Origin of the sequence: Candidatus Kosakonia sp. 282A-S69 (genome assembly GCF_029433855.1) — a bacterium.
Taxonomy (GTDB): Bacteria; Pseudomonadota; Gammaproteobacteria; order Enterobacterales; family Enterobacteriaceae; genus Kosakonia; species Kosakonia cowanii_A.
In genome coordinates this window covers 1,483,744-1,541,414 of the sequence record NZ_JAROAU010000003.1, presented here as the reverse complement: position 1 = coordinate 1,541,414, position 57,671 = coordinate 1,483,744, and the positions used below count along the sequence as shown (strand labels likewise).

Sequence of the window (57,671 nt, the reverse complement as noted above, 5' to 3'; positions counted from 1 at the left end):
CAGCCAGGGATTTCAGCTCGGAAACCACCTTCTCTTTACCGGGCAGCACTTCATAATGCGCGTCCCAGTTGTGCCACGGGTCAATGCCCATGCGATTGACCAGCGCGCCCCGCTCATCCTTTTTAGGCTTCTTAGCCGGCTTGGTGGCGGTGGAGTCTGCGCTCTTTTTAGGTGCTGAGCCACTGGTCGGCAAATCACGGATATGCCCCACGCTGGATTTCACCACGTAGTCATTGCCGAGATATTTATTGATCGTTTTGGCTTTTGCCGGGGACTCAACGATAACGAGAGCTTTACCCATATTCACCTTTACCTATTGTATTCTTCCGGAAATGCGTCGCGTGTTGCGTCACATCCACTGATAAACAGACACTATTGCGGCAGCGTCAATGGATATCAACCCTTTCACCTCGCCGGCCACGCGAATAGAGGTATTCAGGTGACTGAGATTTCAGGCTTTTTCATATCAGCGTGGTATAGCAAGACGATAATCCGGTCGAATGTCAAGCAATTCTGTTGCCAGATTGACGAAAGCGTCACACTGTACCTGATAAAATTTGTTAAGCAACTTTATTAGCATGCAAAAACGCATCGCGCCAGGTTAGCGAGTCCGTAAACCCCTCACAAAACAAGGGAAAATTTGCCCCTCACCGCGACCAGCGGTAAACTTCGACAAAAATTGAGGAGGAGGAAAATGAGCATGACATCTCAGCCTATCGATCGTCAGGCGCTGCTTGAGCTGGCAAATCAGTTAATCCGCGATCATGACGACACTTTGGCGGGCATTGAAGCCACCGGTGTGACCCAACGCAACGGCGTGCTGGTGTTTAGCGGAGAGTACTACCTGGATGAGCAAGGGTTGCCGACGGGGAAAAGCACAGCGGTATTCAATATGTTCAAATATTTAGCCCATGAACTTTCTGAAAAGTACCACCTGATCGATTAACCAAAAACGCGAGGCCTGAGCCTCGCGTTTTTGATTACATCATCGGTTTTTGCCCGCGCTGCCACCAGCGCATCAGCAGATGGTCGACGCTTTCTGTTGCGCTACCGGTAAAGCGCTCCAGCAATTTTTTACGCTGTTGATAGCGCACACCGATCGCTTCATGCTCCTGAATCAGCCCCAGTAATAGCTCATCGCTGGTACCGACGTCATCCACCAGCCCCTTCTCCAGCGCCTGGCTACCGTACCAGTGCTCGCCGGTCGCTACCTGCTCAATATCAAGCTGCGGTCGCATCTGGCTGACAAACCCTTTAAAGAGATCGTGAGTCTCATTGAGGTTCTCACGAAACTTCTGCCGCCCCTCTTCCGTGTTCTCACCCAGCAGCGTCAGCGTGCGCTTGTACTGCCCGGCGGTATGCAGTTCGATATCAATATCTTTGCTTTTCAGGAATCGGTTGAAGTTGGGAACCTGTGCCACCACGCCAATGGAGCCAATGATGGAAAACGGCGCGGCGACAATTTTGTCCGCCACGCAGGCCATCATATACCCGCCGCTGGCGGCAACTTTATCCACGGCAACGGTAAGCGGGATCTGCTTATCGCGCAGGCGCTGCAGCTGTGAGGCCGCCAGACCGTAGCCGTGCACCACGCCGCCGGGGCTTTCCAGACGTAGCAGCACCTGATCATTCGGCGTTGCCACGCTCAGCACGGCGGTGATCTCTTCGCGCAGGCCGTGCACCTCTCCGGCATCCATGCTGCCTTTAAAGTCGAGCACGTAAACACGCGGTTTAGCCGGTTCTTTTGACACGCCCGCCTTCGCCTGCGCTTTCGCAGCCTTGGCATCTGCCTTCAGCTTTTTCTTCTGCGCCTTATGCCACTGCTTCTGCTGGTGAGCATCCATCAGGCCGACGGACATCTCCTCCTGCATCTCTTTATAGTGCTCATTCAAACGGGTGATCTTCAGCTCGCCGCGCTGACGTTTGCGCTGGCGCATATTGATGATAAGCGTCATCACGATCGCTACCGCAACCACCACAGTGGCGACTTTGGCTAAAAACAGACCATATTCAGAGAGTAATTCCATGCATACCACCTCGGTGACTTCACTCAATAATCGGCTCAGTGTACATGAGCCGTACGAGCGCGTCTCGCGCCAACCGTGCGGCGGCTTCGCCATGTTGCTGAAATTTTTAGCACTCCTTAAGGTAAAGGGTGTGTAACTCTCCCCTTCACCGATTGAAATAGCCGGACGTTTAAGGCATAAAACCAACACGTGAAGGTGATTACAGGCTGCGGCCTGAGGAGACAGAGTGCACTATCAGCCCAAACGCGACCTGCTAAACGGTCGCATCATTCTTGTCACCGGTGCCAGCGACGGTATTGGAAAAGAGGCGGCATTAACCTATGCCCGCCACGGCGCCAGCCTGATTCTGCTGGGTCGAAATGAAGAGAAACTGCGCCAGGTTGCACAGCAGGTGAACAGTGAAGGCCAGGCTGCGCAGTGGTTTATCCTCGATATGTCCATCTGCACCCCCGAAGCGTGCCAGCAACTCGCCAGTGAAATCGCAACAACCACACCCCATCTGGATGGCGTGCTGCATAACGCCGGGCTGCTCGGCGACATCTGCCCGATGAGCGAGCAGGATCCGGCTGTCTGGAACGAAGTGTTGCAGGTCAACGTTAATGCCACGTTCTACCTCACCCAGGCGCTGCTTCCTTTATTGCTCAAATCAGACTGCGGTTCGCTGGTCTTTACCTCCTCCAGCGTCGGTCGCCAGGGGCGTGCTAACTGGGGCGCGTATGCGACGTCGAAGTTTGCCACCGAAGGGATGATGCAGGTGCTGGCCGAAGAGTACCAGAGCCGGCTGCGCGTCAACTGCATTAATCCCGGCGGAACGCGCACCAGCATGCGCGCCAGCGCCTTCCCGACGGAAGATCCGCAGAAGCTTAAAACCCCCGCCGACATTATGCCGCTCTATTTGTGGCTGATGGGTGATGACAGCCGCCGAAAAACCGGCATGACATTCGATGCGCAACCGGGGCGCAAGCCGGGTATCGCGCAATGAGTGACGAACGTTATCAGCAGCGCCAGCAGCGGGTAAAAGAGCGCGTCGACGCACGGGTCGCCGCCGCCCAGGATGAGCGCGGGATTGTTATCGTCTTCACCGGCAACGGCAAAGGTAAAACCACTGCGGCCTTCGGCACCGCCACGCGCGCCGTCGGGCATGGTAAAAAGGTAGGCGTGATTCAGTTTATTAAGGGCACCTGGCCAAACGGAGAGCGTAACCTGCTTGAGCCGCTGGGCGTCGAGTTTCAGGTGATGGCCACCGGCTTTACCTGGGACACGCAAAACCGCGAAAGCGATACCGCCGCCTGCCTCGAAGCATGGCAGCATGCCGAGCGGATGCTCGCCGATCCGGCGCTGGATATGGTGCTGCTGGATGAGTTGACCTACATGGTGGCGTACGACTATTTGCCGCTGGAGAAGGTGTTAACCGCCCTGCAAAACCGCCCGCCAATGCAGACGGTGATCATTACCGGACGAGGTTGCCATCGCGACATTATCGACGTGGCGGACACCGTCAGCGAGTTGCGACCAGTGAAACATGCCTTCGAGGCAGGGATCAAAGCGCAGATCGGCATCGACTATTAGAGATGAAAAAGGGGCTTACGCCCCTTTTTTGTTAATCGTTTTTAGCACGTCCGCCACCCGGGCGGCGATTACCACCGGCAGGTTTACCACCACCCGGCTGGCTGTGCCGTTTCACGGCGCGACGGATCTGATTCGCTTTCATGCGACGGCGATCTTTCTCCACCGCGACTTTTGATTGCGTCTCAGCATCAAGACCGACCAGCTCGCGCAGGTAGTTAGTCTGCGCCAGATCCAGCTCGGTCCAGCCGCCGCGCGGTAGCCCTTTCGGCAACGGAATATCGCCGTAGCGTACGCGGATAAGACGGCTCACCTGTACACCAACCGCTTCCCACAAGCGACGCACTTCGCGGTTGCGCCCTTCGGTCAGCGTAACGTTGTACCACTGGTTAATGCCTTCACCGCCACTGAACTTGATGGTCTTAAACGCTGCCGGACCATCCTCCAGCTGCACACCGCGCGACAGATCGCGCAGCTTCGCGTCATCCACTTCGCCAAATACACGCACGGCGTATTCGCGCTCGACTTCGCGGCTCGGGTGCATCAGGCGGTTCGCCAGTTCACCATCAGTGGTGAACAGCAGCAGGCCGCAGGTGTTAACGTCCAGACGCCCAACGGCAATCCAGCGCGCACCGCGCAGTTTCGGCAGACGGTCAAACACTGTCGGGCGCCCTTCCGGATCGTTACGGGTGCAGAGCTCGCCTTCCGGTTTGTAATAAGCCAGTACGCGGCAGATCTGTTCGACGGACTCTTTCACCGAAATGAGATGACCATCAATACGGATTTTCAGCCCCGGCGTGACCTCGACGCGGTCGCCCAGCGTGGCGATTTTGCCATCAACGCTGACGCGGCCTGCCTGGATAATAGTTTCGATTTCACGGCGAGAGCCGTGGCCGGCCCGCGCCAGCACTTTCTGTAGTTTCTCGCTCATAGAGCATCCTTTATGTCGCCTTCACAGGCGTCGGCTTGATAATAACAAATTTATATAAATCAATGCGTTAGCATGTTTTGATGAAAGTCATTATACGCGATGTTCACCATGTTGTAACCTACTTTGTTGTACACCATGTTCATCAACATATAATGTAGATATTGATTATGTTTTAAGCAAAAAAAAACCAGCATTCCTTGGCTGTCAAAAAGCCAGAGACACACTCCCTGTATTTCCCTTTAGAAAGCAAAAACCCGCCGAAGCGGGTTTTCTTTAATGAGTGATGCTGGCCGATAAGGTGGCTTCGTTCAACTATACGTCAGGCATCTGCGGCGCTGAAGTTGTTGTAAATTAATTTACTGGAGCAACTCAGGGGCATTAATGCCCCATATGGAATAAGTTTCATCTTGACATTAAAAAAGCGCTTGGAACATTCACAAACTTTGCTTTAGTGGTACTTCTCTTGGCATGTAGATACCATCTATTGGACGTCTACGTTCTTCAAAATGGATAGCTAATGATAAATAGATTATTGAGTTTCTAGCTAATCCAATGAGTTGAATAAGTCTTGATTCAAATTGGCTTATTGGTATTAAAAGAGAGTGAGAAGATAGTTTTTCTTTTTCATAGATCTTTGATTTTAGATCTGTAAGCCTTGAATTCATCTTATTAACATCCTCTTCGAGCTGTTGAGCCAAATAACTAACACCCTCTTTTCTGGCTTGCTCCAACTTTAACCCCCTCTCCCTAATTTCATCTAGTAGCGCATTAACGTCTTCTTTCATCCTACTAAATTCTTCATCATTGTAAGTATTATGTGATGTTGCAAGTTCATAGCCAAAATCATCAACTATTTTTAATGAACGATGTTCCATAGCATTTCTAATTTCTGCAAACGCCACTGCATTTGGATCTAACCACTTTGTTGCTGAATCAGAGTCACCGACCTTGCGGATATCTTTTAATATAAAGAATAAAGCATGAATAAAATGATTGTCGCTATCCTTCAGCTTATTGTGTGGTTTCCATTTATTACCGCTCCCTGTAAAATCACGAAACAAATTATCTATGCTGATTTTTTTATCATGCTTTAGATCATTCAAATCAAAGAAGCGGCTAATTAAATATGCTACCTTATCAAATATTGAATATACTATTCTGAATGCTGACTTATACTGAGCAACCTTCAAGTTATTAATTGAGTAAGTCATATCTTCAACGTGTTGATATGTTGAGTTGAACATATGAGGGGTATCATCTGGGATATCTTTTGAAGAAAAAATCAAGTACCGAGCATAACAGTAATCATTTTTTAACTCATCATAATTACCGTGATAAGATAATTCTTCAGACATGGTGAGCGAGCTATTAAGCGATTGAACAAATGAGGGTAATTCGAAAACATCCTGATAAGTAATCGGGTACTCACAAGCATCATTCAAATCATTAAGAAAGAGTTTTTTTCTAGCGCACCATTCTAAATAATTTTTTTGCTTTTTGGATTTGGTTTTTTCAGCGTACTCTTTAAAATAATCGAAGTCCGATATTTCAAATAACTCCTCGAACCATTTTTTAAAGTTTAATAATTTGCCACCTTCCTCAAGTGGCGCTCTTTGTTCAGGATATAGTTGATCAATATTCTCAATTCCTTTTCTTACAAGCTCATAAGCAATATAGTAATGATATTCTGAATGCCCATTATCATAAAGTGAATGACCAAGGAAAATTTCATTATTGGCTTTTGCTATAATTGCCACGAAATTATTATCTATAGAAATAGCTTTATCATAATGAGGAATGCAACATAGCGTTCTGCCTTGTGATGAAAGGCGATTAGCTAAATTTGTCTCGATCATAGACCTAAGACTATTATACGCATGAGCATTATTATTGTGTTCTCTCCAGTCTTCTTTAGGTAGCGCATGTAAAGCTTTCCTGTAGAAAATAACCGATTTCATCAAATCATCTGAATACCACTCCGTTTTACGTGTTTCATAAAGTACAGAGTAACAATTTCCTAAGCAGTATAGATAATGTGCCTCATATAAGGGGTGAGTAAAGGTGAAATCCCGTTCTGTAAAACTCTCGACTAACACAGATAAAGAAACGTGATCACCTTTGATGATGTATTCATCCGCACGTTTACTAAACTCGTCAAGTTTGTCTTTTTCCAATAACAAAGTAACTCCTTAACTGTTCATACGAACTGAATGGCAAGTTTCAATTTAAAACTAAACATATAATATACTACTCAATCAATTATTATATGCGAATTTGGTCGATAATGCTGATCTAGTATTTATGTTTAGGAACATAAAAAGTGATCTACTCCTTACAAGTTAAAATGGCGCATTAGTTCAACTTCCGCTTCTGGCACACAGAAGACTGTGCACAGATGGGGAAAGTCACATTTGACCCCATTTCGATGGGGTGTAGTTTGTTAAAGCCCATAACCCCCAGATTTACTCACTTTCATTCGTGTTAAAGCTTTTGCTGTACGGGCAATTTTTCGACTTTGTGATGTAAGTAAAGGTGTAGATGCTGTTGGTGTAGACGCAAAGTGTGTGACCGTTCTCAGTGGTGGACTGTTTCGGATTGCTCATCGTTATACGGCCTGCGTCAGCGTTGAATGCCGCCAACAGACAACAAAACATAACTGCGTAGCCTCGCATCTTCATCTCTCCTGTCGCTAGTTCGTTGGTGTATCAGTGGTGTGGTGCACAAATTTTGCACACAAGATTATAGTAACTACATTGATCAGTTTCATCGATCGATTTAATAATTTCAATCGATTAAAGTAATCGATGGTGTTCGGCAATTTGCCGCTTTGTTTCTACATCTCAAACTCAGTGTAACTATCTGATTGTTCTATTTCACAGCATGAAAGGATTGTGATCATGGATTTCAAACAATTGAAAAATAATAACATTTACTTCTATCTCTACATGGCAGCGCCATCAGTGCTTCCATTGGCTTACTTCTTCACCATGAACGATAAGGCTGCATTTGTGGTCTTCTGCGTGGTAGCGCTTATCTGTGTATTCCTGGATTTGCGGGAGTTGAAGAAAACAGATGAAAGCTATGTGGGTTTTGTTGGCTCTGCCTTAGGTATTGTCGTTTTTCCACCGATTTACGTTTATGGGCGCGCCAGGGATGCAGGGATGAAAAAATGGCACTGGCTGCTCATTTACGTTGCCATTGTACTTGGTTCGGCTTTTATCAGTTCTACCATTGATGATAACGAAGCCCTGAAGATATCAGCCTGTGAAATCACCACATCGATTTTCAAAGATAAAAAGAGTGATGTGCAATGCCTTGCCGTCGAGGACGTCAAAAAGGTTTCAGATAAGCACTACCGCGCTAAGGCAGTGCTGTCGAATGGTATCGATATGCCGATCACTATTGAGGAACGCGACAATAACTACATCTATGTAACGATATCACCACTGAGTGGTCTGATTGAGTAACAACAGTTCAGGGGATTCATCCCCTGAATCCTTCCCCCGCTGTACCTGTACTTTTAACAATGCCCCCTCGCTGAAGATCGACTGCTTAAAATATCAGCAACACATGAACATATGGATCAAGCACCCTACTTCTGTATGAAAGGTGTACTCTTCATGTTTTTCAAATATCAGCTATCAGCGGCCTGTTCTATCGTGCTGATTGCTGGTATCAACAATCGAACGTTTTACGATACCAACCTATCCCCCTCAAAACTGGTATCAACAAATTAGCATATTGACATTAAGATACCGATAATTAATTATGATACCCTTAATTGATACCACTTAAGAGGATGTTATGAGCCGCACTTTTGCATATTGCCGTGTGTCCACCAGCGAGCAGACAACCGAAAACCAAATCATGGCGATTCGTCAGGCTGGCTATGATGTACTTGATAACCGCGTAGTGTCGGAGGTTGTCTCCGGTGGAGTGCAGGCGATGAAGCGTAAGGCTTTCTCCGACCTCGTTAACCATAAACTGGAAGCCGGGGATAAGTTAGTTGTACTTAAGTTGGATCGCTTGGGGCGTGACAACATCGATGTACAGCAAACAATCTCGATGCTTGTAGACAAAGGAATTGATGTCGTTTCGATGGATCTGCCTGCGAGCAATCTTGCCAGTGCTGAAGGAAAGTTGATGCTTCAAATGTTCTCAGCGTTTGCTGAGTTTGAAAAATCCCGTATTACAGAGCGCACTAAAGAAGGTCTGGAGCGAGCGAAAAAAGAAGGCAAAAAGCTGGGTCGTCCTGTGGCAAAAGAAACCCAAAAACGCGTACAGGAAGCCAAGGATAAAGGCCTGAGCCAATCTAAAACAGCCGCTGAACTTGGATTGAGCCTACCGACCATAAAGAGAAATTGGAACATTAAAATAGTATAATTATCAATACGCCAATGTAATTGTCATCCTACGATTTATCACATAAAATGCTGTCGAATCACCCCTTTGCACACTCTCAAAGTGTGTGTATCTAATAAACATAATTAGCGAATATGATTTATGGGCAAACTTACAGAAGATTCTATAGAATTTGCAAAAAAACATATTGAGCATTACTACGATTCTGATTTCTTTCCAAAAGCTTTCGAATTCGAGGCTATCTGGCACTGCTGGGATGATGTTAAAAAACACCTTTTAGCAAGCAATGTCGGGAAACTTAGAACTAAACATCCTTTGACAATGGCGTCAAAAAAACCCTCAGGCAGTTACAGAATCGTCCATCAGCTAGAGCCTTTGGATACTATTGTTTATACCGCGCTGGCTTATTTGATAGCTGAGAAAATCGAGCTAGCTAGAGCAGATAAAAATATTGCTTGTTCATATAGATTTGTTCTTGATGAAAGTGGTTTTTTCGATAAAAATGCTGGATTCAAAATTTTTACTGATATGATTGAAAACTTATCAGAACAACACCAATTCATATTAGTGACTGACATTACTGACTTTTACAATCAGATTTATCTTCACAGGCTTAATAACGCAATAAAATTAGCCGACCCGAGCTTGGATATTATAGCCGATGACACTGAAAGATTTATTTCATCATTGAATGATAAAGCTTCGCAAGGTGTCCCTGTCGGACCAGCCGCAAGTATAATTATGTCTGAAGCAGTATTAATAGACATAGATCAGTACATATCAAACTTTGGAGTCAAACATACCCGATATGTCGATGATATAAGGATATTTTCCAACTCCAAAGATGAACTTGAAAAAATCTTAGAAAAAATCACTCTATATCTGCATGAATCTCATCGATTAACACTTGCATCTGAAAAGACTTTTATTCAAGAAACGGCCGCATATGCTGAGAGCGTTCTGCATAACCAGTATGAAATTGAAAAAGTTGAAATATTCAAGACACTTGAAGTTTTTAATCCATACTCAGGAGTCGTTAAGTATGAAAAAATACGAGTTGAAGAAAAACCAGACCTTGAAGAACATCTAAAATATATATCAGAGCAATTATTAAAGCGAGACACTGTTGATTTGGGCCTTGCTCGTGTTTTGATTAGAAAAGCTAAAATCAATCGAATCGAGTTCGTATCGGATCTTATTTTTGATAACTTTGACTTCTTCTCCCCAGTAATAAATGATGTAATTCTTTACTTCCAAACACTATTAAATAAGGATTGGATTTCATTAAACACTGATAAATTAACTTCCATTATTCACTCGACCTCAAGCCAGCAGAATATGGTTAGGTACTGGGTTGAGTGGTTTTATTCAACTAATGAATTACTTCTCCAGATCCCAGAAATCCGAAAATTTGTATTTCAAAGCGCTTCAGTAGAAATCCAAGCGCTTGCGGCGTTGACATCTAAAAATGTAGCCTGGGTCAGAGATTCTAAAAAACAGGTATATTCCGTAGGTGAAAGAGGTAAAAGGGCTATTCTCCGATCAGCAAAAATTCTGCCAAAAGATGAAAGAGATCACTGGTTAAAAAACATAGCTCAAAGCGCTTCTGAAGAGCTTGACATCTGGATTACAAAGTGGATTATCGAAACTGCGTAAGGATTTCCTGTGAATTTGAAGCTATCTAAGAAATATTGTCATAGCTGTATTCCTTCAAAAATTCATCAAGCGACTGACTCACTCAGCAGAAAAATGTTGTACTTTTAGACAACATTTCTTAGTGGTGAATAAAGTTGAGAAAATAAAAAAGGGCTACCGCGATCAAAGCAGTAGCCCCTTGGTTGATTTTCAAGAACACTGGGAATCACAGCCAATAAATTAAATTCAATCGAGACAGAGGACAAAGCCCCCTGCCAGACAGCCTGTATGACTCTCTGTTAGGTTTTTAATATAGAGGTAATGGTTGGTACTGCTAGTGACTTAAAATTGAATACAGGGTTTCCTGTGAAGGATTTTCAATGCAACGTAATAGCCGTCTTAAATTTTACCCTTGAGGCTGAAAATGTTTGCTGTCCTTTGCCAGTAGAATACTTCCCACGGTTTTTGGCAATATATGAGATTCTTTCGACCATGTCCACCAGCGAGCCGTGATCACCTCTTTTGATTCTGTATCTACCTTCAGGTACATGGACACGAGAAGCTCCATTGGTTAGCTCAGACCAGATACGGTTGATTCGTCCTACTATACCTGTATCCGCAAAACCTGCCGTTCTAACTTGAAAATATGGTAGAGCAATCCAGCAATGATAATGAAGCTGTTTAGCCGTTTCAATTTCTCCACCCCAGCCATATCCGCAGTTTACTATTCGCTGACCATTCCATGACTTTGCTGTGAACTCACCACGTAGCTTGGTAAACAACTTGCTAACCAATTTGTTGCTTTCAGCAACGGACATTCCTTCTGGTACAGATAAGTCAAAACGAAAAGCGAACAGTTCATCGTAGTGTGAAAGCATAGCGTGTAGTTGTTCGATGAACCTATCGATAATTTCTTTTCGTATTGGGCTACTACGTTTACTTAACGGGTCATGATTGAGCTTGTAAGCCAAACCATTATGAATATACGTTGTAGAATGGATCAGAGTGTAATGACCGTTGTCACGATGAGATGTCAGTAAATTGATGGATTGGGGTAAAGATAAAACAGGTTGCTGCATACGCCTCCTTTTAGAGTGTCAGATAGATGTAGATCCTTATACAGATTTATACGGGTATTAATAAAAACCAGTAGAAAATAGAAACGCAAAAAGCCCAGCACACCCGCACCATTTCTGGTGTTGGAATACAGGCATCATAAGATTTTTTACTCAGAAACGTTTCCGTATTGAACCAGAAACTTCTATTAGATTACCACTGGATTTTATGATTCGCAAGGGCTTGGCTGGCGCGAGTGTATTCCTGATTGCAACATGGGCAAAAATTAGCGGAGTTAGCGGAGACCAAGAACCAGCGAGATACGCCTGTGCGGTCAATGATATAGTCAGCCAACCCAGCCTTAGACAGTACGGATAAATTGCGGTGCGTAGTGGAAAGTGGGACGTTCAGGAGTCTTGAAAGTTCGAGAGCCGTACTTGGGATAACGGTCCTGGTTAGATGGTACAAAACATTAATACGGGAAGTTGTCAGCGTTAACCTGGCTGACTTCAGGATCGTTGCCATCCGTTTACGTTCATCTAACGATGGAGGGTCGAACGCAGGCAAATTGAATTCAATATGCACAATGTCCTCATGTAGTAATAACTGAATTCCTTGAGTTATTATTTTACCACGACAGGCCATAATTGAGAATAGGTCTCATTAACATAATCAGTGGTACATCAACTACTAGTATTTAGGCGACAAGCTGATGATACGCTAGTTAGTTACTGTCAATTGTTCGCCAGTTTCACTATCCTGCACAACACCATTATCTACCCATTCACCGCTGTGCTCATCCCCGTCTTCCGTGGTAATAGTTACTTCCTTATCACCGCTTGTGGCGCATACAGTAGAGCCATCGTCAGTGTTGTATTCATAATCGCAAGCAACAGCAGACGAGGCTGTGCAAACCAGCAATAAGAGTATCAATGAAGTTTTCATTTTATCTTCCATCAAGTTTGGGCAAACCAATGCCCTACCATATTACCAGTTTATGCAATCAACCACCGGGAGCAAATCTCTCAACGGCGGCCTATGTGTGTATCTTGCTGTGATGCCTAACGATTGGGTTCGTGAGTGTCCGACGCAGAACTGCACCATTACGGGCAACGCCTTTGTCATAGCCTCTGAAATGAAAGTGTGACGAAGGGCATGGATCACCCTCTTCTGTCCAAATTCATTAAACTTTTGTATTTTACAATCAGCCATGATGCTGTGCCACTCAAGCCCGATTTGCTCATACGTTGGCAGATCACCGAAGACTGGATCAGTAGGTTTGAGCGATTTAATTCGCGCTAAAAGTAACTTATCTAAGGTTGTGCTTAACGGTATCTGCCGCACCGCCTGATCAGTTTTACCGCCGTCAATGAATATATACCAGCGCCGTGATTCCTCATCCTCACGAATGTGCTCTTTACGGATCACAGCAATTTCGCCCCGGCGTGCTCCGGTATAAATCAGAGTCAGAAAATAATCTCGTCGCCAATCGGTGCAGGTATTCAGATACTTCACAAGGCGCTGCATCTCAGGTTTTGAATAAGAGCCGCCCTTGTTTTCCATCACTTCGTATTTGATCCCTTCGGTAGGGGCTTTCTCTAAAATATCCTTTTCATCCTTCAGAAAGACCTTGAAGAAAGAGGAGTAAATTTTAAGATGCTTTTGGACGTTGGCACTGCTCAGTAAATCTTCTTCAGGAACATCGAAATCGACACATTCTGGAAGCGTCATTTCCGAGTACGGCTTTTTGTTCCGGCGCGGTAAGTTTTCAATCACTTCTAAAACCAGGCGAATGTGCTGCTTCGTGATCACTCCGACAGGAAGATCACCGATAACGTGCAGCAACACATCATAGAACCGCTGGTTTTCGTTAGCTACAGCCGCCGCCCAGCCCTTGCCTTTCTCTTTGATGAACATCTTCCATGCAACAGAGAGCAGAGGAGTGCCGTGACTTTCAGGCTCAGACGCAGACGCGACAACTTTTTTAGCTGCTGGCTTTTTCAGCCGTTCCGCTTCAGTTAGCTTGAATTGCATCTCTTCGACTAAAGAGCGATAACGGACAAGATCACCAGAATAGAATGCTTCATAGGCTTGATAGAGCATGGTCTGATGCATATCAATCTGCCCCGCCACTTCGTAAGCCTGCTCAACACCATTTTGGTCGTATGAAATCTTCTTCTTGAACAAAGTGGCAAGCAGCATCCGCGCCGTTGAATCATCGCCGCTATACACACGATTCAGATAAACATCAGCATAGCCTTTAGCTGCGGTAACGCTGGCAGTTGGTGAGATTGAGGAATCAGGATCGATCTGGCGTCGCAAACGTCCAAGTTCCGGCATTCGTTTAGCTTCATCAACGCCTATCCTGAGCCAGTCCAACAGATAAGTATCAAAGTCTCTCTGTGTGGCTTCTCTGAAACCGTCAATATGCAATTTGAACTGTTCGACAGATAACGAACCACTTTGAACGAGGGGGATGTATGCGCTAAGGCGGGACATCGTAACTTCGACCGCTTGCAATGAATCAGTGCCTAGGCTTCGCCGGAAAAATGTTCCGTCTGGAAGTCGAAAATTAATGTAGTAGACGTTGCCGCGCTTTGTCGTGAATCGAGGAGTCTTGTTGTACACTCTGTTCCTCATAGCGTCACCCACTTTGTTATACATTTCATGAGGTTAACGCTAACACTTTGATTTATCTTGGTGATTTATCGCCTTCACAGGCGTCGAATAGGGTCATCAGCCCGGCTTAAGCCGCGTCTGAAATGGCCGCGTAGTATAGCGACTTGCGCCGCTATAAGAAAGGCCTAACGTCGCCGACGCCTTCGCGGATCACTACCGGCGCATCGTCGGTCAGATCGACCACCGTCGTCGGCTGCTGGCCGAGATAGCCGCCGTGAATCACCAGATCCACCAGCTTCTCCAGCCGATCCTTGATCTCATCGGGATCTGACTCGGTAAACTCGCTGCCCGGCAGCATCAGCGACGTCGAGAGCATCGGCTCATTCAGCGTCTCCAGCAGGGCCAGCGCAATCGGGTTCGACGGCACACGCAGGCCGATAGTTTTACGCTTCTCCTGCAACAGCCGACGCGGCACCTCTTTGGTCCCTTTCAGGATGAAGGTGTAGTTACCCGGCGTGTTGTTTTTGATCAGGCGAAACGCCACGTTATCGACGAAAGCGTAGGTGGAGAGTTCGGAGAGATCGCGGCACATTAGCGTAAAGTTGTGACCGTCCGGCAGGTGACGGATGCGGCAAATACGCTCCATCGCCCCTTTGTCTTCGAGTTTGCAGCCCAGCGCGTAACCCGAATCGGTGGGATAGACGATAACGCCGCCTTTGCGCACGATATCGACGGCCTGATTGATTAAACGTGGCTGCGGATTATCTGGATGAATATAAAAAAACTGACTCATACAACCCTCTCTGTGTCGTTCTGCGGCTGCTCCCACGCCGACCAGACGCCGTGGACGCCCGCCGGAAGCCAAAGTTTGCGTCCCAGTTCAATCCAGGGACAGGGCTGATGAAAATCAGACCCCTGCGACCCTAACAGACCGAACTGACGGGCATACTCCGCCAGCTGGGTTCGCTCATTAGGCGCCTGCTGGCATTGGGCGACTTCCATCGCCTCACCGCCGCATTGAGCAAAATGCGCCAGCAGTCTTTTGAGCCATTTGGCGGAAAGATTATAACGCCCCGGATGAGCCATTACCGCCGTTCCGCCAGAATGATGAATCACATCAATGGCTTGTTCTATTGTACACCACTGCGGCGGAACGTAACCCGTTTTGCCGCGGGCAAGATACTTTTTGAAAACATCGGCCATATTGCCCGCTTTACCCTGCTCCACCAGGAAGCGGGCAAAGTGTCCGCGTGTCACATTCGCCCCCTGCGCCAGCCGCATTGCGCCTTCCAGTGCGCCGGGAATGTGCGCTTTCTCCAGCCGCTCGGCGATAAGCTTTGCGCGCTCGGTACGCCGCTGGGATTGTTGCTCCAGAAAAGCACGCATTGCCGGATGGTCGATATCAATATTCAGCCCGACAATATGAATCTCATGATTTTCCCAAAGCGTAGAGATCTCCACCCCGCTAATGAGGTTGAGATCCAGCCCGGCGCGGGCGATCTCAGCGCGGGCGGCAGGAATGGCATCTGTGGTGTCGTGATCGGTGATCGCCAGCGTACCGATGCGCATCTCGACCGCGCGGTGCACCAGCGCCTCGGGGGAAAGCAGGCCATCAGAGGCGAGCGTATGGCTGTGTAGATCGTAAATAATGGCGTAATTCGTGTCGCTCAAAGCGGCTCCGCTAATTCATCAAACTGCAATTTGTGACCTATCATAACGGGTAGCACACATTTTCTGAATTCATGGTTGACTTTCTTTTCATGAACCAGTTAACTAGTACGCAAGTTCACTCAACAACGGTATCGCAAAAATGAATGCACATCTCTTTAACAAACGCTGGTGGCGCACTCCCTGTTAAGGGCTTTGTGATCACGTGCGCATTCAGCATACCGATACCAGGCCCGCTTTGTTCAGCGGGCTTTTTTTTGAACAAATTAATGAGAGCGATGCAGATGCAAAAACCAGCACTCGACCTTCTGACCACCCAGGCGCGTTACCATAACAACCCGACGGCGCTGTTCCACCAGCTGTGCGCTACCCGTCCTGCGACGCTGCTGCTTGAATCCGCCGATATCGACAGCAAAGACGATCTTAAAAGCCTGTTGCTGGTTGATAGCGCACTGCGCATTACCGCATTAGGTGACACTGTCACGTTAACGGCACTCACCGCTAATGGCGCCGCCCTGCTCACATTGCTCGATACGGTTCTTCCTTCAGGCGTCGAAAACCACGTGCTGGAAAATGGCCGCGAGCTGCGCTTCCCGGCGGTGAGCCAGCTGCTTGATGAAGACGCCCGCCTCTGCTCGCTCTCGGTATTTGATGCGTTTCGTCTGCTGCAGGGGCTGGTTGAACTGCCAGTTGATGAGCGGGAAGCGATGTTTTTCGGTGGCCTGTTTGCTTATGACCTGGTAGCCGGTTTTGAAGATCTGCCGGAACTCAAGCACGACCGCAACTGCCCGGACTACTGCTTCTATCTCGCCGAAACCTTACTGGTGATCGACCACCAGAAAAAAGAGACGCGCATTCAGGCGAGCCTCTTCACCCCCTCCACGAGCGAGAGAGATCGCCTGCTGCAGCGCGTCGAGACGCTGCGCCAGCAACTCGATGCCCCCGTCACGCCGCTGCCGGTTGAGAGCGTTGAACATATGCAGTGCGACTGCAACCAGAGCGATGAGGCGTATGGTGATGTGGTGCGAAAAATGCAAAAAGCGATTCGCGCCGGTGAAATTTTCCAGGTGGTGCCTTCGCGCCGTTTCACCTTGCCCTGTCCGTCGCCGCTCGCCGCCTATGAAGTGCTGAAAAAGAGCAACCCAAGCCCTTATATGTTCTTTATGCAGGATGCCGATTTCACACTCTTCGGCGCGTCGCCGGAGAGTTCGCTGAAATATGACGCCAGCAACCGCCAGATTGAGATCTACCCGATTGCCGGGACGCGTCCACGCGGGCGTCGCGCAGATGGTTCCCTGGATCGCGATCTCGACAGCCGTATTGAACTTGAAATGCGTACCGATCATAAAGAGCTCTCAGAGCACTTGATGCTGGTCGACCTGGCGCGCAACGACCTGGCACGTATCTGTACGCCTGGCAGCCGTTACGTGGCGGATCTGACGAAAGTTGACCGCTACTCCTATGTGATGCACCTCGTCTCCCGCGTGGTGGGCGAGCTGCGTCACGATCTCGATGTGCTGCACGCCTACCGCGCCTGTATGAACATGGGCACTCTCAGCGGCGCGCCGAAAGTACGCGCAATGCAGCTGATTGCCGAAGCTGAAGGCACGCGCCGCGGCAGCTACGGCGGCGCGGTGGGTTACTTCACCGCCCACGGCGATCTTGATACCTGCATCGTCATTCGCTCCGCCTGGGTTGAAAAGGGTATCGCCACCGTTCAGGCTGGCGCAGGCGTGGTGCTGGATTCCGTTCCGCAGTCTGAAGCCGATGAAACCCGTAACAAAGCCCGCGCGGTTCTGCGCGCTATCGCTACCGCACACCACGCACAGGAGATTTTCTGATGGCTGACATTCTGCTACTCGATAATATCGACTCATTCACTTACAACCTGGCGGATCAGCTACGCGCAAGCGGTCATAACGTGGTGATTTACCGCAACCATGTTCCGGCTCAAACCTTAATCGACCGCCTGGCAACAATGCAAAACCCGGTGCTGATGCTTTCGCCAGGCCCGGGGGCGCCCTCTGAAGCGGGTTGCATGCCGGAACTGCTGACGCGTATGCGCGGTAAATTACCGATTATCGGCATCTGCCTCGGTCACCAGGCGATTGTGGAAGCCTATGGCGGCTATGTCGGCCAGGCGGGTGAGATCCTGCACGGCAAAGCTTCCAGCATTGAACATGATGGCCAGGCGATGTTCGCAGGCCTCAGCAACCCGCTGCCCGTTGCGCGCTACCACTCACTGGTTGGCAGCAATATACCGGCGGGGCTCACCATCAATGCCCATTTCGACGGCATGGTGATGGCAGTGCGTCATGACGCCGATCGCGTTTGCGGCTTCCAGTTCCACCCGGAATCGATTCTCACCACCCAGGGCGCGCGCCTGCTGGAACAGACGCTGGCGTGGGCGCTACAGAAGCTGGAGCAGGCAAACACGCTGCAGCCGATCCTGGAGAAGCTCTATCAGGCCGAGACGCTGAGCCAGCAAGAGAGCCACCAGCTCTTCTCTGCGGTAGTGCGCGGTGAGCTGAAACCAGAGCAACTGGCTGCGGCGCTGGTCAGTATGAAGATCCGCGGCGAGCAGCCGCAGGAGATTGCCGGGGCGGCAACCGCCCTGCTGGAGAATGCCGCCCCCTTCCCGCGCCCGGAATATGCCTTTGCCGATATCGTGGGTACCGGCGGCGATGGCAGCAACAGTATCAATATCTCCACCGCCAGCGCTTTTGTCGCCGCGGCCTGCGGCCTGAAGGTGGCGAAGCACGGCAACCGCAGCGTCTCAAGCCGCTCCGGCTCGTCCGATCTGCTGGCTGCGTTTGGCATCAATCTGGATATGAATGCGGATAAATCCCGCACGGCGCTCGATGAGCTTGGCGTCTGCTTCCTCTTTGCGCCGAAGTACCACACCGGTTTTCGCCACGCGATGCCGGTTCGCCAGCAGTTAAAGACCCGCACACTCTTTAACGTGCTGGGGCCGCTTATCAACCCGGCGCATCCGCCGCTGGCGCTGATTGGCGTCTACAGCGCGGAGCTGGTGCTGCCGATTGCCGAAACCCTGCGCGTGCTCGGTTATCAACGTGCGGCGGTGGTGCACAGTGGCGGAATGGATGAGGTGTCCCTGCATGCGCCGACGGTGGTTGCCGAGCTGTATGATGGCGAAATCAGGAGCTACCAGTTAACGGCAGCGGACTTCGGCCTGACCGCGTACCACCAGGATGCGCTGGCGGGTGGCACGCCGGAAGAAAACCGTGACATTCTGACCCGCTTATTACAAGGTAAAGGCGAGCCTGCTCACGAGGCTGCCGTTGCCGCCAATGTCGCCATGCTGATGCGGCTACACGGCGAAGAGGATCTGAAGGCTAACGCGCAACAGGTACTGGACGTCCTGCACAGCGGGGCCGCTTACGACAAAGTCACCGCACTTGCGGCAAGAGGGTAAACAATGCAGACCGTTTTAGCGAAAATCGTCGCCGACAAAGCTGTATGGGTTGCGGCGCGCAAGGAGCAACAACCGCTGGCCTCTTTTCAGAACGAGGTGCAGCCGAGCACACGCCACTTCTATGATGCACTGCGTGGAACACATACCGTGTTTATCCTCGAGTGCAAAAAAGCGTCACCCTCGAAAGGGGTGATCCGCGCAGATTTCGATCCGGCGCGTATTGCTGATATCTATCAGCACCACGCCTCGGCGATTTCAGTGCTGACCGATGAGAAATATTTCCAGGGCAGCTTTGACTTCCTGCGTATCGTCAGCGAAATTGCGCCGCAGCCGGTGCTGTGTAAAGACTTTATTATTGATGCGTATCAGATTTACCTGGCGCGCTACTACCATGCCGATGCCTGCCTGTTAATGCTCTCGGTGCTCGATGATGAGCAGTACCGCACGCTTTCCGCTGTGGCGCACAGCCTCAATATGGGCGTGCTGACCGAAGTAAGTAATGAAGAAGAACTGGAGCGTGCGATGGCGCTGGGCGCCAAAGTGGTGGGTATTAATAACCGCGATCTGCGCGACCTCTCAATCGATCTCAACCGCACCCGCGAACTGGCACCGCGTCTTGGCGCAGGCGTGACGGTGATCAGCGAGTCCGGCATTAATACCTATGCGCAGGTACGTGAACTGAGCCACTTCGCCAACGGGTTTTTAATTGGCTCCGCGCTAATGGCGCACGATGATCTCGATGCGGCAGTAAAACGTGTCCTGCTCGGTGAAAACAAAGTGTGCGGCTTGACCCGCGCCGAAGATGCGCAGGCGGCGTATGACGCCGGAGCTCTTTATGGCGGGTTGATTTTTGTTGCCGCCTCGCCGCGTGCGGTGAGCGTTGAGCAGGCAGAAAAAGTGATGCAGGGCGCACCGCTAAGTTATGTCGGCGTGTTCCGTAATGCCCCTGTCGACGAGGTTGCGGCAACCGCAGCTAAACTTAAGCTGAGTGCCGTGCAGTTGCATGGCGACGAAGATCAGGCCTACATCTCCGCCCTGCGCGCGCAGCTTGGCGAGCAGACGCAAATCTGGAAAGCCCTTAGCGTCACCAGCGCGCTGCCGCCGCGCAACCTTGAGCAGGTAGACAAATACGTCCTGGATAATGGCCAGGGCGGTACGGGCAAAAGTTTTGACTGGTCGCTGCTGACCGGCGAGACGCTCGACAATGTGCTGCTGGCCGGTGGACTGGGCGCGGATAACTGCGTACAGGCGGCGAAAGCTGGCTGTGCCGGATTAGATTTCAATTCTGGCGTAGAGTCGGAGCCGGGTATTAAAGATGCCAGCAAACTGGCCTCGGTGTTCCGCACGCTGCGTGCTTATTAAGGAAGCAAGATGACCACACTACTGAATCCCTACTTTGGCGAATTTGGCGGCATGTACGTTCCGCAAATCCTGATGCCCGCCCTGCGCCAGCTGGAAGAGGCGTTTGTCAGCGCGCAGAGCGATGCGGCATTCCAGCAGCAGTTTAACGATCTGCTGAAAAACTATGCCGGTCGCCCGACGGCGTTAACAAAGTGTCAGAACCTGACCGCCGGCACCCGCACCACCCTCTACCTTAAGCGTGAAGATCTGCTCCACGGCGGCGCGCACAAAACTAACCAGGTGCTCGGCCAGGCGCTGCTCGCCAAGAGAATGGGCAAAACCGAGATTATCGCTGAAACCGGCGCGGGGCAGCATGGCGTGGCGTCTGCGCTTGCCAGCGCTCTGCTCGGCCTGAAGTGCCGCATCTATATGGGCGCAAAAGATGTGGAGCGTCAGTCGCCGAACGTCTTCCGTATGCGGCTGATGGGCGCGGAAGTGATCCCGGTGCACAGCGGTTCAGCCACCCTGAAAGATGCCTGTAACGAAGCGCTACGCGACTGGTCCGGTAGCTATGAAACCGCGCACTATATGCTTGGCACCGCGGCCGGTCCACACCCTTTCCCGACCATTGTGCGTGAGTTCCAGCGTATGATTGGCGAAGAGACCAAGGCGCAGATCCTCGAAAAAGAGGGGCGTCTGCCGGATGCAGTGGTTGCCTGCGTTGGCGGCGGCTCCAACGCCATCGGTATGTTTGCTGATTTTATTGAAGAGAGCGCCGTTGGCCTGATTGGCGTAGAGCCGGCCGGGCACGGCATTGAGTCTGGCGAACATGGCGCGCCGCTGAAACATGGTCGCGTCGGTATCTATTTCGGCATGAAATCGCCGATGATGCAGACCGAAGATGGGCAGATTGAAGAGTCCTACTCCATCTCAGCCGGGCTTGATTTCCCGTCGGTGGGGCCGCAGCACGCCTGGCTCAACAGTATCGGCCGCGCTGAGTATGTCTCAATCACCGATGATGAGGCGCTGGAGGCGTTCAAAACCCTCTGCCGTCATGAAGGGATTATCCCGGCGCTGGAGTCCTCTCATGCGCTGGCGCACGCACTGAAGATGATGCGTGACAACCCTGAAAAAGAGCAGTTGCTGGTGGTTAACCTCTCCGGGCGCGGCGACAAAGATATCTTCACCGTCCATGACATTCTGAAAGCGCGAGGCGAAATCTGATGGAACGCTATGACAACCTCTTCAACCAGCTCACCGCGCGCCGGGAAGGTGCCTTTGTTCCCTTTGTCACCCTCGGGGATCCGGAGCCGGGTCTGTCGTTAAAGATTATTGATGCGTTGATCGAAGGCGGCGCGGATGCGCTGGAGCTGGGTATTCCCTTCTCCGATCCGCTGGCGGATGGCCCGACCATTCAGAGCGCCACGCTGCGCGCTTTTGCTGCGGGCGTTACGGTCAGCCACTGTTTTGAAATGCTGGCAGCAATCCGCCAGAAGCATCCGACCATCCCGATTGGCCTGCTGATGTATGCCAACCTGGTCTTTAGCCGCGGCGTCGATGCGTTTTATGCCCAGTGTGCCAGCGTGGGCGTCGATTCGGTGCTGGTCGCCGACGTGCCGGTTGAGGAGTCTGCCCCGTTCCGCCAGGCGGCGATGCGCCACAATATCGCGCCTATTTTTATCTGTCCGCCGAATGCCGATGACGATCTGCTGCGCCAGATTGCCTCTTATGGTCGTGGGTACACCTACCTGGTGTCGCGCGCAGGCGTGACCGGTGCGGAGAACCGCGCGGCACTGCCGCTGCATCATCTGGTAGAGAAACTGAAGGAGTACCATGCGGCTCCTGCGCTGCAGGGCTTTGGCATCTCGGCGCCGGATCAGGTGGCCTCAGCGATTGAAGCGGGTGCGGCAGGCGCAATTTCCGGTTCGGCGATAGTGAAGATTATCGAGAGCCATCTGGATAACCCGAGCGCGATGCTGGCCGAGCTGAAAGGGTTTGTGCAGCGACTGAAAGCCGCCACGCTGGCGAACTAAGCGGTGTAAAAACGGAAACGGGTCTGCAAAGGCCTGTTTCCGTTATCACCATCAGAAGCGGTAACCGGCAGAGAACATAAAGACCCACGGATCGAGACGGGTATGGACGTTCTGCTGTACGCCGTTGTGCTTAAAGCGCACATCAGTATCGATATCCATCCACCACACCGACATATTGATCAGCCAGTCGCGGTTAATCAGATAATCCACACCCGCCTGTCCCGCTACGCCCCACGAATCTTTCAGACTCAAATCAGAGAGCCCTGCCGCTTTACCGGTGGAATTAAATTTCTCGTCGAAAAAGGTGGTGTAGTTGATACCGGCACCAAGGTAGGGGCGCACTTTGCTCTGGGCATCGAAGAAATACCACTGCGCCATCAGCGAAGGCGGCAGGTGGCTTACGGTGGCCAGGTCGCCGGTTGGCGCAGTGCCAACGTGGTGACGGAACGGCGTTGCGGCCAGCAGTTCAATACCGACGTTATCGGTCGCCATCCATGTCATGGTCAGGCCAAGCTGCGTATTGTTATCAACGTTGAAACTGCCCAGCGCGCCTAAAACGTTATCTGAACCTTCCGTTGGACGGACGGTGGCCGAACCGGCCCGGATGAAAAACTCGCCTGCGTCGTGCGCGTATGCGCCCCCGGAAAGGGTGCTGAGGATCAGTGCTGCCACGGCTAACTTCTTCATATCCACTCCATGTTTGAGGTTTTATCGCCGCGCACTATACCTGGTATTAGGTAGGAAGGGATCCAACGAAGATCACACTTAACCCTGTAATTTAACATTCATTGATCTGGGTTAATTTTTGCGTTTCGTTACACTCATTAACTTTTGTTGTTGCATCAATTTTTGCCTTGTGAAGGCAAAAAAATATTCCTCTCGCCCCCTCTTGTGCGCCCCATTCGGCAGCGATAATTTATCTGTCTGACTTTTCCTGTTGATGCGTCGTTAAGTGCAGGTGCGCTATGAGTGATCTCAACCCGTGCATGTCGTGCGGAGCCTGTTGTGCGTATTTTCGTGTCTCTTTCTACTGGGCTGAAGCGGATGATGCTGGCGGCCCGGTTCCGGTTCAGTTAACGGAACCTCTCACCCCATTTTTGCGCTGTATGAGCGGAACCAACCAAAAGCAGAGCCGCTGTACGGCGCTGGTTGGTACGCCGGGCGAAAACGCCACCTGCAGCATTTATGCGCAGCGCCCCTCGCCGTGCCGTGAATTTCAGATGTCAGGGGAAGCAGGCCAGGTCAATGAAGCCTGCGATCGGGCGCGGGCGCGCTACGGTTTAGCCCCTCTTTACAAAGATATGCTTTTCCATACAAGCGGTGATACTGCCACTGAGGGGCTATTCGGGGTACAATCGCCCGTTAATTAATATCGCCATACTCAAGGAGAGTGCATGTCTATCACGGCGAAATCCGTTTACCGTGACACGGGGAATTTTTTTCGTAATCAGTTCATTACGATTTTACTGATCGCGCTGTTGTGTGCTTTTATCACCGCTGTCATTGGGCATGCCTTTTCACCCAGTGAAGAGGAACTCTCCATTCTGACAGAGGGAGATAACCTGGCGGGCAGCGTAGGTCTGTTCGATCTGGTACAGAATATGACCCAGGAACAGCAGATGGTGCTGCTACGCGCGTCCGGAGCGGCAACCTTTTCGGGGCTGATCGGCAATGCGATTCTGGCCGGTGGTATGTTACTGCTGATTCAGATGGTTTCTGCCGGTCAACCGGTCAGCGCGTTACGGGCGATTGGTGCCAGCGCACCGGTGCTGCTGAAGTTATTCCTGCTCATTATGCTTACCACCTTCATTGTGCAGTTCGGCATTATGTTTATCATTGTACCCGGCGTGATTCTGGCGATTCTGCTCGCCTTAGCGCCGATTATGCTGGTGCAGGAGAAAATAGGCATTTTCGCCGCCATGCGCAGCAGTGTGCGTCTTGGCTGGGCAAATATGCGTCTGGTGGCACCGGCGGTGATCGGCTGGTTGCTGGCAAAAACCGTGCTGCTGCTCTATGCCCACCACCTTGCGGTGTTCACACCGGAAGTGGGCGCGGTGATAGCCAACACCCTGAGCAATCTGCTCTCAGCCGCACTGCTGATTTATCTTTTCCGCCTCTATATGCTGATGCGCAAATAATTACCCCGGTCACCCGTCCGGGTGGCCCTTTTGATGGAATCGTAGAATGAAGCAGTTTCTTGATTTTCTTCCGCTGGCGCTCTTTTTCGTGGTCTACAAGATGTACGACATTTTCACCGCCACCAAGGTGCTGATTGTCGCCTCGGCCATCGTGTTGATCTACTGCTGGATCCGCTATCGCAAGGTGGAAAAAGTCGCGCTCATTACCTTCGTGCTGGTTGCGGTGTTTGGTGGGCTGACGATTAAATTCCATGACGTGGAATTTATTAAGTGGAAAGTGACGGTGATCTACGGTCTCTTTGCCACGGCGCTGCTCTTCAGCCAGTGGGTGATGAAGAAGACGCTGATCCAGCGCATGCTGGGTAAAGAGTTGACGCTGCCGGACACCGTCTGGTCGAAGCTCAACATCGCCTGGGCGCTCTTCTTTATCGTCTGCGGGCTGGCGAATATCTATATCGCCTTCTGGCTGCCGTTCGACGTGTGGGTCAATTTCAAGGTCTTTGGCCTGACGATCCTCACCCTGCTGTTTACCGTGCTGAGCGGCGTCTATATCTACCGGCACATGCCGGCGCAGGATGAGAAATCCTGATCGTGAAAGCCAGGCACCATGCCTGGCTTTTTTCTTTCCGAACCTCCCACATTCGTAGTAGCATCCCGCCGGAAATCCCTCATCACAGAAGAGATAATAATGACAACGCCTTCAACTGCCCCTCAGGGCGAACTTGTACTACGCACACTCGCAATGCCTGCCGATACCAACGCTAACGGCGATATTTTTGGCGGCTGGTTGATGTCGCAAATGGATATGGGCGGCGCCATTCAGGCAAAAGAGATCGCTCACGGGCGCGTCGTAACCGTGCGTGTAGACGGCATGACCTTCCTGCGCCCGGTCGCCGTCGGCGATGTGGTCTGCTGCTACGCCCGCTGCGTCAAACGCGGCAACACGTCAATCACGATTAACGTCGAAGTGTGGGTGAAAAAAGTGATGTCTGAACCGATTGGTCAGCGCTATAAAGCCACCGAGGCGCTGTTTATCTATGTCGCGGTGGACAGTGAGGGCAAGCCGCGCCCGCTCCCCGCGCAGCCATAAAAAAAGCCTCCGCAGGGAGGCTTTTTTCTTATTCCATCGATGTGCTGCCGTCGAGGCGGAAGACCACGTTGACGATCAGCCCCGAGCCGGGCTTACCGGCCTCGTAACGCCATTTGCGCATCGCGGCTTTTACTTCGCGCTCGAACATATTCGCCGGCTGCGCCGAGAGGATCTGCACATTCTCCACGCGACCCTCTGCCGTCACGTCAAACTTCACTTTCACACGCCCCTCAATACGCAGCGCCTGAGCACGCGGCGGATATTGCGGCTGGTTGCGGCTTAACGCACGCGGACCTGCCGGAACCGATGGTGCTGGTTTGGTCGCCGTTGAGGTCGTGGTGCTCGCCGCCGGACGCGACGGGGCACTGTTCTCAAACGGATTCGCCTGCTGCGTCTCAACCGGTTTGCTTTCACGCTTCGGCTGCTCCACTTTTTTCACCGGTTTCGGTTTCGGCTTCGGCTTCGGCTTGGGTTTAGGCTTTGGCTTCTCAATCACCACCGGGGCCTCTTTGGGCGGCTCGGGGATCGGCTCTGGCTCAACGACCGGTTCGGGTTCAGGCTCAACAACCGGCTGTGGCGGTGCCGGAGCGGGAGCAGGCTCCAGCTCCGCGGGCGACACCATGGTGACAGAGATAGGCTGCGCGGGTGCGGGCAGTTCAACAACCTGATGTACCGAGGTATAAAGCAGACCCGCCACAACAGCACCGTGAATGGCGACGGAGAGCAGCGTCGGCCAGGGAAAGCGGCGAGGTAAATCCAGGGTCATTGAAGTCATAATCGTGTCAGTTAAAAAACCAGGGCTCGATTTTAAATGCAAATAGCAATCATATTCAACAAGCCAGCCTGGTGCAGATCAAATTTATCGCTGATGCGGGTAAAAAAGCCCCGTTAATTGGCAGGGTTGCCTGCCGGCTGCAATCTTTGCATTGCAGTCACTGCACCTTTCACTTACGTTATGCCTTTCTGAAAAGACAGGAGCTTGCTCTGTGCTATACGTTATTTTTGCTGAAGACATTGCCGATTCTCTGGAAAAACGCCTCTCCGTACGCCCGGCCCACCTTGCACGCCTGCAACTGCTGCGTGATGAAGGCCGCCTGTTAACCGCAGGTCCCCTGCCCGCAGTGGACAGCAACGACCCTGGTGCTGCCGGCTTTAGCGGCTCAACGGTGATTGCTGAATTTGAATCGCTGGAAGCGGCGAAATCCTGGGCGGAAGCCGATCCCTACGTGGCGGCGGGCGTCTATCAGAGAGTTACCGTAAAACCCTACAAGAAAGTTTTCTGACTCAGTACGGGGCAATGCACATCATTGCCCCGCATGCTTTCAGCGCTTGCTGAATGCTAAACGGGTGGCAAAAAGCAGAAACAGGATACCCGTGCAGCGATCCATCCAGCGAATCACGCGCGGTTTGCGCAGGAGGGTTGCCAGCGGCCGGGTTGCCGTAATCAATGCCGTTGACCAGCAGGTGCCAATCAGCACATGGATCATCACCAGACCGAATGTCCAGGCAATGAGTGGCTGTCCGTGAGGGATAAACTGCGGCAGAAACGAAACGTAAAAAATCCCCATCTTCGGATTAAGCACATTCCCGAGCATCCCTTTGATAAACCACTTCTGCGAAGGGTTCTCAACGCTGCTGATACCGGTCAATGCCCCGCGCGGACGCAGCACCATAGTCAACCCTAACCAGCATAAGTACTCAGCGCCGCAATATTTGAGTACGTTATAGGCCAGTTCAGAAACGGCAATCAGCGCCCCAAGGCCGAATGCCACCATCGCGCCCCAGATCAGGCAGCCAGCATTAATTCCCATCTGCGCCTGAAAAGCCTGTTTACGCCCCTCTACCGTCGCTGTGCGCAAGATCAGCGCGGTATCAAGCCCCGGCGTTAGCGTTAAGAGCGTAGCGGCGAAGGTAAAGGCCAGAAGGCTGTCGATCACTGACATTGTCTGTCTCCTGAAACTCAGGGCTAAAAACGACCACGGGCACCTTTTCGGTGCCCGGGATTCAGATATCGTAGATGGCAAACAGCAGCACATTACGATGGCGATTAACGCCGCATTTCCTGATGCTGTGGATTCGCATATTACGGCGGGACTGCGCTTCCAGCCAGCGCGCTTTTCGGCGGCTAACCTGACGCAGCATACGCCAGCGCCCCACTTCCGTTCGACTACGCTTCATTGTTACAACTCTATACAAAATAGAAGCCGCCATTATAGACCCTCGCCCTATTCAGGCCACTGCTTTTCGGCGTTTTTATTTGCCAGATGAATTCGTATGCGTAAACTCATCTGATACAGATCGTAAAAGGATTTTTGTCGATGTCCGCGTTTTACACCGTAATGAGTTGGCTCATTGTTGTTGGTTACTGGTTGCTTATTGCTGGTGTTACGCTGCGTATCCTGATGAAGCGCCGGGCGGTCACCTCGGCCATGGCATGGTTGCTTATCATCTATATCCTGCCGCTGGTGGGAATTATTGCTTACCTCTCTCTTGGCGAACTGCATCTCGGTAAACGACGCGCGGAGCGCGCGCGGGCAATGTGGCCCTCGACCGCTAAATGGCTGAGCGATCTCAAACACTTCAACCATATCTTCGCCACGGAGAACAGCAGCGTTGCCTCTTCGCTCTTTAAGCTGTGCGAACGCCGCCAGGGGATCGCCGGCGTAAAAGGCAACCAGCTGCAACTGCTGACCACCTCAGATGATGTGATGCAGGCATTAATCCGCGATATTCAACTCGCCCGCCACAATATCGAAATGGTCTTCTATATCTGGCAACCTGGCGGGATGGCTGACCAGGTGGCGGAGTCGCTGATGGCAGCAGCGCGACGCGGCGTGCACTGCCGTCTGCTGCTGGACTCAGCGGGGAGCGTTGCCTTCTTCCGCAGCCCGTGGGCGGGGATGATGCGTAATGCTGGTATTGATGTCGTCGAGGCGCTGAAAGTTAACTTAATGCGTGTCTTTCTGCGCCGCATGGATTTACGCCAGCACCGGAAAATCGTGCTGATCGATAACTATATTGCCTACACCGGCAGCATGAACATGGTCGATCCGCGCTACTTCAAACAGGACTCCGGCGTCGGCCAGTGGGTCGATCTGATGGCGCGCATGGAGGGGCCAATCGCCACAGCGATGGGCATCGTCTACTCCTGCGACTGGGAGATTGAGACCGGCAAGCGCATTCTACCGCCGCCACCCGATGCCAATATCATGCCGTTTGAAGAGGCCAGCGGGCACACTATTCACACCATTGCCTCCGGGCCCGGCTTCCCGGAGGATTTGATCCACCAGGCGCTGCTGACGGCGGTATATGCCTCGCGTGAATATTTGATCATGACGACCCCCTACTTTGTCCCCAGCGACGATCTGCTGCATGCGATTTGTACCGCCGCGCAGCGCGGGGTGGATGTCAGTATTATTCTGCCGCGCAAAAATGATTCCGTGCTGGTCGGCTGGGCCAGCCGGGCATTCTTTACCGAGCTGCTGGCGGCCGGGGTAAAGATCTATCAGTTTGAGGGCGGATTACTGCATACCAAGAGCGTGCTGGTCGATGGTGAACTGAGCCTCGTCGGCACGGTGAACCTCGATATGCGCAGCCTGTGGCTCAATTTTGAGATTACGCTGGTGATTGACGATGCCGGTTTTGGTGGCGATCTGGCAGCCGTGCAGGATGATTACATCTCCCGCTCACGCTTACTGGATGCGCGTTTATGGGTAAAACGGCCCTTCTGGCACCGCATTGCTGAACGACTGTTTTACTTCTTTAGTCCGTTGCTGTAAAACGTGCCCAACAGACGTGATGAGGTAATTTATGGAAATGGACCTGAATAACCGCCTGACGGAAGATGAAACGCTTGAGCAAGCCTATGACATCTTCCTGGAACTGGCGGCGGACAACCTGGATCCGGCGGACATCATTCTTTTCAATCTGCAGTTTGAAGAGCGTGGCGGTGCCGAACTGTTCGATCCCGGCGAGGACTGGCAGGAGCATGTGGATTACGATTTAAACCCCGATTTCTTCGCTGAGGTGGTAATTGGCCTGGCGGAGACGGATGGCGGTGAGCTGAATGATGTCTTTGCGCGCGTACTGCTGTGCCGCGAGAAAGACCATAAGCTGTGCCATATTCTCTGGCGCGAATAAACGCTGAAAAGAGAAAGGGCTGACAAGGTGTCAGCCCTTTTTTTATGCGCGCCTTAAAGCGGATCGACCTTCAGGCAGGAGACCGCGTGGCGGAAACTGCCCTCCAGCACCGGGCGGGTTTTTGCACACTCCGGTCCGGCAATCGGACAGCGGGTGCGGAAGACACAGCCGGATGGTGGGTTGATCGGCGAGGGCAGATCCCCTTCCAGCAGCTGAATGGTTTTGTTCTTCTCAACATCCGGATCGGGTACCGGCACAGCCGACATCAGCGCTTTGGTATATGGATGCAGCGGATTCTGGTACACCTCATCATAGGTGCCAAGTTCAACTGCATGACCGAGGTACATTACCAGCACGCGGTCGGAGATGTGCTTCACCACCGCCAGATCGTGGGCAATAAAGATCAGCGACAGCCCCATTTCGCGCTGTAACTGTTGCAGCAGGTTGACCACCTGCGCCTGAATCGACACGTCGAGCGCCGAGACTGGCTCATCGCAGATAATCAGTTTCGGTTCAAGGATCAGCGCACGCGCGATACCGATACGCTGGCATTGACCACCGGAGAACTCATGGGGATAGCGGTTAATCAGGTTAGGCAGCAGGCCCACCTTCATCATCATCGCTTTCACCCGGTCTTTCACTTCCTGGCGCGGCATCTTCGGATGGTAGGTGCGCAGCGGCTCGGCAATGATTTCGCCGATGGTCATACGCGGGTTCAACGAAGCCAGCGGATCCTGGAAAATCATCTGGATATCGCTGCGCACATCGCGCCACTCTTCCGGTTTCATTCCCAGCAGATCGCGCCCCAGCCAGGCGACTTTGCCGTCGGTCGCTTTTACAAGCCCGATAATCGCGCGTGCAAAGGTCGACTTGCCGCAGCCGGACTCACCGACCACGCCAAGGGTCTCACCCTCATAGAGGCGCAGCGTTACGCCATCGACCGCTTTCAGGGTCTTCGGCGGCTGCCAGAACCACTGTCTGCCATCTTTAATATCGAAATGCACCTTCAGATCGGCGATTTCGAGCAGCACTTTTCTCTCTTCGGTTACGGTGCTCATACTAACTCCTCCACCGGCTTAAAGCAGGCGCGCAGACGGCCCGGCGCAAACTCATCCAGCGGCGGCGCGTTATTACAGATCTCCATTGCGTGCGGACAGCGCGGCTGGAACGGGCAGCCTTTCGGCAGACGCAGCAGGTTTGGCGGGTTGCCGGGAATGGTCAACATCGCTTCGCCATCGGCGTCCAGACGCGGTACCGCATGCAGCAGACCGATAGAGTACGGGTGCGATGGCTGATAGAAGACGTCACGCGCTTTGCCATACTCCATGGTGCGCCCGGCATACATCACCAGCACTTTATCGCAGATGCCGGCCACTACGCCGAGGTCATGGGTGATCATGATGATTGCGGTATTAAATTCGCGTTTCAGCTCATTGAGCAGCGTCATGATCTGCGCCTGCACGGTCACGTCAAGTGCAGTGGTCGGTTCGTCGGCTATTAGCAGCTTCGGCCTGCACAGAAGGGCCATGGCGATCATCACGCGCTGGCGCATCCCGCCGGAGAACTCATGCGGGTACATGCGCATGCGCTTACGCGCTTCCGGCATTTTGACCGCATCGAGCATTCTCACCGACTCTTCAAACGCTTCGGCTTTGCTCATGCCTTTATGCAGCATCAACACTTCCATCAACTGTTCGCCGACGCGCATATAGGGGTTCAGCGAGGTCATCGGATCCTGGAAAATCATTGAGATCTGCTCGGCGCGCAGCTTGTTCAGCGCCTGCTCCGGCAGGTTGAGGATCTCTTTGCCATTGAAGGTCGCCGAGCCGCCAATGCGACCGTTGGCAGCCAGCAGCCCCATCAGCGCAAACGCGGTCTGGGATTTACCGGAGCCAGATTCCCCCACGATGCCCAGCGTCTCACCGGCGCGCAGGGAGAAGTTCAGGTCGTTGACTGCGGTGACATCGCCATCCGGTGTCGCAAAGGTCACGCGAAGATCTTTCACATCCAGCAGGAGGTCCGTTTGCTGCCGCGTCGTTGACGCTACTACGGTTTCAGTCATGCTCATAACGGCACTCCTTAACGATCTTTCGGGTCGAGGGCATCACGCAGGCCATCGCCGATAAAGTTGAAACAGAACAGGGTGATCACAAGGAAACCCGCCGGGAAGAGCAGCAGCCATGGAGACACTTCCATCGAGTTTGCGCCATCGCTTAACAGCGCACCCCAGCTGCTGAGCGGCTCCTGCGTACCGAGGCCAAGGAAGCTCAGGAAGGATTCGAACAGGATCATGCTCGGCACCAGCAGCGAAGCATAGACCACCACCACGCCAAGCACGTTCGGTACGATATGGCGCATCACGATGTTGGCGGTAGAGACCCCACCCACCTGCGCCGCTTCGATAAACTCTTTACGCTTCAGGCTCAGGGTCTGGCCGCGCACAATACGCGCCATATCCAGCCAGGAGACCATACCGATAGCCACAAAGATCAGCAGAATGTTCTGCCCGAAAAAGGTGACCAGCAGGATAACGAAGAACATAAACGGGAAGGAGTTGAGGATCTCCAGCAGACGCATCATCACTGAGTCGGTTTTGCCGCCCAGGTAGCCGGAGAGCGAACCGTAGAGTGTTCCGAGAACCACGGCCACCAGCGCAGCAGCGATGCCGACCATCAGCGAGATACGCCCGCCGATAGCAACACGCACCAGCAGATCGCGCCCGGAGGAGTCGGTACCGAAGTAGTGCCCTGACTCCATATCCGGCGCGTTGGACATCATCGCCCAGTCGGTATCAAAGTAGCTGAACTGCGACAGCATCGGTGCCAGCGTCACGAACAGGGCAATCAGCACCAGCACAAACAGGCTGGCGACCGCCGCGCGGTTGTGCATAAAACGGCGACGCGCATCCTGCCAAAGGCTACGCCCTTCGACTTCGAGCTTCTCACTGAAGTTTTCCAGCGCCTCGCTGTTTTTCTTACTTAACATCATGGCGAACTCCAGTCTCAATAACGAATTTTCGGATCGATGATGGCGTAGAGCACATCAACAATCGCGTTGAAGGTGATGGTCAGCGCGCCGACCAGAATGGTCAGGCTCAGCACCAGTGAGTAGTCGCGGTTAAGCGCGCCGTTCACGAACAGCTGACCGATGCCCGGCAAGCCGTAAATCGTTTCGATAACCATGGAGCCGGTAATAATGCCGACAAAGGCCGGGCCCATATAGGAGAGCACGGGCAGCAGCGCCGGTTTCAGCGCGTGGCGGAAGATGATCCGGCGCATCGGCAGCCCTTTGGCGCGCGCGGTGCGGATGAAGTTGGAGTGCAGCACTTCAATCATCGAACCACGGGTGATACGCGCGATGCTGGCGATATAGGCGAGTGAGAGCGCGACCATCGGCAGGATCATAAATTTAGGTGCCCCGCCATTCCAGCCGCCGGCCGGCAGCCACTGGAGCATAATGGCGAATATCATCACTAACAGCGGTGCGACAACGAAACTGGGTATCACTACCCCTGTCATGGCTAACCCCATTACCGTGTAGTCCCATTTGGTGTTCTGGTTTAACGCGGCGATAACACCCGCCGTTACACCGAACACAATCGCCAGAATAAACGCCGCGGCGCCTAATTTAGCGGAAACCGGGAAGCTTGCCGCCACCAGATCATTCACGGTGTAGTCTTTATATTTAAACGACGGACCAAAATCAAAATGCGCCAGCTGTTTCAGGTAGCTGAAATACTGGGTGGTGATGGGGTCGTTTAAATGGTATTTCGCCTCAATGTTGGCCATCACTTCCGGCGCAAGCGCACGTTCACCGGTGAAGGGACTTCCCGGCGCGAGACGCATCATAAAGAACGAAATCGTGATCAGAATAAAGAGTGTTGGAATCGCTTCAAGAAAGCGACGCAGGATAAATTTCAACATTGCCCGTACCTTCTGGCTTGTGCCTTTTACACATTCTCTTTCAGACGGCCCAAGTGCCGTCTGCGACCGATGTGTGTTCTGGTGCGATAAAAATAAGACACTGTGAGGCAGGTTGCCCTGCCCCACTCATTGCCATTAATGCTTGATAATATACAAGTTTTTCACGTAGATATTATCTAACGGGTCTTTACCGGTATAGCCACCTACCCATGGTTTAACCAGACGGGCGTTCACGTAGTAGTAGACCGGAACAATAGCGGAGTCTTTATCAAGCTGCTGTTCAGCTTTGGAGTAAAGCTCAGCGCGCTGCGCTTCGTCGGTCACTTTCAGCGTGTCGCCGATCAGCTTGTCAAACGCCGGGCTCTTATAGTGCGCGGTATTGTTCGAGCTGTCTGAAAGCATGGTGTTCAGGAAGGAGGTCGGTTCGTTGTAATCCGCACACCAGCCAGCACGTGCCACATCAAAGGTGCCCTGATGACGCGTGTCGAGGAAGGTTTTCCACTCCTGGTTCTCCAGCTTGACGTTGGCACCCAGGTTTTTCTTCCAGATTGAGGCAACGGCGATCGCCAGTTTTTTGTGCAGATCGGAGGTGTTATACAGCAGGCTGAAGCTCAGCGGTTTATCAGCCGTGTAACCCGCTTCGGCGAGCAGTTTTTTCGCCTCGGCGTTACGCTGTTCCTGGGTCATTTTGAACCAGGCCGGTTCGGTCAGTTTTGCACCGTCGGTGTATGGCGGCGTGTAGCTGTAGGCCGGCAGGTCACCCTGGTTTTTCACTTTATTAACGATAATGTCACGATCCAGCGCCAGTTTAAGGGCGGTACGAACGCGAACGTCAGTGAACGGTGCTTTCTGGTTGTTGATCTCATAGTAATACGTACACAGGTACGGATCGACGTGCACTTCTTTCGGGATCTCTTTTTTCAGTTTCTGGAACAGTTCAATCGGCATGTTGTTATAGGTCATGTCGATTTCGCCGCTGCGGTAGCGGTTGACGTCCGTCACTTCTGCAGAGATTGGCAGATAGGTCACCTGGTTAATAACGGTTTTATCGTTATCCCAGTAGTTGGTGTTGCGCTCAAGAACGATACGTTCGTTGACCACCCAATCTTTCAGCTTATAGGCACCGTTGGTGACGATGTTTGCAGGCTGGGTCCACTTATCGCCAAATTTTTCAATTGCGGATTTTGGCACGGCGGAAACGGACGGGTGAACCAGCAATTTGTAGAAATAGGGAACCGGCTCGCTCAGCGTCACTTCAAAGGTATTATCATCAAGCGCTTTTACCCCCAGTTCGCTGGTAGGTTTCTTACCGGCGATTACGTCGTCGATATTCGCGATGTGACCATATTGCAGGTAGCTGGCGTATGGAGAGGCGGTTTTCGGATCGGCCAGGCGCTGCCAGCTATAGACGAAGTCATGGGCAGTGACCGGTGTACCGTCTGACCATTTGGCGTTTTTACGCAGATGGAATGTCCAGACTTTAAAATCTTTGTTTTCCCATTTTTCAGCAACACCGGCGGTCGGGTGGCCTTCAACATCGGAAATAAGCAGACCTTCAAACAGGTCACGGTTAACGTTTGATTCCGGAACGCCCTCGATTTTATGCGGATCGAGAGATTGCACTTCAGCACCGTTATTGCGCACCAGCGTCTGTTTTTCCGCCAGTTGAACGCCAGCCGGTACGTCGGCCGCGAAGGCTGCGTTACCGGAAATAAGCGCTGCCAGGATGCCTGCTGCAACTACGCTTTTCTTTGTGATGATGGACATTGTGTTGTGACTCCAATCATTATAATTACCGACATTTATGCCAGCTGTATCATCCCCTGTTCGGGGGCCTGAATAGCGCAGGAGCTTTTGGCGCTTTCAGACATCTTTTTTTACTTCTGCTATCACCGACTTTTTTATTACGGATCGCTCGAACGGCAATCTCGCGTCGATTCATTAACGCGCCTCCCCTGTCGAGACGCGTTGTATTCATGATATTTATTTTCTAATTGAAAACGATTCTCATTAAATCGCTTTACGGTGTAAATTATGAGGCTGATAAAGACATTCGCCGGAAAATAACAAATGCCCGGGACCGCCGCCAATACATTTTGCAAATTTGTTAACCATTTCTCTTTTACGGCGTAGCGGCAGCCGCAGCGAAATGACGACTGCGTCTCCCTGTTGTTTTTTTCTTTTTGATTATCAATCAGATAAAGAAGCACCACGGCCTTGTGATACTTATTGGCTGCCTTCGCGGGAATTTGCACAAAAAATCAACAATTGACTACTTTTTAGCACATTCCTCTGCGAGGAGATTGAAAGTACTAATATCATTTCAATAATGACTCGGCAAGCCCAATAGTATGATGTGAGAGAAATAACAGAGTTATTTGCTCAAAATGCAGTCATTAATGATTCGTGAAACTTATAATTCCATGATAGAAAACAGCTTTTCTGATTATTGCTATTTGTTATGCCTGAAGCCCTATTGCTGATTCTTCATATCTTTTGCTAATTATGCGAGCAGGGTTACATTCGAAAGCGCGAAGTTCTCGCGCTCAGAAAAATAAAACCTATATAAATGAAAGAATGAATCAATTCAGCAGGCCGGGGAAAATCGATTTCACGCCCGCGACAATAAACTCAATGCCTAAAGCCATCAGCAGCAAGCCCATAATACGCGTGATGACGTTAATGCCCGTTTGCCTGAGCAGGCGCACCAGCCAGGGTGCAATGCGGAACAGCCCCCATGAGCAGAGCGCAAACAGCGCGATGGCCAGTGTGAAGCCAATCAGGTGTGCAAGCGTGTGGTAACGCGTCCCCCAAACGATAGTAGAGCTGATCGCCCCTGGCCCGGCCATTAATGGCAACGCTAGCGGCACCACGCCCACGCTCTCGCGGATAGCCGTTTCCGATTTCTCCTGTTTGTTCTGTTTATCCTCCCCCAGCTTGCCACTGATCATCGACATCGCGATGGTGACAACCAGAATCCCGCCGGCAATACGGAAAGAGTCAATTGAGATGCCAAACAGTTGCAGGATGGTGTCGCCAAGAAAGAGTGACGTCCAGAGAATGATGGCGACCGAGAAATTTGCGGTAAGGTTGGTTTTATTGCGCGCGTCAGCCATTTGATAGCTGGTCATACTGATAAAGACCGGGATGATGCCAACCGGGTTTACCAGCGCAAAAAGACCGACGAAAAATTTAAAATAGAGAGGAAAATCAAATGCAAAGTGATCCACAGCAAGCTCCGCGTTATCGCCAGTACTTTAGAAACAATAGCGTGACAGGAAAATCCATGCAGAAGATACGCGATTTTTTTGTGGAGTCCATCAGTTCATTCAGCAATATCCCCGATAAAACAGGGTGTTATTGAGTTGAGTTGAATGTGAAAAAGCCGCGCTATATTCCGCAGATGACTGTTAACAATTGATACAAATAACAAAAATCGGTCAAGCTGAAAGGTGTCAGCTTAGTGAAAACTTGATGTGGATCACGCATTAATTACTCAGAAGTGGGTAACCTTGATGCCACGAATAGAGAGCAGAAATGTCAATAATTGCTCCCCTTTCGTTAAGGCTCTTTTAGTAAATCAGCGGCAAAAGCGCGTTGTAATATGGTGTCCTGCATAGCTTTACGCAACCTGCGACGGCGATGTCTATAATGGCAGTTTGGGCAGATGGTTTACTAAAAGAGTTTAAACATTATCAGGAGAGCATTATGGCTGTTACTAATGTCGCTGAACTGAACGCACTCGTTGAACGTGTGAAGAAAGCCCAGCGTGAATATGCCAACTTTACTCAAGAGCAAGTAGATAAAATCTTCCGCGCCGCCGCCCTGGCTGCCGCAGATGCTCGAATCCCTCTCGCGAAAATGGCCGTTGCAGAATCCGGCATGGGTATCGTCGAAGATAAAGTGATTAAAAACCACTTTGCTTCTGAGTATATCTACAACGCGTACAAAGATGAGAAAACCTGCGGCGTGTTATCGGAAGATGATACTTTCGGCACGATCACTATCGCTGAGCCTATCGGCATTATTTGCGGTATTGTACCGACAACCAACCCCACCTCTACTGCAATCTTTAAATCACTGATTAGCCTGAAAACCCGTAACGCAATTATCTTCTCTCCGCATCCGCGTGCCAAAGACGCCACCAACAAAGCGGCGGACATTGTGCTGCAGGCAGCAATCGCAGCTGGTGCGCCAAAAGATTTAATCGGCTGGATTGACCAACCTTCCGTCGAACTCTCTAATACTTTAATGCATCACCCGGATATCAACCTGATTCTCGCGACCGGTGGTCCGGGTATGGTAAAAGCCGCTTACAGCTCCGGTAAACCGGCTATCGGTGTCGGCGCGGGTAACACCCCGGTGGTAATCGACGAAACTGCCGATATCAAACGTGCTGTCGCCTCCGTGCTGATGTCAAAAACCTTCGATAACGGTGTTATCTGCGCCTCCGAACAGTCTGTTGTCGTGGTTGACTCCGTGTATGATGCGGTGCGCGAGCGCTTCGCCAGCCACGGCGGTTACCTGCTGCAGGGTCAGGAGTTGAAAGCAGTTCAGAATATTATCCTGAAAAACGGTGCGCTGAACGCGGCTATCGTTGGTCAACCGGCTCACAAAATCGCCGAACTGGCAGGCTTTAGCGTACCGGCAAGCACCAAAATCCTGATCGGTGAAGTTACCGTTGTGGATGAGAGCGAGCCGTTCGCCCATGAGAAACTCTCTCCGACGCTGGCCATGTATCGCGCGAAAGATTTCGACGATGCGGTCGTTAAAGCAGAGAAACTGGTCGCTATGGGCGGTATCGGGCACACATCCTGCCTCTATACCGACCAGGATAATCAGCCTGAACGTGTGGCCCACTTCGGCCAGATGATGAAAACCGCGCGTATCCTCATCAACACCCCGGCTTCTCAGGGGGGTATCGGTGACCTCTACAACTTCAAACTCGCGCCTTCCCTGACTCTGGGTTGTGGTTCGTGGGGTGGTAACTCCATCTCAGAAAACGTTGGTCCTAAGCACCTGATCAACAAGAAAACCGTTGCTAAGCGAGCTGAGAACATGTTGTGGCACAAACTTCCGAAATCAATCTACTTCCGCCGTGGCTCCCTGCCTATCGCGCTGGATGAAGTGATTACTGATGGTCACAAACGCGCCATGATCGTGACCGACCGTTTCCTCTTTAACAACGGTTACGCTGACCAGATCACCTCCGTGCTGAAGGCTGCGGGCGTGGAAACCGAAGTCTTCTTCGAGGTGGAAGCCGATCCGACGTTGACCGTGGTGCGTAAAGGCGCTGAACTGGCGAACTCCTTTAAGCCAGACGTGATTATTGCCCTCGGCGGCGGCTCCCCGATGGATGCTGCGAAAATCATGTGGGTGATGTACGAACACCCGGAAACCCATTTCGAAGAGCTGGCGCTGCGCTTTATGGATATCCGTAAGCGTATCTATAAATTCCCGAAAATGGGCGTCAAAGCGAAAATGATCGCCGTGACTACCACCTCCGGTACCGGTTCTGAAGTGACGCCGTTTGCGGTAGTTACCGATGATGCCACCGGTCAGAAATACCCGCTTGCAGACTATGCCCTCACCCCGGATATGGCGGTAGTTGACGCCAACCTGGTGATGGATATGCCGAAATCCCTCTGCGCCTTTGGTGGCCTGGACGCGGTAACCCATGCGCTGGAAGCTTACGTCTCCGTACTGGCTTCTGAGTTCTCCGATGGTCAGGCGCTGCAGGCACTTAAACTGCTGAAAGAGAACCTGCCGGCTTCCTATAACGAAGGGTCGAAAAACCCGGTTGCCCGTGAACGTGTACACAGTGCTGCAACCATCGCCGGTATCGCGTTTGCTAACGCCTTCCTTGGTGTGTGTCACTCCATGGCGCATAAACTGGGTTCGCAGTTCCATATTCCGCACGGTCTGGCTAACGCCTTGTTGATCAGTAACGTTATTCGCTACAACGCGAATGACAACCCGACTAAACAGACCGCCTTCAGTCAGTATGACCGTCCGCAGGCACGCCGCCGTTACGCAGAGATTGCCGATCATCTGGGCCTCTCTGCACCGGGCGACCGGACCGCAGCAAAAATTGAGAAACTGCTGGCGTGGCTGGAGAGCCTGAAAGCGGAGCTGGGTATTCCGAAATCTATCCGCGAAGCTGGGGTACAGGAAGCGGATTTCCTGGCGAATGTCGACAAACTCTCTGAAGATGCGTTTGACGACCAGTGCACCGGCGCGAACCCGCGCTACCCGCTGATTGCAGAGCTGAAGCAGATCCTGCTGGATACCTTCTACGGTCGCGAATATAAAGAGGGTGAAGCCGCTGCCGCGCCAAAAGTGGAAGTGGCACCAGTTAAAGCTGAAAAGAAAGCGAAAAAAACCGCTTAATGGTATAGCGTCATAAAAAAACCCGCTTCGGCGGGTTTTTTATTTTCTGCACAATCAGAATAAATTTAGCAGAACGCCATAAAGCTACCGCTAGCCTCTCACCCGCGCTTGTATTGTCGCAAGCGAGCCTTCCGCCAGCGCTTCCTTATAGTGTTTACGGCAAACGGACACGTAGCGCTCATTGCCGCCGATAACCACCTGCTCGCCTTCATTATAAGGACGTCCTGCGTGATCGAGCCGCAACACCATACTCGCCTTACGCCCGCAGAAACAGATGGTTTTAAGCTCAACTAATTTATCTGACCACGCCAGTAAATACTGACTGCCGCCAAACAGCTCACCGCGAAAATCGGTTCTTAGCCCGTAACAGAGAACGGGAATATCGAGTTCATCCACCACTTCGGAAAGCGCATATACTTGCTCCCGCGTCAAAAACTGACACTCATCCACCAGCACGCAGTGCACGGCTTCTTGTTCGTGCTGAGCTTTTATGTCGTCAAATAACGAGGTGTGCTGATTGAACAGTCGTGCAGGTGAGGATAAACCAATCCTGGAACTGACTTTCCCTGCACCAAAGCGGTTATCAATTTCTGCGGTATAAACTACCGTTCTCATGCCTCGCTCTTGATAATTGTACGAGGACTGTAGTAATGCCGTCGATTTCCCTGCATTCATTGCTGAATAGTAGAAATAAAGCTGTGCCATTGCGCGCAAAACCCTAATCAAAGTGTGATGATCCTGCGGCGAATTGTATCATGTTTTAACGGTGTGGCCTGAGCAACCGTTGCAGCTTAGGTTGATCCTGTAGTCAGCTTTACGCATAAATGTGCGTTTTCCGATGGCGCGTTTTGTAACTGCATAAGAAACAGCAATAACAAATTCAGGACGTTAGTGTCCTGCTCATATGCGGTGATTCTTATCATATCATTCAGAAATTATTAAAATTTTACTAAAGTAAGCGGATTTAACACAGTAATAGACGCGGTTGTTATTTATCCATTATGGCTATTTCTCCTGAAGGAATAATCAAAAAATATCGCTTCACCTTCACATATGAACAAACCTGATCTGCACGTTTATACCTGTTTGGCAGTGTGGTTGTTGATTAAAAATTTAAGATAGCGGTATTTAGAAAAGACTTAAATAAAGGGCTATTTTGAATTCCTTACATTCGCGGCTATTGCACTGCTGAATTTAACGCTCTATTATTAGCCCAACAAACCACCCCAATATAAGTTTGAGATTACTACAATGAGCGAAGCACTTAAAATTCTGAACAACATCCGTACTCTGCGCGCGCAGGCAAGAGAATGCACGCTGGAAACACTGGAAGAGATGCTGGAAAAATTAGAAGTTGTGGTTAATGAGCGTCGTGAAGAAGAGAACGCTGCCGCAGCTGAAGTTGAAGAGCGTACTCGTAAATTGCAGCAATATCGTGAAATGTTGATTGCTGATGGTATTGACCCGAATGAATTGCTGAACAGCATGGCTGCAGCTAAAACGGGCACAAAAGCAAAACGCGCTGCGCGTCCGGCTAAATATAGCTACGTAGATGAAAATGGTGAAACGAAAACCTGGACCGGCCAGGGTCGTACTCCAGCAGTCATCAAAAAAGCTATCGATGAACAAGGTAAAAAGCTGGAAGATTTCCTGCTCGCGTAAGTGAGTAATCTCTTATCTGCTTTTAATATCCCGCCGCTGGCGGGATTTTTTTGCCCATACTCCACAATTTCTTCACAAATATGCTGAATGTAGGCGGTGCGTGTTAGCATCGATGCACTGCGCTCAAAATCCCGCCATTTTTTTATTAGCGGTGCCATAAGCTTTTTCTTATCCCCCTTTTTCCAGGCGCCTTCCGATCGACGCCCAATAAAAAAGCCGACGCTAATCTGTGCTCAGCACGATTAACGTCGACCTTATTTAGTGTCAGCGCCGGGGCTTATGCTTTAGCAGTGCCTACCGTTTCGTTCAGCCAGGCTGTAAACTCTTCGCCAAGAGACTTATGGCGAATGCCATATTCTACAAAGGCGCGCATATAGCCGAGTTTATTACCGCAGTCGTGGCTCTTGCCTTTCATGTGATAGGCTTCAACCGTCTCTTTTTCAATCAGCATATCGATAGCATCGGTAAGCTGGATCTCATCCCCGGCTCCCGGAGGCGTTTTCGCCAGCAGCGGCCAAATTTCGGCGCTCAGGACATAACGGCCTACCACTGCAAGGTTTGACGGCGCGACGTTCGCTTTCGGTTTCTCTACCACGCCAACCATCGGCACGCTGTCGCCCGGATTCAGCGTGGCGCCTTTGCAGTCCACTACGCCGTAAGCGGTAACGTCTTCGACCGGCTCAACCATGATCTGGCTGGCACCCGTCTCGTCGAAGCGTTTGATCATCTCTGCGAGGTTATCCTGTGAAAGATCGGACTCGAACTCATCAAGGATAACGTCCGGCAGGATAACAGCAACCGGCTCGTTGCCGACAACCGGGTGCGCGCACATGACCGCATGGCCAAGGCCCTTCGCCAGACCCTGACGCACCTGCATGATGGTCACGTGCGGCGGGCAGATGGATTGCACCTCTTCAAGAAGCTGACGTTTTACGCGCTTCTCCAGCATGGCTTCAAGCTCAAAACTGGTATCAAAGTGGTTTTCGATAGAGTTTTTAGATGAATGTGTTACCAGAACGATTTCAGTAATACCCGCGGCAATACACTCATTGACCACGTACTGAATTAATGGCTTATCAACCAGCGGCAACATTTCTTTCGGAATCGCCTTCGTAGCTGGTAGCATCCTCGTTCCCAACCCCGCGACCGGGATTACTGCTTTAGTCACTTTCGAATTTATTGCAGCCATTGAAATCTCCTGGACTGTCCATGATTTGAACAGGTTCATGAATTAACTCGCGTCTGAGTATATCAGTACCAACCCAATGACCAGGTCTGAAAAGGACGCGCTAACAACTAATTAGGATTAATACGAATAAACTGCGGCGATATTAGCACCCGTTTTTATACGACGGGTAAATCTATCTGAGCTTCGCCACGCGATCGCTCATTCCGCGTTCAACATTAAGCGTAACCGCCCGCCTGCACCCCAGACCTGGCATTGCCACGCTTCGCTGCGATGGCTTACCTGATTCAGGTAGGTATTCCCAAGCGTACCGAGAGGAACGCCACTGCTGATTTGAATTTGATGTTCACCGGTATTTAAGGTGGCGTTTAAACCGGCCGAAACTAATAACAAATTCTTAAGCTCGCTATGGTAATACCCCACCAGTAACGGGAACTGCCCCGGCAAATTGGCCTGGTGCAGCAACTGGTTTACCTGCTTAAGTAAAGCACCCATTTCAGGTAAGCGCTGGCGTTGATGTGACAATTGTTCCTGAAGTAAGCCATTAAATAATGCGCGCAGCAGCAGCGCCGCCAGCACGCCATTATTGCCGGCACGGGTGACATCAAGACAATAGAATGCGAGGTCGTGACCGGAAAGCGGTGCAATATCAAGCACCAGTCCGGGGCTTTCAGCGGAAACAAGCTGGCGATAATTTACCCGGCAGCCGGAAATGACCTGCTGTACAGGTGGTTGAAGCTCTTTTAATAAATTCGCTGCGGCCTGCGGGTTATCCACCAGCGCATCCCAGTCCTGGAATAAACGCTCCTCCTCTTCGACCCGGGAATTAAACATATTCGGGTAGATACAGGCGAAGATCGTTTCCCGCAGACGATTAAAATCTTTAACCGGCTTCAGGACGACATCCTGAACGCCCAGACGCAGCGCTTTTGCAATATCAGCCATATTTTCGGTGGCCGAAATCACCAACACGGGTGTCTGTATGCCCTGGTTGCGCAGCGTTTCAACCAGCGCGAGACCATTCATACGCGGCATGGCCAGGTCGCAAATAATCAAATCGGGTTGATTGCCAGCTATCTGCTCCAGCGCATCCACTCCGTCTCCGGCCAGCAACGTTGTTGCGCCGAGAGATTGCAACCATGAATCCAGCAGCGATCGGAAAACGAGCTCGTCTTCCACTATCAATATCTGTTTCCCGACCAACGGCTGCGTCATCTCTTCTCCCCTGCCTGACAGTAGATCAATAGTGGCATGCTTCGACGACACTCGCCTGTCAGAATTTGCTGAAGTCTTATAAAAATTATGTTCACGCTAAAGTCCGCACCAGCGGAAGTAACTCGTCCATTCTCTTTTCCACCGCTAACTGCCCGGCAGCAATGGCTGCATCAGCACGATGGAAATCGAGAGTGGATATTTGCGGACAAATGGGTTGCAACAAAATATCCGGCGGATCGCCCGCCATACGGTTGCGCTTTAGGCGATTTTCCAGCACCTGGATCGAGGTGGTCATGATCTCCATCGCAGTCGGCGTCACCGGGCGTTTCGGCGTGGTGCGGCTAAGCCGCTCGCGCAGACGCTGATGCCAGCGCAGTGCTTCACCGCTGCCTTTTTCCATCTCGCTATCGGAGGGCGTTACGGAGAGCAAATCCTGCTGCATTAAATGCGCGTCGTGCTGCAGGTCGACGGCAATAACGATGTCAGCGCCCAGCGCACGGGTTAATGAGACCGGGACCGGATTGACCACCGCGCCATCGACCAGCCAGTAGCCATTATGCGCTACGGGCGACATCAATCCGGGAATACTACAGGAGGCGCGCACGGCACGGTGCAGATCCCCTTCGGTAAACCACAACTCACGTCCGGTACTCAGATTAGTCGCGACCGCGCCAAAGCGCTTTTCACAGTGGCTAAACTCGTCGAAAGGGAGGAGCTGGCGGTATTGATTGAAGACGCGTTCACCACGCAGCAACCCGCCGCGGCGCCAGGAGAGATCCATAAGCCGCAGTACGTCCCAGTAGCGGAAAGAGCGCACCCAATTTTCCAGCAGCGACAACCGTCCGCAGGAGTATGCCGCGCCAACTAATGACCCGATAGAGCATCCCGCCACAACGTCAATAGTAATGCCGGCGCGCTCTAACGCATTAATGACGCCGATGTGCGACCAACCTCTGGCTGCGCCAGAACCCAGCGCCAGACCGATTTTTACCGTTCTCATTCCGCGTACTTCACTTCCCCCGGCTTACTGTAGCCACAACGCGGCGGCTCAGTTAACATATTGCCACCCTGGCGCGTGCTGCGCCGTTATTATTGTTTCAGGAATGCTGTTTTGTCTCAAACATGTCCTTGCGGTAGCGCTCAGCAGTATAGCGTATGTTGCCAGCCTTATCTGTCTGGTCAACACGCGGCGCCGGATCCCTCTCGCCTGATGCGTTCTCGTTATACCGCTTTTGTCTTACATCAGACGGATTATCTGGTGAAAACCTGGCACCCCACCTGCGCGGCACACACCTTTCGCCAACAGATTGAGGCCGGTTTCGCGAACACAACCTGGCTTGGACTGACGCTATTTGAGCACGCTTACGGCCGCGATGACAATGAAGGTTATGTCAGTTTTGTTGCTCGCTTTCGCGAGAATGACAAAAATGGCGCAATTATTGAACGTTCCCGTTTTTTAAAGGAAAACGGCGAATGGTACTACATCGATGGTACGCGCCCACAGTTTGGTCGTAACGATCCCTGCCCCTGCGGATCAGGTAAAAAATTTAAAAAGTGCTGCGGGCAATAAGCCGGCATCACCCTTAACAAACACACTCAACAGGATTTACCCGGCAATGCACTCTTTACAACGTAAAATTCTGCGCACCATCTGCCCCGATCAGAAGGGCCTTATCGCTCGCATTACGAACATTTGTTATAAGCACGAACTCAACATTGTTCAGAATAATGAATTTGTCGACCATCGCACCGGCCGCTTCTTTATGCGCACCGAGCTTGAAGGCATTTTCAACGATGCCACGCTGCTGGCCGATCTCGACAGCGCGCTGCCGGAAGGCTCTGTGCGCGAACTGAACGCTGCGGGTCGTCGTCGCGTGGTGATCCTGGTGACCAAAGAGGCGCACTGCCTGGGCGATCTGTTAATGAAAGCCAACTATGGCGGTCTTGATGTGGAGATCGCCGCGGTGATCGGCAACCATGAGACGCTGCGCCCGCTGGTAGAACGCTTTGACATTCCCTTCGAGCTGGTGAGCCACGAAGGTTTAACGCGCGAAGCGCACGACAATCTGATGGTGAAAGCAATCGAAGCCCATCAACCTGATTATGTTGTGCTGGCGAAGTATATGCGCGTCCTGACGCCGGATTTTGTCTCGCGCTTTCCGAATAAGATCATCAATATTCACCACTCCTTCCTGCCGGCGTTTATCGGCGCACGCCCTTATCACCAGGCTTACGAGCGCGGCGTGAAGATCATTGGCGCGACTGCGCACTATGTGAACGACAACCTGGATGAAGGCCCGATCATCATGCAGGACGTGATTCATGTTGATCACACCTATACTGCTGAAGATATGATGCGTGCCGGTCGCGACGTGGAGAAAAATGTGCTCAGCCGCGCGCTCTACCAGGTTCTGGCCCAGCGCGTCTTTGTTTACGGCAACCGCACAATCATTCTTTGATCGCCTTTTATTCAGGTTGCCTGGCTTTACAGCGTTACGGGCAAAAAGCAGGCAACCGATTCATTTTCACGATTGAGTGCTTTACAGAGGCGCGTCATTTGGTATGATGCGCCGCGCTTCCCGAGAAGGAAGCGGCCAGTAAAAAGCTTTACCCCGTGGTGGGGTTCCCGAGCGATCATAAGGGAGCTGACTGCAAATCTGCCGTCATCGACTTTGAAGGTTCGACTCGAGCACCAGCGAGAGAACGTTGCCAGAGGCAACGGCCCGAAGGGTGAGGAGCGCAGCTCCGAACAATCCTTCCTCTGCAACACCATACAATGTAGTGACCCCGTGGTGGGGTTCCCGAGCGGCCAAAGGGAGCAGACTGTAAATCTGCCGTCATCGACTTCGAAGGTTCGAATCCTTCCCCCACCACCATCTACGTCCTGCATCACAATTTGAATTACCCCTGGTGGGGTTCCCGAGCGGCCAAAGGGAGCAGACTGTAAATCTGCCGTCACAGACTTCGAAGGTTCGAATCCTTCCCCCACCACCATCTTCTTAAATACTCTCCAGCTCACGACACACTCTGTTCCTTCATATTCTCCTTTTGGGGAAGGATGAGAAGCTTCGACCAGGTTCGACCCGAGCATCGCGAGAGCGCGTTGCCGCAGGCAACGACCCGAAGGGCGAGGAGCGCAGCGACGAGTAATCCTTCCCCCACCACCATCTTCTTAAATACTCTCCAGCTCACGACACACTCTCTTCCTTCATATTCTCCGTTTGGGGAAGGATGAGAAGCTTCGACCAGGTTCGACTCGAGCATCGCGAGAGCGCGTTGCCGCAGGCAACGACCCGAAGGGCGAGGAGCGCAGCGACGAGTAATCTTTGCCCCACCACCCTCTTCTGAATAAATCTCCCATTCTGATAGCCATTCTGCACTGGCTGCTTCGCCCGATGACGCTTTGCGTATCAGGCCAATGACAATCGAATATGTCGCACCACCCCGTAGGCCGGATAGGGCGCAGCCGCCATCCGGCACACAGACCGCACCGCACACAAAGAAAAAACCCTGCCGAAGCAGGGTTTGTCATCGTCAATCCAGCGTTATCAGCGACGAGCGCGGACAATCTGGTATTTACGCGTTAAATACTCCACCGGCGCGCTCCAGATATGCACCAGGCGTGAAAACGGGAAGAGCACAAATAGCGTCATGCCGAGCACCAGATGCACGCGGAAGATAAAGGCAACGCCGTCGAGATGCTCGGAGGCGCCGGTATGGAAGGTCACTACCGACTGCGCCCATGCCACCAGCTTCATCATTTCGCTGCCGTCCATATGCTGCGCGGAGAAGGGAATGGTCAGCAAACCAAGCGTACACTGCACCATCAGCAGGGTCATGATCAGGATATCCGCCGCCGTCGAGTTGGCGCGAATACGCGGGTTAAAGAGGCGACGCTTAAGCAGCATCAAACCGCCGACCAGGCACAGCACACCGCTGGCACCGCCGCCGATCATCGCCATCTTCTGCTTCACTTCAATCGGCAGGAAGGCTTCGTACATCCAGTGCGGCGTCAGCATACCAAGGAGGTGACCGGCAAAAATGCCGAGGATGCCTAAGTGAAAGAGGTTCGAGGCGATGTTCATCCCTTTACGGTCGAGCATCTGGCTCGAGCCTGCGCGCCAGCTGTACTGCCCATAGTCATACCGCAGCCAGCTGCCAATCAGAAAGATCGCGCCCGCCATATAGGGATAGATGTCAAAGAAGAACATATTAAGGAAGTGCATTAGCGCTCTCCTCCTGTTGAGATATTCAGATATTGCGGCGCGACGGCACCGGCAAAACGACGCTGGTGCGCAGTGATGTCGGAATCATTGCAGCCCTGTTCAGCAAAGAACTTCACCTGCTCCTCTTCCCACACCGCGTCCAGCGCCTGCGGCGTATCGTCACGCGCTTCGCCGGCAATTTTTTCCGCCATCTGCGCGTTATCCACCTCGGTTTTCGTCAGGGTCAACAGGGCGTCAAACAGCGAGGCGTAGTGACTCTCACGCTGCTGTAAGCGCGCCTGCAGCAGCGCCAGGATCGGCGCGATATCCTGTAAACCGCCAATCGCTTCAGCGGTCGGCAGCTGCGCCAGATACTCCAGATAGAGCGGCAGATGGTCCGGCAGTTCGCGGCTGTCGAGCTGGAGCCCGTGGCGCTCATATTGCGCCAGCAGGTCCACCATCGCCTGGCCACGGTCGCGCGATTCACCGTGCACATGTTCGAACAGCAGCAGCGAAGTGGCACGACCACGATCGAACAGCTCGCTATAGGTGGCCTGGGCATCGAGCAGATCCTGCGAGGTCAGGTCGCGTAAAAAGAGACCTACCTGCTGGGCATCTGCTTTCGACAGATTGTCGCCGGAGGCCAGCGCGTCAAACAGCTCCTGCTGATGCTGCCACAGGGCAGCATCCGGGTACTCAAGCAGGCGGGAGATAACCACCAGTTCAATCATGCGTGCGGCTCCGTTTTCACTGTCACATTCACCGCATCGATGCGGCGGCTGTTGAACAGGTTGAATGTGTTGTCCGAACCATGACAGCCGTCGCCGAAGCTAAAGCCGCACCCGCTCTTCTCCGGGAAGGCTTCTCGCGCCAGTTCACGATGGCTGGACGGCACCACAAAACGATCTTCGTAGTTGGCGATGGCGAGGTAACGGTACATCTCCTGCGCCTGTGCTTCCGTCAGTCCCACCTCTTCCAGCGCACGGGTGTCAATCACACCATCGACGGTTTCAGCACGTTTGAAGTGACGCATCGCCAGCATCCGTTTCAGCGCCAGCAGCACCGGCTGGGTATCTCCGGCGGTCAGCAGGTTTGCCAGATACTGCACCGGAATACGCAGGCTCTCGACGTCCGGCAGAATGCCGTTGCTGCCCAGCTCGCCCGCATCAGCAGCGGACTGAATCGGTGACAAAGGCGGCACATACCAGACCATCGGCAGCGTACGGTATTCCGGGTGCAGCGGCAGCGCCAGCTTCCACTCCATCGCCATTTTGTAGACCGGCGATTTCTGTGCTGCGTCAATTACGCTCTGCGGCACACCATCTTCCAGCGCCTGGGCAATCACTGCCGGATCGTTCGGGTCGAGGAAGACATCCAGCTGACGCTGATAGAGATCTTTCTCATTTTCGCTGCTGGCGGCCTTCTCAATTGCATCCGCGTCATAGAGCAATACGCCGAGGTAGCGAATACGCCCTACGCAGGTTTCAGAGCAGACCGTCGGCATCCCCGCTTCGATACGCGGATAGCAGAAGATGCACTTCTCAGATTTGCCGCTCTTCCAGTTGAAGTAGATTTTTTTGTACGGGCAGCCGGTGACGCACATACGCCAGCCGCGGCATTTATCCTGATCGATCAGCACAATGCCATCTTCTTCACGCTTGTAGATGGCGCCGCTCGGGCAGGTCGCCACACAGGCCGGGTTCAGGCAGTGTTCGCACAGACGCGGCAGATACATCATGAAGGTATTTTCGAACTGGCCGTACATCGCCTTCTGCATGTTTTCGAAGTTCTGATCGCGGCTCAGCTTCTCAAACTCACCGCCCAGATCGTCTTCCCAGTTCGGACCAGCGCTGATTTTGTTCATGCGCTGGCCGGTGATCAGCGAGCGCGGACGTGCAATCGGCTGATGCTTGCTTTCCGGCGCGTTATGCAGGTTCTGATAGTCAAAATCAAACGGCTCGTAGTAGTCATCAATGCCCGGCAGATGCGGGTTAGCGAAGATTTTACCCAGCAGCATTGCGCGGCTACCCATGCGCGGCTGCAGCTTGCCATTGATTTTACGGATCCAGCCGCCCTTCCACTTCTCCTGGTTTTCCCAGTCGGTCGGGAAGCCAGTGCCCGGTTTGGTTTCGACGTTGTTAAACCACGCGTACTCCATCCCTTCGCGGCTGGTCCAGACGTTTTTACAGGTGACTGAACAGGTATGACAGCCGATGCACTTATCGAGATTCAGCACCATGCCGACTTGTGAACGAATTTTCATTTTGCGCTCTCCTGTACCTGGTCATTGCCTTCGCCATCCAACCAGTTAATGTTCTTCATCTTACGTACCACCACAAATTCATCGCGGTTGGACCCGACCGTACCGTAATAGTTAAAGCCGTACGCCAGCTGCGCATAGCCGCCAATCATGTGCGTCGGTTTCGGCGTAATACGCGTCACCGAGTTGTGAATGCCGCCGCGCTGGCCGGTGATCTCCGAGCCTGGCAGGTTCACAATGCGCTCCTGAGCGTGATACATCATCGTCATACCGGAGGGTACGCGCTGGCTGACCACCGCGCGGGCGGTCAGCGCGCCGTTGCTGTTGAAGACTTCGATCCAGTCGTTATCGGCAATGCCCATCTCTTTGGCGTCGGTTTCACTCAGCCAGACAATCGGGCCACCGCGACCCAGCGTCAGCATCAGCAAGTTGTCGCTGTAAGTGGAGTGGATCCCCCACTTCTGATGCGGGGTCAGGAAGTTGAGCGCCTTTTCCGGATAACCGTTGGCTTTTACGCCCAGCATCTCTTTCACCGAACGGGTGTTGATCGGCGGGCGGTAGACCAGCAGGCTTTCGCCAAAGTCGCGCATCCACTGGTGATCCTGATAGAGCTGCTGACGGCCGGAGAGTGTGCGCCACGGAATCAGCTCATGAACGTTGGTATAACCGGCGTTGTAAGAGACATGCTCATCCTCAAGGCCAGACCAGGTCGGGCTGGAGATAATTTTGCGCGGCTGCGCCTGAATATCGCGGAAGCGGATCTTCTCATCTTCTTTATTCAGCGCCAGATGCGTATGGTCGCGGCCGGTAAATTCACTCAGCGCAGCCCAGGCTTTCACCGCCACGTTGCCGTTAGTTTCCGGGGCGAGAGTCAGGATCATCTCTGCCGCGTCAATGGCGCTGTTAAGCATCGGCTGGCCTTTCGCCGGGCCATCCGCTTTCACGTAGTTAAGCTTGCGCAGCAGATCCATTTCGCTCTGGGTATTCCACGCGATGCCTTTGCCGCCGTTACCGATTTTCTCCATCAGCGGGCCGATAGAGGTAAAGCGCTCGTAGGTTGCCGGGTAATCGCGCTCAACCGGAATAATGTGCGGTGCGGTTTTGCCCGGAATAAGATCGCATTCGCCCTTTTTCCACTCCTTCACATCCAGCGGCTGCGCCAGCTCGGCGGCGGAGTCATGCTGGATCGGCAGCGTTACCACGTCGGTCTCTTTGCCTAAATGGCCCACGCAGAGCGCAGAGAAGGATTTGGCGATGCCTTTATAAATTTCCCAGTCGCTTTTCGATTCCCATGCCGGATCGACGGCGGCAGAGAGCGGATGAATAAACGGATGCATATCCGAGGTATTCATGTCGTCTTTCTCATACCAGGTCGCGGTCGGCAACACGATGTCAGAGTAGAGACAGGTGCTGGAGAGACGGAAGTCGAGCGTCACGACCAGATCGAGTTTGCCGTCGAGGCCGTTATCCTGCCACTCCACCTCCTGGGGTTTTACGCCGCCCTGTTTGCCCAGATCCTGGCCCTGAATACCATGCTCGGTACCGAGCAGATATTTGAGCATGTACTCATGCCCTTTCCCCGAGGAGCCAAGCAGGTTGGAACGCCAGATAAAGAGGTTACGCGGATGGTTTTTACCGTTTTCCGGTTGCTCGGCGGCAAAACGCAGCGAGCCCTCTTTCAGGGATTTGACGGTGTAATCCACCGCTGACATGCCGGCTTTTTCCGCTTCGGCGGCAATGCGCAGCGGGTTGGTGCCCAGCTGCGGTGCTGAAGGCAGCCAGCCCATACGCTCAGCGCGGACGTTAAAGTCAATCAAATGGCCGCTGTAGCGGGATTTATCCGCCATCGGCGAGAGGAACTCTTGCGCCGTCACCGTTTCATAGCGCCACTGGCTGGAGTGGTTGTAGAAATAGGAGGTACTGTTCATATGGCGCGCCGGACGCTGCCAGTCGAGGGCAAAAGCCAGCGGCTGCCAGCCAGTCTGCGGACGCAGCTTTTCCTGACCCACATAGTGCGCCCAACCGCCGCCGCTCTGACCAACGCAGCCGCAGAAGATCAGCATGTTAATCAGCCCGCGATAGTTCATATCGAGGTGATACCAGTGGTTCATCCCGGCACCGACGATGATCATCGAGCGACCGTGCGTTTTATCGGCATTCTCAGCGAACTCGCGCGCAACGCGAATAATCTGTGCCTGCGGCACACCGGTGATTTTCTCTGCCCAGGCGGGCGTATAGGCTTTGATTTCGTCATAACGGCTGGCGCAGTTTTCATCGCCCAGGCCGCGATCCAGCCCGTAGTTGGCCATGTTGAGGTCATAAACGGTGGTCACCAGCGCGCTGCTACCATCCGCCAGCTGCAGGCGTTTGACCGGCAGCGTGTGCAGCAGGATATTATCCAGCGTGACGCCCTGGAAGTGCTCGGTGTTGTCGCCGCCAAAGTAGGGGAAGCCCACCTGTGCGACATCATCATGTTTGCCCAGCAGGCTGAGGGTCAGCTCAACGTCAGCACCGGTGCCGCCGTCGCGCTGCTCAAGGTTCCACTTCCCTTTCTCGCCCCAGCGGAAACCGATAGAGCCGTTCGGCGCGATCATATTGCCTTCGCTATCGAGCGCGACGGTCTTCCACTCCGGGTTGTTCTCCTGGCCCAGCGCATCCACCAGATCGGCGGCGCGCAGCATACGGCCCGCGGCGTAGTAGCCATCACGCTCTTCGAGCATGACCAGCATCGGCATGTCGGTGTAGCGACGGACATAATCGGTAAAGTACTGGCTCGGCTTATCGAGATGGAATTCACGCAGCATCACGTGGCCCATCGCCAGCGCCATTGCCGCATCGGTGCCCTGCTTCGGTGCCAGCCACAAGTCGCACAGCTTGGCGATTTCCGCGTAGTCCGGAGTGATGGCGACTGTTTTGGTGCCTTTATAGCGAACTTCAGTAAAAAAGTGCGCATCCGGGGTACGGGTCTGCGGCACGTTAGAGCCCCAGGCGAGGATATAGCTGGAGTTGTACCAGTCTGCGGATTCCGGCACGTCGGTCTGCTCGCCCCAGGTCTGCGGTGAAGCAGGCGGCAAGTCGCAGTACCAGTCGTAGAAGCTCAGGCAGGTGCCGCCGATCAGCGACAGATAGCGTGCGCCGGAAGCGTAAGAGACCATCGACATCGCCGGGATTGGCGAGAAGCCAGCTACGCGGTCCGGGCCGTAGGTTTTCACAGTGTAGACGTTCGAGGCGGCGATCAGTTCATTCACTTCCTGCCAGGAGGAGCGCACAAAGCCGCCGCGTCCGCGCGCCTGCTTAAAGCTCTTCGCTTTATCTGCGTCTTCAATGATAGAAGCCCAGGCATTCACCGGATCGCTGTGCTGCGCTTTCGCTTCACGCCAGAGTTTGATCAGGCGCTTACGCATCAGCGGGTATTTCAGGCGGTTGGCGCTGTAAAGATACCAGGAGTAACTTGCCCCGCGCGGGCAGCCGCGTGGTTCGTGGTTCGGCATATCAGGACGGGTGCGCGGGTAGTCCGTTTGCTGGGTTTCCCAGGTGACCAGGCCGTTCTTGACGAAAATCTGCCAGCTGCAGGAGCCGGTGCAGTTTACGCCATGGGTCGAGCGCACGATTTTGTCGTGCTGCCAGCGGCTGCGGTAACCATCCTCCCACTCCCGGTTGGTGTTTACGAGCTGGCCGTGCCCGTCGGCAAAGGTTTCGCCTTTCTGTTTAAAGTAGCGAAACCGGTCCAGGAATTTACTCATCGGGGTTCTCCTGTTGGAGCCTGTTCGGCTCTCTTGCTAAATCGACATTGCTGCATTTGCCGCGAAGGTAACCCTCGCAAAGACAAAGAGAATTGATGACGATCAAGCCGCCATAGCGCATCGTTGATGCGCCGACAACGGAGTACTCCCAAAGAGTTATCAGCAAACTCTAAGTAAGGCACTGATTAATATAGATATATTATATTTAGTTACTAAATTATTCAGATTTATCCCGGTCAGCAGGTATTAAGGGGTAGGTGCCGCTGCGATGCGATGAGGCTCACAGTGCTGACCGAAGCAGGCCGCGGAAAAACCCAAAAGTATGTTGTAACTATAATGCGGGTAAAAAAATGCGCGACCGAAGCCGCGCAAAGATAATCAACACATTACCTCTATTATTGTTTTTTACGCCCGTATATCGCCCAGGTGATCACCACACAGGCGATATAGAACACGAGAAACACCTTCATCGCGCCCGCCGGCGAGCCGGTCAGCGCCAGCGATGTACCAAACGCTTTCGGGATAAAGAAGCCGCCAATCGCGCCGATCGCCGAGATAAAGCCCAGCGCAGCTGCGGTTTCCGTCGCGGCTTCTCGCATCGCGTCGCTCTCGCTGCCGCCCGCTCTCTTCACCCGATCCATGGTTAACTTACGGAAGATAACGGAGATCATCTGGAAGGTGGAGCCACTGCCCAGCCCGGCGGTCAGGAACAGCACCAGGAAGACACAGAAGAAAGCGGTAAAGTTGCCGCCCTCGCCGTTCGATGGCAGCGTCAGGAACAGCAAGGCGCTGAAGATGGCCATGACCACGAAGTTAACCAGCGTGACGCGCGTTCCGCCAAGACGGTCGGAAATCGCCCCGCCGGCTGAACGTGCCAGCGCGCCAACCAGCGGCCCAAAGAAGGCAAAGTGCAGGATCTGCACCTCCGGGAACTGGGTTTTTGACAGCATCGCGAAGCCGGCAGAGAAGCCGATAAACGAGCCGAAGGTCGCCAGGTAGAGGAAGCTCATAATCCACAGATGCGAGCGCTTCAACACCGGCAGTTGCGCGCGCAGTGACGCTTTCGATGTCGCCAGTTCATTCATGCCGAACCACGCCGCCAGGGTAAAGACCGCGAGGAACGGAACCCAGATCCACGCCGCGTTTTGCAGGTAGAGCATCGTGCCGTCAGGCTGGGTCACACCACCGCCGCCAAACGCGGCAAAGATGGAGAAGGAGACTGCCAGCGGCGCAATCAGCTGCATTACGCTGACGCCAAGGTTGCCGAAGCCACCGTTGATGCCCAGCGCCCCACCTTGCTTCTCTTTCGGGAAGAAGAAGCTGATGTTCGCCATGCTGGAAGCAAAGTTCGCCCCGGCAAAACCGCACAGCAGGGAGATGATGATAAATGTGCTGAATGGCGTCGAGGTATCCTGCACCGCAAAACCGAGCCACGCGCAGGGGATAATCAGAATCCCGGTGCTGAACGCCGTCCAGCGACGGCCGCCAAACACCGGTACCATAAAGGAGTAGGGTACGCGCAGCAGCGCACCGGAGACCGAGGGCAGCGCCGTCAGCATAAACAGCTGGTCTGTCGTGAACTGAAAGCCCACTTTGGGCAGATTCACCGCCACTGCGCTAAACAGCATCCAGACGCAGAATGCTAAAAGCAGGCAGGGCACGGAGATCCACAGATTGCGGCTGGCAATCTGCTGCCCCTGCTGCTGCCAGAAAGCCGGTTCTTCGGGACGCCAGTCGGTAATAACCCGGGATGACGAGCGCGGATCCGGAACGGATGTTTGATGCATAGACACCTCTGATGTGCAGTTTGATGCCTGCCACATTAATTTCTGCGGCGCGCGTTAAGTTGATATAAATCAAAGGAAAAGCTGGCGTTATAATGCACAAAAAAACATCATGCTCATTTATGAGTAGCATTTACCGGCAAAAAAGGTGTGGTTTTTCACAGCGCTGACCGCCGCCGGGTCGTTTGCCCCCCGAAATGTCATCACACCGGCAATAAAGGAGTAACTCTTTGTGGGTATGGGTATACTCCAGGCGATAGCTGACAATAACGCCACCCGCACCTTTCGCGGCCAAGGAGTCTCATTTCCTCATGCTTAAACGCCTCTTTTCACCGATGTCGCTGGTCAGCCAACTGGCCATACTGATGCTGTTATCCACGCTGATTGGCGTGACCGGTATGGCGGTCTCCGGCTGGCTGGTGCAGGGCGTTCAGGGCAGCGCGCATGCCATCAACAAAGCGGGCTCGCTGCGCATGCAGAGTTACCGGCTGATGTCGGCCATACCGCTTCAGGAAGATGAGCAATATCTGTTAGATGAGATGGAGCACACCGCCTTCAGCCCGGAACTGGCGCTGGCGGCAAAACGCGATGGGCAGCAGGCACAGCTTGCTGATATGCAGACCTACTGGCACAACGTGGTGATCCCGGCGATTAAAGATGCCCGCCAGCCAGCGCAGGTCGCGGAGATTATTGCCGTCTTCGTCGGGCGCATCGATAAACTGGTCTCCGCTTTCGACAGTAATACCGAACACCGCATCGCCGAAGTGGTGGTGCTGCACCGGGTGATGGCTGTGCTGATGGGCTTGCTGGTTCTGTTTGCGCTGGTGTGGCTGCGGGCGCGCCTGCTCCGACCGTGGCAGCAGCTGCTGCATATGGCGCGCGCCGTCAGCCAGCGTGATTTTACCCAGCGCGCCCATATCAGCGGCGGCAACGAGATGGCGACGCTTGGCGAGGCGCTAAATAATATGTCTGCGGAGCTGGGCGAGAGTTACGCAGTGCTTGAGCGCCGCGTACAGGAGAAGACCGCCGGGCTTGAGCAGAAAAATGAGATCCTCTCCTTCTTATGGCAGGCCAACCACCGGCTGCACTCACGCATTCCGATGTGCGAGCGCCTGTCGCCGGTGCTCAACGGCTTACAGAATCTGACCCTGCTGCACGATATTGAACTGCGGGTTTATGACCTGGAAGATGAAGAGAATCACCAGGAGTTTACCTGCCAGTCGACGGCCAGTTGCGATATCAAAGGCTGCCACTTATGCCC

General features: G+C 52.6%; 53 protein-coding genes, 2 tRNA genes, 3 other RNA genes and 1 other annotated feature (2 of these 59 only partly in view). Of the genes, 28 read left to right on the top strand and 30 right to left on the bottom strand.

What is annotated here, in order from left to right; translation table 11 throughout:
• On the bottom strand, positions 1-301 hold the 5' end (the start) of the coding sequence (topA, locus tag PU683_RS12985; RefSeq protein WP_277172061.1) for a type I DNA topoisomerase. 2,297 nt of this gene lie to the left of the window's left edge; 301 of the gene's 2,598 nt are visible here — the first part of the coding sequence; it begins with the start codon at positions 299-301; the stop codon falls past the left edge of the window.
• Between the two features lie 393 nt (positions 302-694).
• Here topA and PU683_RS12980 point away from each other — a divergent pair, with 393 nt between their 5' ends.
• Entirely contained in the window at positions 695-946 is a 252-nt protein-coding gene (locus PU683_RS12980; RefSeq protein WP_277172059.1) for a YciN family protein, read from the top strand.
• Positions 947-980: 34 nt separating this feature from the next.
• Here PU683_RS12980 and sohB read toward each other — a convergent pair whose 3' ends face one another.
• Positions 981-2,027, bottom strand: a complete 1,047-nt coding sequence (gene sohB / locus PU683_RS12975; RefSeq protein ID WP_277172057.1) for a protease SohB — start codon at positions 2,025-2,027, stop codon at positions 981-983.
• Positions 2,028-2,253: 226 nt separating this feature from the next.
• Between sohB and PU683_RS12970 the strand changes: the two genes are divergently transcribed.
• Positions 2,254-3,009, top strand: coding sequence for a YciK family oxidoreductase (locus PU683_RS12970; protein WP_277172055.1), 756 nt, complete (start codon positions 2,254-2,256; stop codon positions 3,007-3,009).
• Entirely contained in the window at positions 3,006-3,596 is a 591-nt protein-coding gene (cobO, locus tag PU683_RS12965) for a cob(I)yrinic acid a,c-diamide adenosyltransferase (protein ID WP_277172053.1), read from the top strand. Before PU683_RS12970 ends, cobO begins: the two co-directional genes overlap by 4 nt.
• 31 nt (positions 3,597-3,627) lie before the next feature.
• On the opposite strand, the gene rluB is transcribed toward cobO, so the two are convergent.
• The 3 genes from rluB to PU683_RS12950 all read right to left on the bottom strand — a co-directional run bounded on the left by rluB (position 3,628) and on the right by PU683_RS12950 (position 7,196).
• Positions 3,628-4,524 (bottom strand): 23S rRNA pseudouridine(2605) synthase RluB, encoded by an 897-nt coding sequence (rluB, locus tag PU683_RS12960; RefSeq protein WP_277172051.1) that lies wholly within the window; start codon positions 4,522-4,524, stop codon positions 3,628-3,630.
• Between the two features lie 434 nt (positions 4,525-4,958).
• A complete protein-coding gene (locus tag PU683_RS12955) occupies positions 4,959-6,698 on the bottom strand; it encodes an LA2681 family HEPN domain-containing protein (protein WP_277172049.1) in 1,740 nt (579 codons plus the stop codon).
• A gap of 288 nt (positions 6,699-6,986) precedes the next feature.
• On the bottom strand, positions 6,987-7,196 hold the full coding sequence (locus tag PU683_RS12950; protein WP_277172047.1) for a hypothetical protein: 210 nt from the start codon (positions 7,194-7,196) through the stop codon (positions 6,987-6,989).
• A 225-nt stretch (positions 7,197-7,421) separates the two neighbouring features.
• Here PU683_RS12950 and PU683_RS12945 point away from each other — a divergent pair, with 225 nt between their 5' ends.
• The 3 genes from PU683_RS12945 (at position 7,422) to PU683_RS12935 (ending at position 10,542) form a co-directional block, all read left to right on the top strand.
• On the top strand, positions 7,422-7,991 hold the full coding sequence (locus PU683_RS12945; RefSeq protein ID WP_277172045.1) for a hypothetical protein: 570 nt from the start codon (positions 7,422-7,424) through the stop codon (positions 7,989-7,991).
• Between the two features lie 337 nt (positions 7,992-8,328).
• A complete protein-coding gene (locus PU683_RS12940; RefSeq protein WP_277172043.1) occupies positions 8,329-8,907 on the top strand; it encodes a recombinase family protein in 579 nt (192 codons plus the stop codon).
• Positions 8,908-9,027: 120 nt separating this feature from the next.
• Positions 9,028-10,542 carry an RNA-directed DNA polymerase gene (locus PU683_RS12935; protein ID WP_277172041.1) on the top strand — a complete coding sequence of 505 codons (1,515 nt, stop codon included), beginning with the start codon at positions 9,028-9,030 and terminating at the stop codon, positions 10,540-10,542.
• Positions 10,543-10,898: 356 nt separating this feature from the next.
• Here PU683_RS12935 and PU683_RS12930 read toward each other — a convergent pair whose 3' ends face one another.
• The 5 genes from PU683_RS12930 to rnm all read right to left on the bottom strand — a co-directional run bounded on the left by PU683_RS12930 (position 10,899) and on the right by rnm (position 15,867).
• Positions 10,899-11,600, bottom strand: a complete 702-nt coding sequence (locus PU683_RS12930; RefSeq protein ID WP_277172039.1) for a YagK/YfjJ domain-containing protein — start codon at positions 11,598-11,600, stop codon at positions 10,899-10,901.
• A gap of 697 nt (positions 11,601-12,297) precedes the next feature.
• Positions 12,298-12,522 (bottom strand): hypothetical protein, encoded by a 225-nt coding sequence (locus PU683_RS12925; protein ID WP_106926597.1) that lies wholly within the window; start codon positions 12,520-12,522, stop codon positions 12,298-12,300.
• A gap of 42 nt (positions 12,523-12,564) precedes the next feature.
• Positions 12,565-14,205, bottom strand: coding sequence for a tyrosine-type recombinase/integrase (locus tag PU683_RS12920; RefSeq protein WP_277172036.1), 1,641 nt, complete (start codon positions 14,203-14,205; stop codon positions 12,565-12,567).
• 163 nt (positions 14,206-14,368) lie between these two features.
• Entirely contained in the window at positions 14,369-14,989 is a 621-nt protein-coding gene (locus PU683_RS12915) for an L-threonylcarbamoyladenylate synthase (protein WP_124968203.1), read from the bottom strand.
• Entirely contained in the window at positions 14,986-15,867 is an 882-nt protein-coding gene (gene rnm / locus PU683_RS12910; RefSeq protein WP_277172034.1) for an RNase RNM, read from the bottom strand. Before rnm ends, PU683_RS12915 begins: the two co-directional genes overlap by 4 nt.
• Positions 15,868-16,027: 160 nt before the next feature.
• Positions 16,028-16,123: a sequence feature (Trp leader region), on the top strand.
• 19 nt (positions 16,124-16,142) lie between these two features.
• On the opposite strand from rnm, the gene PU683_RS12905 reads away from it, so the two are divergent.
• Genes PU683_RS12905 through trpA form a run of 5 tightly spaced genes read left to right on the top strand, consistent with a single transcriptional unit; the run spans position 16,143 to position 22,674 of the window.
• Positions 16,143-17,705 carry an anthranilate synthase component 1 gene (locus PU683_RS12905; RefSeq protein ID WP_277172032.1) on the top strand — a complete coding sequence of 521 codons (1,563 nt, stop codon included), beginning with the start codon at positions 16,143-16,145 and terminating at the stop codon, positions 17,703-17,705.
• Positions 17,705-19,300 (top strand): bifunctional anthranilate synthase glutamate amidotransferase component TrpG/anthranilate phosphoribosyltransferase TrpD, encoded by a 1,596-nt coding sequence (trpD, locus tag PU683_RS12900; protein WP_277172030.1) that lies wholly within the window; start codon positions 17,705-17,707, stop codon positions 19,298-19,300. The genes PU683_RS12905 and trpD overlap by 1 nt, the downstream gene beginning before the upstream one ends.
• Before the next feature lie 3 nt (positions 19,301-19,303).
• A complete protein-coding gene (gene trpCF, locus PU683_RS12895; RefSeq protein ID WP_277172028.1) occupies positions 19,304-20,662 on the top strand; it encodes a bifunctional indole-3-glycerol-phosphate synthase TrpC/phosphoribosylanthranilate isomerase TrpF in 1,359 nt (452 codons plus the stop codon).
• 9 nt (positions 20,663-20,671) lie between these two features.
• On the top strand, positions 20,672-21,865 hold the full coding sequence (gene trpB, locus PU683_RS12890) for a tryptophan synthase subunit beta (RefSeq protein WP_277172026.1): 1,194 nt from the start codon (positions 20,672-20,674) through the stop codon (positions 21,863-21,865).
• On the top strand, positions 21,865-22,674 hold the full coding sequence (gene trpA, locus PU683_RS12885; protein WP_277172024.1) for a tryptophan synthase subunit alpha: 810 nt from the start codon (positions 21,865-21,867) through the stop codon (positions 22,672-22,674). Before trpB ends, trpA begins: the two co-directional genes overlap by 1 nt.
• A 51-nt stretch (positions 22,675-22,725) precedes the next feature.
• On the opposite strand, the gene ompW is transcribed toward trpA, so the two are convergent.
• Positions 22,726-23,361 (bottom strand): outer membrane protein OmpW, encoded by a 636-nt coding sequence (ompW, locus tag PU683_RS12880; RefSeq protein ID WP_277172022.1) that lies wholly within the window; start codon positions 23,359-23,361, stop codon positions 22,726-22,728.
• A 278-nt stretch (positions 23,362-23,639) separates the two neighbouring features.
• Between ompW and PU683_RS12875 the strand changes: the two genes are divergently transcribed.
• From PU683_RS12875 to yciA, 4 genes are all read left to right on the top strand, one after another.
• Positions 23,640-24,044 carry a YkgJ family cysteine cluster protein gene (locus tag PU683_RS12875; RefSeq protein WP_277172020.1) on the top strand — a complete coding sequence of 135 codons (405 nt, stop codon included), beginning with the start codon at positions 23,640-23,642 and terminating at the stop codon, positions 24,042-24,044.
• A gap of 24 nt (positions 24,045-24,068) precedes the next feature.
• A complete protein-coding gene (locus PU683_RS12870; RefSeq protein ID WP_277172018.1) occupies positions 24,069-24,812 on the top strand; it encodes a YciC family protein in 744 nt (247 codons plus the stop codon).
• Between the two features lie 46 nt (positions 24,813-24,858).
• On the top strand, positions 24,859-25,401 hold the full coding sequence (locus PU683_RS12865; RefSeq protein WP_277172016.1) for a septation protein A: 543 nt from the start codon (positions 24,859-24,861) through the stop codon (positions 25,399-25,401).
• Between the two features lie 99 nt (positions 25,402-25,500).
• Positions 25,501-25,902, top strand: coding sequence for an acyl-CoA thioester hydrolase YciA (gene yciA / locus PU683_RS12860; RefSeq protein ID WP_277172014.1), 402 nt, complete (start codon positions 25,501-25,503; stop codon positions 25,900-25,902).
• A gap of 28 nt (positions 25,903-25,930) precedes the next feature.
• On the opposite strand, the gene tonB is transcribed toward yciA, so the two are convergent.
• Entirely contained in the window at positions 25,931-26,668 is a 738-nt protein-coding gene (gene tonB / locus PU683_RS12855; RefSeq protein ID WP_277174290.1) for a TonB system transport protein TonB, read from the bottom strand.
• Between the two features lie 220 nt (positions 26,669-26,888).
• Between tonB and PU683_RS12850 the strand changes: the two genes are divergently transcribed.
• A complete protein-coding gene (locus tag PU683_RS12850) occupies positions 26,889-27,185 on the top strand; it encodes a YciI family protein (RefSeq protein ID WP_277172012.1) in 297 nt (98 codons plus the stop codon).
• Between the two features lie 39 nt (positions 27,186-27,224).
• Here the strand turns inward: PU683_RS12850 and PU683_RS12845 are convergent, their stop codons facing one another.
• On the bottom strand, positions 27,225-27,845 hold the full coding sequence (locus tag PU683_RS12845) for a LysE family translocator (protein WP_277172010.1): 621 nt from the start codon (positions 27,843-27,845) through the stop codon (positions 27,225-27,227).
• Positions 27,846-27,906: 61 nt separating this feature from the next.
• Positions 27,907-28,080, bottom strand: a complete 174-nt coding sequence (locus PU683_RS12840; RefSeq protein ID WP_277172008.1) for a YciY family protein — start codon at positions 28,078-28,080, stop codon at positions 27,907-27,909.
• Positions 28,081-28,220: 140 nt separating this feature from the next.
• On the opposite strand from PU683_RS12840, the gene cls reads away from it, so the two are divergent.
• Together cls and PU683_RS12830 are read left to right on the top strand one after the other, a co-directional pair.
• Positions 28,221-29,681 carry a cardiolipin synthase gene (gene cls, locus PU683_RS12835; RefSeq protein ID WP_187798928.1) on the top strand — a complete coding sequence of 487 codons (1,461 nt, stop codon included), beginning with the start codon at positions 28,221-28,223 and terminating at the stop codon, positions 29,679-29,681.
• A gap of 31 nt (positions 29,682-29,712) precedes the next feature.
• Positions 29,713-30,042 (top strand): HI1450 family dsDNA-mimic protein, encoded by a 330-nt coding sequence (locus PU683_RS12830; protein WP_042713297.1) that lies wholly within the window; start codon positions 29,713-29,715, stop codon positions 30,040-30,042.
• 53 nt (positions 30,043-30,095) lie between these two features.
• Here the strand turns inward: PU683_RS12830 and oppF are convergent, their stop codons facing one another.
• From oppF to PU683_RS12795, 7 genes are all read right to left on the bottom strand, one after another.
• Positions 30,096-31,100: a murein tripeptide/oligopeptide ABC transporter ATP-binding protein OppF gene (oppF, locus tag PU683_RS12825; RefSeq protein WP_277172004.1), complete on the bottom strand. Its 1,005-nt coding sequence runs from the start codon at positions 31,098-31,100 to the stop codon at positions 30,096-30,098.
• Complete coding sequence (gene oppD, locus PU683_RS12820; protein ID WP_277172002.1) at positions 31,097-32,110, bottom strand: ABC transporter ATP-binding protein; 1,014 nt, start codon at positions 32,108-32,110, stop codon at positions 31,097-31,099. Before oppD ends, oppF begins: the two co-directional genes overlap by 4 nt.
• Before the next feature lie 11 nt (positions 32,111-32,121).
• A complete protein-coding gene (gene oppC, locus PU683_RS12815; protein ID WP_023478831.1) occupies positions 32,122-33,030 on the bottom strand; it encodes an oligopeptide ABC transporter permease OppC in 909 nt (302 codons plus the stop codon).
• A gap of 14 nt (positions 33,031-33,044) precedes the next feature.
• Positions 33,045-33,965 carry an oligopeptide ABC transporter permease OppB gene (gene oppB, locus PU683_RS12810; RefSeq protein ID WP_277171999.1) on the bottom strand — a complete coding sequence of 307 codons (921 nt, stop codon included), beginning with the start codon at positions 33,963-33,965 and terminating at the stop codon, positions 33,045-33,047.
• Between the two features lie 135 nt (positions 33,966-34,100).
• On the bottom strand, positions 34,101-35,732 hold the full coding sequence (gene oppA / locus PU683_RS12805) for an oligopeptide ABC transporter substrate-binding protein OppA (protein ID WP_277171997.1): 1,632 nt from the start codon (positions 35,730-35,732) through the stop codon (positions 34,101-34,103).
• A 137-nt stretch (positions 35,733-35,869) separates the two neighbouring features.
• Positions 35,870-36,220 (bottom strand): hypothetical protein, encoded by a 351-nt coding sequence (locus PU683_RS12800; RefSeq protein WP_277171995.1) that lies wholly within the window; start codon positions 36,218-36,220, stop codon positions 35,870-35,872.
• Between the two features lie 327 nt (positions 36,221-36,547).
• Positions 36,548-37,195 carry a YchE family NAAT transporter gene (locus PU683_RS12795; RefSeq protein WP_277171993.1) on the bottom strand — a complete coding sequence of 216 codons (648 nt, stop codon included), beginning with the start codon at positions 37,193-37,195 and terminating at the stop codon, positions 36,548-36,550.
• Positions 37,196-37,673: 478 nt separating this feature from the next.
• Here PU683_RS12795 and adhE point away from each other — a divergent pair, with 478 nt between their 5' ends.
• On the top strand, positions 37,674-40,355 hold the full coding sequence (adhE, locus tag PU683_RS12790; protein WP_277171991.1) for a bifunctional acetaldehyde-CoA/alcohol dehydrogenase: 2,682 nt from the start codon (positions 37,674-37,676) through the stop codon (positions 40,353-40,355).
• A 90-nt stretch (positions 40,356-40,445) separates the two neighbouring features.
• On the opposite strand, the gene tdk is transcribed toward adhE, so the two are convergent.
• Positions 40,446-41,060, bottom strand: coding sequence for a thymidine kinase (gene tdk, locus PU683_RS12785; protein WP_277171989.1), 615 nt, complete (start codon positions 41,058-41,060; stop codon positions 40,446-40,448).
• 546 nt (positions 41,061-41,606) lie between these two features.
• Here tdk and hns point away from each other — a divergent pair.
• Positions 41,607-42,017, top strand: coding sequence for a histone-like nucleoid-structuring protein H-NS (gene hns, locus PU683_RS12780; protein ID WP_023478663.1), 411 nt, complete (start codon positions 41,607-41,609; stop codon positions 42,015-42,017).
• Between the two features lie 277 nt (positions 42,018-42,294).
• Here the strand turns inward: hns and galU are convergent, their stop codons facing one another.
• From galU to rssA, 3 genes are all read right to left on the bottom strand, one after another.
• On the bottom strand, positions 42,295-43,206 hold the full coding sequence (galU, locus tag PU683_RS12775) for a UTP--glucose-1-phosphate uridylyltransferase GalU (RefSeq protein ID WP_277171986.1): 912 nt from the start codon (positions 43,204-43,206) through the stop codon (positions 42,295-42,297).
• A 198-nt stretch (positions 43,207-43,404) separates the two neighbouring features.
• Positions 43,405-44,418: a two-component system response regulator RssB gene (gene rssB / locus PU683_RS12770; RefSeq protein ID WP_277171984.1), complete on the bottom strand. Its 1,014-nt coding sequence runs from the start codon at positions 44,416-44,418 to the stop codon at positions 43,405-43,407.
• Positions 44,419-44,509: 91 nt separating this feature from the next.
• The gene (gene rssA, locus PU683_RS12765; RefSeq protein WP_277171982.1) at positions 44,510-45,418 is read right to left on the bottom strand and encodes a patatin-like phospholipase RssA; all 909 of its coding nucleotides are present in this window, start codon (positions 45,416-45,418) and stop codon (positions 44,510-44,512) included.
• Between the two features lie 111 nt (positions 45,419-45,529).
• Between rssA and PU683_RS12760 the strand changes: the two genes are divergently transcribed.
• The 7 genes from PU683_RS12760 (at position 45,530) to PU683_RS12730 (ending at position 47,758) form a co-directional block, all read left to right on the top strand.
• The gene (locus PU683_RS12760; RefSeq protein WP_277174289.1) at positions 45,530-45,988 is read left to right on the top strand and encodes a YchJ family protein; all 459 of its coding nucleotides are present in this window, start codon (positions 45,530-45,532) and stop codon (positions 45,986-45,988) included.
• A 46-nt stretch (positions 45,989-46,034) separates the two neighbouring features.
• On the top strand, positions 46,035-46,877 hold the full coding sequence (gene purU / locus PU683_RS12755; protein WP_023478636.1) for a formyltetrahydrofolate deformylase: 843 nt from the start codon (positions 46,035-46,037) through the stop codon (positions 46,875-46,877).
• 166 nt (positions 46,878-47,043) lie between these two features.
• Positions 47,044-47,188, top strand: a non-coding RNA gene (locus tag PU683_RS12750) — RtT sRNA.
• Positions 47,189-47,209: 21 nt separating this feature from the next.
• Positions 47,210-47,294, top strand: a tRNA-Tyr gene (locus PU683_RS12745).
• Between the two features lie 33 nt (positions 47,295-47,327).
• Positions 47,328-47,412: transfer RNA gene (locus PU683_RS12740), tRNA-Tyr, on the top strand.
• A 43-nt stretch (positions 47,413-47,455) separates the two neighbouring features.
• A non-coding RNA gene (locus PU683_RS12735) (RtT sRNA) lies at positions 47,456-47,585 on the top strand.
• A 43-nt stretch (positions 47,586-47,628) separates the two neighbouring features.
• A non-coding RNA gene (locus PU683_RS12730) (RtT sRNA) lies at positions 47,629-47,758 on the top strand.
• A gap of 208 nt (positions 47,759-47,966) precedes the next feature.
• On the opposite strand, the gene narI is transcribed toward PU683_RS12730, so the two are convergent.
• From narI to PU683_RS12705, 5 genes are all read right to left on the bottom strand, one after another.
• Complete coding sequence (narI, locus tag PU683_RS12725; protein ID WP_277171980.1) at positions 47,967-48,644, bottom strand: respiratory nitrate reductase subunit gamma; 678 nt, start codon at positions 48,642-48,644, stop codon at positions 47,967-47,969.
• Positions 48,644-49,354: a nitrate reductase molybdenum cofactor assembly chaperone gene (gene narJ / locus PU683_RS12720; RefSeq protein ID WP_277171978.1), complete on the bottom strand. Its 711-nt coding sequence runs from the start codon at positions 49,352-49,354 to the stop codon at positions 48,644-48,646. Before narJ ends, narI begins: the two co-directional genes overlap by 1 nt.
• Entirely contained in the window at positions 49,351-50,886 is a 1,536-nt protein-coding gene (gene narH / locus PU683_RS12715) for a nitrate reductase subunit beta (protein WP_277171976.1), read from the bottom strand. Before narH ends, narJ begins: the two co-directional genes overlap by 4 nt.
• The gene (locus PU683_RS12710) at positions 50,883-54,626 is read right to left on the bottom strand and encodes a nitrate reductase subunit alpha (protein WP_277171974.1); all 3,744 of its coding nucleotides are present in this window, start codon (positions 54,624-54,626) and stop codon (positions 50,883-50,885) included. Before PU683_RS12710 ends, narH begins: the two co-directional genes overlap by 4 nt.
• A gap of 395 nt (positions 54,627-55,021) precedes the next feature.
• Positions 55,022-56,413, bottom strand: a complete 1,392-nt coding sequence (locus PU683_RS12705) for a NarK family nitrate/nitrite MFS transporter (RefSeq protein ID WP_277171972.1) — start codon at positions 56,411-56,413, stop codon at positions 55,022-55,024.
• A 308-nt stretch (positions 56,414-56,721) separates the two neighbouring features.
• Here PU683_RS12705 and narX point away from each other — a divergent pair, with 308 nt between their 5' ends.
• Positions 56,722-57,671, top strand: partial view of a nitrate/nitrite two-component system sensor histidine kinase NarX gene (narX, locus tag PU683_RS12700; RefSeq protein ID WP_277171970.1) — the 5' portion only. It continues 853 nt past the right edge of the window; the window shows 950 of its 1,803 coding nt (coding positions 1-950); it begins with the start codon at positions 56,722-56,724; its stop codon lies beyond the right edge, outside the window.

What these genes read in the sequence shown, in the direction of transcription:
- PU683_RS12980 (WP_277172059.1), top strand. Translation starts at nt 695, where the DNA reads ATGAGCATGACATCTCAGCCTATCGATCGTCAGGCGCTGCTTGAGCTG.
- sohB (WP_277172057.1), bottom strand. Translation starts at nt 2,027, where the DNA reads ATGGAATTACTCTCTGAATATGGTCTGTTTTTAGCCAAAGTCGCCACT.
- cobO (WP_277172053.1), top strand. Translation starts at nt 3,006, where the DNA reads ATGAGTGACGAACGTTATCAGCAGCGCCAGCAGCGGGTAAAAGAGCGC.
- rluB (WP_277172051.1), bottom strand. Translation starts at nt 4,524, where the DNA reads ATGAGCGAGAAACTACAGAAAGTGCTGGCGCGGGCCGGCCACGGCTCT.
- PU683_RS12950 (WP_277172047.1), bottom strand. Translation starts at nt 7,196, where the DNA reads ATGCGAGGCTACGCAGTTATGTTTTGTTGTCTGTTGGCGGCATTCAAC.
- PU683_RS12945 (WP_277172045.1), top strand. Translation starts at nt 7,422, where the DNA reads ATGGATTTCAAACAATTGAAAAATAATAACATTTACTTCTATCTCTAC.
- PU683_RS12940 (WP_277172043.1), top strand. Translation starts at nt 8,329, where the DNA reads ATGAGCCGCACTTTTGCATATTGCCGTGTGTCCACCAGCGAGCAGACA.
- PU683_RS12935 (WP_277172041.1), top strand. Translation starts at nt 9,028, where the DNA reads ATGGGCAAACTTACAGAAGATTCTATAGAATTTGCAAAAAAACATATT.
- PU683_RS12930 (WP_277172039.1), bottom strand. Translation starts at nt 11,600, where the DNA reads ATGCAGCAACCTGTTTTATCTTTACCCCAATCCATCAATTTACTGACA.
- PU683_RS12925 (WP_106926597.1), bottom strand. Translation starts at nt 12,522, where the DNA reads ATGAAAACTTCATTGATACTCTTATTGCTGGTTTGCACAGCCTCGTCT.
- PU683_RS12915 (WP_124968203.1), bottom strand. Translation starts at nt 14,989, where the DNA reads ATGAGTCAGTTTTTTTATATTCATCCAGATAATCCGCAGCCACGTTTA.
- PU683_RS12905 (WP_277172032.1), top strand. Translation starts at nt 16,143, where the DNA reads ATGCAGATGCAAAAACCAGCACTCGACCTTCTGACCACCCAGGCGCGT.
- trpD (WP_277172030.1), top strand. Translation starts at nt 17,705, where the DNA reads ATGGCTGACATTCTGCTACTCGATAATATCGACTCATTCACTTACAAC.
- trpCF (WP_277172028.1), top strand. Translation starts at nt 19,304, where the DNA reads ATGCAGACCGTTTTAGCGAAAATCGTCGCCGACAAAGCTGTATGGGTT.
- trpB (WP_277172026.1), top strand. Translation starts at nt 20,672, where the DNA reads ATGACCACACTACTGAATCCCTACTTTGGCGAATTTGGCGGCATGTAC.
- trpA (WP_277172024.1), top strand. Translation starts at nt 21,865, where the DNA reads ATGGAACGCTATGACAACCTCTTCAACCAGCTCACCGCGCGCCGGGAA.
- ompW (WP_277172022.1), bottom strand. Translation starts at nt 23,361, where the DNA reads ATGAAGAAGTTAGCCGTGGCAGCACTGATCCTCAGCACCCTTTCCGGG.
- PU683_RS12875 (WP_277172020.1), top strand. Translation starts at nt 23,640, where the DNA reads ATGAGTGATCTCAACCCGTGCATGTCGTGCGGAGCCTGTTGTGCGTAT.
- PU683_RS12870 (WP_277172018.1), top strand. Translation starts at nt 24,069, where the DNA reads ATGTCTATCACGGCGAAATCCGTTTACCGTGACACGGGGAATTTTTTT.
- PU683_RS12865 (WP_277172016.1), top strand. Translation starts at nt 24,859, where the DNA reads ATGAAGCAGTTTCTTGATTTTCTTCCGCTGGCGCTCTTTTTCGTGGTC.
- yciA (WP_277172014.1), top strand. Translation starts at nt 25,501, where the DNA reads ATGACAACGCCTTCAACTGCCCCTCAGGGCGAACTTGTACTACGCACA.
- tonB (WP_277174290.1), bottom strand. Translation starts at nt 26,668, where the DNA reads ATGACCCTGGATTTACCTCGCCGCTTTCCCTGGCCGACGCTGCTCTCC.
- PU683_RS12845 (WP_277172010.1), bottom strand. Translation starts at nt 27,845, where the DNA reads ATGTCAGTGATCGACAGCCTTCTGGCCTTTACCTTCGCCGCTACGCTC.
- PU683_RS12840 (WP_277172008.1), bottom strand. Translation starts at nt 28,080, where the DNA reads ATGAAGCGTAGTCGAACGGAAGTGGGGCGCTGGCGTATGCTGCGTCAG.
- cls (WP_187798928.1), top strand. Translation starts at nt 28,221, where the DNA reads ATGTCCGCGTTTTACACCGTAATGAGTTGGCTCATTGTTGTTGGTTAC.
- PU683_RS12830 (WP_042713297.1), top strand. Translation starts at nt 29,713, where the DNA reads ATGGAAATGGACCTGAATAACCGCCTGACGGAAGATGAAACGCTTGAG.
- oppF (WP_277172004.1), bottom strand. Translation starts at nt 31,100, where the DNA reads ATGAGCACCGTAACCGAAGAGAGAAAAGTGCTGCTCGAAATCGCCGAT.
- oppD (WP_277172002.1), bottom strand. Translation starts at nt 32,110, where the DNA reads ATGAGCATGACTGAAACCGTAGTAGCGTCAACGACGCGGCAGCAAACG.
- oppC (WP_023478831.1), bottom strand. Translation starts at nt 33,030, where the DNA reads ATGATGTTAAGTAAGAAAAACAGCGAGGCGCTGGAAAACTTCAGTGAG.
- oppB (WP_277171999.1), bottom strand. Translation starts at nt 33,965, where the DNA reads ATGTTGAAATTTATCCTGCGTCGCTTTCTTGAAGCGATTCCAACACTC.
- oppA (WP_277171997.1), bottom strand. Translation starts at nt 35,732, where the DNA reads ATGTCCATCATCACAAAGAAAAGCGTAGTTGCAGCAGGCATCCTGGCA.
- adhE (WP_277171991.1), top strand. Translation starts at nt 37,674, where the DNA reads ATGGCTGTTACTAATGTCGCTGAACTGAACGCACTCGTTGAACGTGTG.
- tdk (WP_277171989.1), bottom strand. Translation starts at nt 41,060, where the DNA reads ATGGCACAGCTTTATTTCTACTATTCAGCAATGAATGCAGGGAAATCG.
- hns (WP_023478663.1), top strand. Translation starts at nt 41,607, where the DNA reads ATGAGCGAAGCACTTAAAATTCTGAACAACATCCGTACTCTGCGCGCG.
- galU (WP_277171986.1), bottom strand. Translation starts at nt 43,206, where the DNA reads ATGGCTGCAATAAATTCGAAAGTGACTAAAGCAGTAATCCCGGTCGCG.
- rssB (WP_277171984.1), bottom strand. Translation starts at nt 44,418, where the DNA reads ATGACGCAGCCGTTGGTCGGGAAACAGATATTGATAGTGGAAGACGAG.
- rssA (WP_277171982.1), bottom strand. Translation starts at nt 45,418, where the DNA reads ATGAGAACGGTAAAAATCGGTCTGGCGCTGGGTTCTGGCGCAGCCAGA.
- purU (WP_023478636.1), top strand. Translation starts at nt 46,035, where the DNA reads ATGCACTCTTTACAACGTAAAATTCTGCGCACCATCTGCCCCGATCAG.
- narI (WP_277171980.1), bottom strand. Translation starts at nt 48,644, where the DNA reads ATGCACTTCCTTAATATGTTCTTCTTTGACATCTATCCCTATATGGCG.
- narJ (WP_277171978.1), bottom strand. Translation starts at nt 49,354, where the DNA reads ATGATTGAACTGGTGGTTATCTCCCGCCTGCTTGAGTACCCGGATGCT.
- narH (WP_277171976.1), bottom strand. Translation starts at nt 50,886, where the DNA reads ATGAAAATTCGTTCACAAGTCGGCATGGTGCTGAATCTCGATAAGTGC.
- PU683_RS12710 (WP_277171974.1), bottom strand. Translation starts at nt 54,626, where the DNA reads ATGAGTAAATTCCTGGACCGGTTTCGCTACTTTAAACAGAAAGGCGAA.
- PU683_RS12705 (WP_277171972.1), bottom strand. Translation starts at nt 56,413, where the DNA reads ATGCATCAAACATCCGTTCCGGATCCGCGCTCGTCATCCCGGGTTATT.